Genomic DNA, 55,540 nt, shown 5'->3' on the forward strand with positions numbered 1-55,540 from the left:
CGCGATGCCGGCGATGTCGATTTCGCTACACGGTGATGCGGCGCTGACCGTAACCGGTTTTTTGATTGGTTTCGCCATTGCCCAACTTATCTGGGGGCCGATAAGCGACAGATTTGGACGCAAGCCACCGCTGTATATCGGCATGATTTTGTTCGCTATTGGCTCAGCGGGATGTGCCCTGTCTACTGAAATGTATCAGATCGTAATCTGGCGAGTTTTCCAGGCGGCCGGTGCCTGTACCGGTCCGATGCTGGCGCGGGCGATGATCCGCGATCTCTTCAGCCGTACCCGTGCCGCGCAGATGCTATCTACGCTGATTATCGTGATGGCTATCGCGCCGATTGCCGGTCCGCTGCTCGGCGGGCAGATTATCCGCTATTCACAGTGGCCGGTGATTTTCTGGTTTCTCGCAGCCGTTGGCGTGCTGATGTTTATCGCCCTGTTCTGGCTGCCAGAAACGCTCCCTGCGGAAAAACGCACGGGTGATTCGCTCGGCAATGCCTTCACTCACTACCTGCACCTGCTGAAAAATCGCAGCTTTATGCGCTATACGCTGTGTGTGACCTTTTATTATGTCGCCGTCTATGCCTTCATCGTCGGTTCGCCCGCGGTCTACATCAGCGGGTTCGGTATCGATCCCCAGCACTATGGCTGGCTGTTTGCGGTCAATATTATTGGCGTAGTGGGCATGAGCTTTATCAATAAGCGGCTCGTTCAGCGATTTCCTCTGGAGCATATGCTTAAAACTGCTGCCGCTATTGCCTCAATAATGGCGTTACTCATGTGCATATCGTTGGCGATCTTCCCCAAAAATATGCTGGCCATGGCCGCCTGTATTTTTGTTTTCTTCTCGATGAACGGCATTATTGCCGCCTCGGCCACCGCTGCGGCGCTGGATGCGGTACCGGGAACTGCCGGTTCCGCCTCGGCGCTGATTGGTGCCCTGCAATACGGCAGTGGCATTATCTCTTCGCTGATGCTGGCAGCCTTGAATGACGGTACGCCGTGGGCGATGGCGGGAATAATGACGATATTTACCCTGCTGAGCGGAATGATGGCATTTGGACGAATGAGACATCAGGCCCTGGCTGGCGCGGAATAGGCAGGCAGGAAAAGGAAAAAGATCGAATTTAGCACCCATCGTCATTTTGCTGACAAAAATGTCAGCAAAAAGTCAGCCTGCGGACCAGAGCTGTATTTATAATAGCGGCCGTAAACCGAGTAAGAACAGAGAAACACCCGATCATGAAAATACTGCTGGTGGAAGACGAGCTGAAAACGTCCTCCTATATCACCATGGCGTTGAGAGAACAGGGATTTATTGTCGATACCGCCCATGACGGCAGAGACGGCCTGTTCCTGGCCGTCGAATACGATTACGACGCGATTATTCTTGATGTCATGCTGCCAGAGATGGACGGTTATGAAATGCTCGCCAGCCTGCGCGAAAGCAAAAGAACACCGGTGCTGATGCTATCCGCGCGCGGCTCGCTTGATGAGCGGGTCAAGGGCCTGCGCCTGGGTGCCGATGACTATCTGCCGAAACCATTTTCACTGACCGAACTGATTGCCCGATTACAGGCGCTGCTCAGACGCCGATCGATGGACAGTTACGATATTGCCCATTTACAGGTTCACGACCTGACTATCGATCTGCTGGCGCGCAGGGTAATTCGCGACGGCAGCCGGATTGATTTAACCCAGAAAGAGTTCGCTCTGCTCAGTTTGCTGGCCCGACATCAGGGCCAGGTCATGTCAAAAATGATGATCGCCGAACAGGTGTGGGATATGAATTTTGACAGCGATGCTAACGTCGTTGAAGTCGCCATTAAGCGGCTGCGGACCAAGGTCGATGCGCCGTGGGATATCAAACTGCTGCACACCGTGCGCGGTATGGGCTACGTGCTTGAGTTTCGAGATTAACCATCATGCTCAATCTGTTCAGAAAATCCATTTCCGCCCGTCTGGCATTAATGTTCACCGTGGCGACGGTAAGCATGGCGCTGGCCTACGCCGTTTGCCTGCGCGTGACGTTACAGGAATCGCTGGAAAAGCAGATGCATAACGAACTTCAGTTTCGTTATTCGCTGGTTGAACCGATGATTGTCTCCCGGGCTTCTGCCTATGACTGGCAGCTGCTGAAAGCGAAATTCGTTAATCTTTCTACCTCCGAAGGGGGGCGCGTACAGTACTGGATTATCAGCGACGACCCGTTTTATCACCTCGGCGGACCGGTGCCGCAGGGTGTGAACCTGAGAGCGCTGGAAGATGGTTTCAGTAAAGTAGACCTGCCCGATGCCAAAAAATGCCCGCTGTTCCTGATGGCAAGCACCCTGCCCGCCAGCGGTAACAGGCCAGCATTACGTTACGTTGTAGCGATCGACTCCACGCCCTATATGGGCACGCTGGAAGAGTTCACACGGGTACTGCTGTTTATCACCTTCTTCGGCGTGATTATGGTCGCTCTGCTGGGTTACTGGATTTCCCGCGCGGGCATGAAGCCGATAAAAGCGCTGAGCGCCCAGTCGCATCAGCTGGTTCCCGGGAAACAGAAACAGCGGCTGTGTATCGATTCTCTGCCGGAAGAACTGCATGCGCTGGCAGAGGCCTTTAACGGCGTACTGGTCCGCCAGGAAAAGGCCTGGGAGCAGCTTGAGAGCTTTAATGCCGACGTCGCGCACGAGCTGAAAACACCGTTAACCAATTTGATAGGCCAGACCCAGCTGGCGCTTTCCCGCGACCGCAGCGTAGAACAGCTGCAAAATATGCTGGGATCGAATCTTGAAGAGCTTGAGCGCATGTCGTCGATTATTAATGACATGTTATTCCTGTCTCATGCCCAGACCGGTAAGTTTGCCGCTCAGATGGCGCAGGTTTCCCTTCGCAATGAAAGTCAGAAAGCGGCTGAATATCTTGAGCCGTCACTAACGGAACGCCATTTGTCAGTGCGCATCAACGGCGACGCTACGGCATATGTAGACCGCAGATTGTTTACCCGCTCTCTGGCTAATCTTCTCAGCAACGGTTCACGCTACGCCCACGAAGGCAGCACAATCGATATCAATATCGTGCAGTCCGACAGGTTAATTTCGGTATCCGTGTTAAATGAAGGTGCAGAGATTGAGTCTTATCACCTTGAACGCCTGTTTGAACGCTTTTATCGCGTGGACGGCTCCAGAACGCAGAGCAGCAGTAATCACGGACTGGGACTGTCGATTGTTAAAGCGATTGCGCTGGTGCACGGAGGCGATGTTTTTGTTAACAGCCGCGACGGCGTGAATACCTTCGGTTTTACCCTTGCCGTAGCTGAAAAGCGCTAACCTTACCGCGCTGTCAGCAAGCGGTCATCTTAATGACAGCCCCTGTTTGCCAGGATGATGATGAACTTTCATCCTTCCAGACAAACAGGGATCTATCATGTATGAAAAAGTCGTTTTAATTATTGCCCGCATTATTATCACCCCGCTGTTTATTTATAGCGGGCTGGGTAAAGTTCTGCATTTTTCAGATAACGTGGCCAAAACGCCTTTCGGGGATACGTTGGTCGGACAGTTAATGATCGTTGCGGCGATAATTATTGAGTTAGGCGGCAGTCTCTGCTTCTTAACTGGATATCGATTAAAGGCCGTGTCGATTATCTGGATTGTCTATGTATTCCTCACCAGCGTGCTTTTCCATCAATTCTGGCTATACACAGGTGCCCAGCAGAGCAGCCAGTTTATTGCCTTCGGTAAGAATCTGAGCATTATTTCCGGGCTGATTTACTTCTCCCTGTTCTCCCCCGAGCGCCGTCAGTCGTAACGTCCGTTAGAGTGGAGAATGGTTTAAACCGGCGGTCTGTCCCTGCCGCCGGCGATCTCGCCACGATACACGACAAAAAGGTTCAGACGTTAAAAAGCCAGCCTGATTATCAGGCTGGCTAAGGATGTCGTTGTAAGAAGTGAGTCAGTGCAGCTGATTACTGATAAATAATCGCCGTTCCGCTCAGCAAATTATGCCCACCGGCAGCGATAATTTTATAGCGGCTGGCGTGCTGTTTATCCGCTTCCTGTTTAATCATGCTCTCGAGGTTTGACAGCGTGGTGGCACCAGAAACGGATACGGTTCCTTTCCTCACCAAGCCGTTGGTATCTTTAACAGCTTCCGCCGCATTAGCGAAGGATGAAATAACCAGAGCACCGGTTAGCAAGGTCATAGCGATACGCTTTTTCATAAATATCTCCCATTTAAATTCATTATTTCTGATGGGGTAATTATATTTCATCGACCCTGTTCTTTAGCTGACATGAAAATGACATTGCTGTCATAATCCGGAATTAACGTGCTTCTTTACCCCTGATTTTCCTGGATTGACAATAATGTGTCAGTCTGTTTCAGGTTCCGGTTAATATATCAACAGCGTATCGGCAACAGGGGAATTTAAGTTCTCAGGTAATTATCTTGCCGACCTTTTATCCCCTGCCAGAACCAGGTTAACACCGTTGCTGAGGCGGAGTATATCCGGATTAATTTGTATGTTGTAACTAATGAGGATTCCTGTGATAAAACCATTTGGTACTGCATAGCCATACGGGAGATTGACGGGGGATTGATCTTGCCAGACGCAGGCGACGAGCAGTTTCACCTGCCCGCCGCCTGCTGCGGATTACTTATCGTGGTTTTCCAGATACTGCTTGTCTTCAATACGGTTGCGCTCTAACTCAAACTTCGGCGCGATAAAACCATACAGATTCCAGCCAAGGAACGTTGCCAGCGCGCCCCACGTCAGTGCCTCAAAACCGGCGCTGTACAACGCATAGTAGGTATAGAGCGTCGCGATAACCATGATGGTATTGGTCACACGCATTTCGCGTTTACTGACATCGGCCAGTCGCTGCATAGTGATCAACGCAGCCATCGACAGTAAATACGGGATCAGGTTGGTAATCACCGCCAGGTTAACCAGAATATCAAACTGCTTGGTCAGCGACGGGCTGATAGTCATAAAGGTAACGATAGTCTGCCCCACCACCAGAATCAGCATGCCTTTTACCGGTGCGCCCATCTTGTTCACGTGGGTGAATACACGATGGTAGAAACCGGCTTCTGCCCCGGATTTACACACCTGAGCAAAAGTAAACTGCCAGCCCAGCAGCGAGCCGATACAGGCCAGGCACATCAGCGCCATAATGATTTTGCCCACCAGCGGGGTAAACATATAGCTAAACGCCACGCCAAACGGTGCAGTCGAGTTGACCAGATCCAGGTTAGGCACGATGCCGGCAATGACGTTGGTGGAAACAATATAGATGACCGCAGCGCCCAGTGTTCCACCGAGTACCGCAATCGGCACGTTGCGTTCCGGGTTTTCAACCGCATCACTGTTAGCACAGGCGGATTCCAGACCGAGGAACGCCCATAGCGTAATCGAAATTGATGCGCTAACGGCTGAGAACAGCGGCTTATTATGCGGGTTCCAGGCCTGCACGTACTGCTCCGGGCTGAACCAGAACCAACCGATGATACACAGCCCCACGACGGGGATGATAACTCCCCAGATAGTGATTGAACCAAGCTTACCGGTCACCGCTGAACCACCAAAGTTGGCCAGCGTGGTCACCCACAGCACGGCCACGGTGGCCAGGCAAACGCCAACCGGCGTAAGCAGCACATTGAACAGCTCCACCCCATAGCCAACCGCCGTAATACCTATCGTGACGTTAGTGGCCAGACAGGAAATCACGTAGGTATAGTTAGAGATAAAATTACCGCCGGTGCCCAGCGGATACTGAGCGTAACCAAACATCCCGCCGGGTTTACGGCTAAAGCGCCCGCATTTTGCAAAGGAGTAGGCCAGCGCCAGCGAGCCAAGTGCGGTCACCAGCCAGGATAATATTGAGATGGTGCCAACTTCCGCCAGCTTGGTCGGCAGCAGGATAATCCCCGAACCCATCATGTTGATAATGGTCAGAATGATTAGCTGTATGACGCCCATTTTTTTCGTCGGTTTTGAATCAGACATAGTTTCTCATCCTTGTGACGGCCGCCCGGAGTACGTTTTCGGGCAGCCATTCTTCTTATTGTTTAATGACGTAACCGCAGACCTGAACCTTACCCTGAGCATTTTCCCGGCAGTACACGCCCTGAAGTTCCGGGGCGAACCCCGGCAGCAAATCGATAACTGTCTCCCAGACTTTGAAATACTTCAGGACCGCCCCACCCCACACTTCGCCAGGTACGATGCAGATAATTCCCGGCGGATAAGGCAAAGCTCCCTCAGCCGCGATCCGCCCTTCGATCTCATCCAGGGCCACCAGCTCGCTATGGTTACGTACAAACTCCAGATTGGCTGTTTGTGGCAGCATCGCCTGCCGTGGCAGAGTTTCCTTACGGAACAGCGCCTTTTGCAGATCCTTGATGTTGTTACGAACGTAAATGTCGTGCATTTCCTGGCACAGACGACGCAGGGTATAGCCCTGATAGCGTTCGGCGTGGTCGGCGTAAATGGACGGAAGGACATCGCAAAGCAGCGCATCTTCAGCCACCAGCTGTTCGAAGCGCGCAATCAATGCGACCAGATACTGGATTTTCGGCAAGTCAGAAGAGGGTGTGATCAGGAACAGGATCGAGTTGAGATCGCTTTTTTCCGGCGTAATGCCGTGTTCGCGCAGGAAGTTACACAGGATAGTGGCCGGGATACCGAAGTCGGCATAGCTACCGGTATCAATATCAATGCCCGGCGTGGTCAGCAGTAGCTTGAACGGGTCAACAAAGTACTGATTTTTTTCGAAGCCCTGATAGGCGTGCCACTTTTCGCCCGGAACATAGTCAAAAAACTTCAGATCGTTGGCGATTTCGTCGGTGCTGTAATCCTGCCACGGTTTACCTTCAATCATCGGAGGAATAAACGGTTTGATCATGGTGCAGGTTTTCAGGATCAGTTTCCGCGCTTCGATGCCGACCTTAATCGCATCCTGCCAGATTTTCACCCCGGCATTACCTTCATGCATTTGCGCATTCACATCCAGTGAGGCAAAAATGGGATAGTTAGGACTGGTGGAGGCATGCAGCATATAGGCATTGTTCATATGCTTATGGTTGCAGTAATAAGGCTGATGCTTCATATGACGATCTTTTTTATGGATTTGTGATGCCTGGCTGAATCCCGCCAGCAATTTATGCACTGACTGCGTCACCAGAATCCCCGGATCGTTCTCTTTCAGTTCCAGCAGCATCGGCGAGCAGTCACGCATCATCGGAATAAACTGTTCGTAACCGACCCAGGCCGAATCAAACAGAATGTAGTCACAAAGATGACCAATTTTGTCGACTACCTGACGGGCGTTATAAATACAGCCGTCATAGGTGCCAAGCTGGATAATTGCCAGACGGAATGGACGTGGACAGTCGACCTTCTCCGGCGCAACGGCTTTAATCTCTTCCCGGAGATAGCTTTCTTTAAAGCAGCGGGCATCAATTCCGCCGATAAAGCCAAACGGATTACGACAGGTTTCAAGGTAAACCGGCGTTGCTCCCGCCTGAATCAGCGCACCGTGATGACAGGACTTATGGTTATTTCGATCGAAGAGCACCAGATCGCCCGGAGCAAGTAGCGCGTTGGTCACAACTTTATTCGAAGCCGACGTGCCGTTTAACACGAAGTAGGTTTTGTCGGCGTGGAACACTTTAGCGGCATGCTGTTCGGCCTGACAGGCAGCGCCTTCATGAATCAGCAGATCGCCCAGACGCACCTCGGAACTGGCCATATCAGCGCGAAAGGCCGTCTCGCCAAAATAGTCAAAGAAGCGCCTTCCTGCCGGGGTCTGGCGAAAGAACTGGCCGCCGTTATGGCCCGGTGTTGAAAGCGACACGTTGCCTTTTTCGGTATAGCGAGTCATCTCTTTGAAAAATGGCGGCAGCAGGCTTTCTTCGTATTCGCTTGCTGCAAAATTGATTTGCTTACCAAAAAATTCCGTGGTCACTCCGTTCATATTAATCACGCCGCGCATCTTCTCTAGAATGTCTGGCGGCAATATTTCCCCTTTTTCCAGCACGGCAAAGACGGGGATATTGAACTCATTCTGCAAAGCAATTTCCAGCAACCCTCTTTTAATATCGGAGGTTGTTAAAACAACAGCCCCCACATCCGTAAAGTCGGTTTCTGTGACACCCACAATATCCCTGTCGGTGACGAAACTGTTCAGCGTTTCCTGTGTGGCAGCAATTTTAAGCTTTTTCATATTTTTCCCTTAGTCTATTTCACGGTCCATTTTCTGGTTGTTAATCAACACTCAACAGGAGTATTGCAAGCGCCGTGCCATAACAAACAAATCATTTAAGTCAACAGCTTAAGTCTTTTGATGCTGTTTAATATTTAGATAAGGTTCTAAATATTGTACTTGTGTCTGTTTTTCGACACACTTCACGCCATCCCTCAAGCCATTTTTTACACCAGGGATAAAAACTAATTAAAATTACTATTTAAGGAGCTGTACACGAATGGAATCGCAAAAAGAACTGGTGCGTATGGTGTCGCTGTTTTCCCGTTTTTTTGACTTAATTCATCAACCCATCACGATTATCGATCGGCAGGCAAAATTCATTTATTACAACCAGGAAAGTGCTGGCATAGACGGCTACAGCGTCCAGTCTGCGCTGGGGAAGAGCGTGCAGGACGTCTATGGCCTGTGCAAAGAAAAGAGCACCATGCTGCAGGCGCTGTATGACGGCAAAGAATTTATTGGTAATTATCAGATTTATTACAACCGTAAAGGGAAAGCCGTTGAGTTTCAGCACACTACCGTTCCGCTGTATAACAGCAGCGGAGAGATCCAGGGAGTGATTGAAATTGGCCGCGATATCTCCTCTACGCGGATCTTGCAGGACCAGGTAGTTGAGCTGAACAGCCTGCTTTACAACCATAACCAGAGCGAGAAGAAGTACGAAATTATTACCGCTGATCCACGGATGCAAAAGTTAATCGACCAGGCTAAACGCCTTGCCATAGGTGACGTTCCGGTGATGATCGTCGGTGAGACGGGAACGGGAAAGGAGCTTTTTGCCCGGCTTATTCATCACTACAGCAACCGGGCGGACAAACCGTTTATCGCACTGAACTGCGGAGCCATTCCGGAAGCGTTGATTGAAAGTACCCTGTTCGGAACGGAGAAAGGTGCGTTTACCGGTGCCGAACATCGCCAGGGTTATCTGGAACTTGCTCAGGGAGGTACGCTGTTTCTGGATGAGCTGAACTCCATGCCGGTCGGCTTGCAAAGCAAGTTATTGCGCTTTTGCCAGGATAAAACATTCTGGAAAGTGGGTGGATCACGCCAGCAGACGTCAGATATTCGAATTCTATCAGCGGTGAATGAACCCCCGTCGGAGCTGCTTAACAGCGGCCATCTGAGGTCCGATCTCTATTATCGTTTGTGTGTCGGTCAGCTGGTGCTACCGCCTCTCAGCGAGAGGCCGGCTGACATCCGCCTGCTTTCAAATTATTTTATTGAAAAATATAACAATATTGTCAGCTGCCAGATCACCCATATCAGTGAAGAGGTAACCCGGCGGCTCACGCAGTTGCCCTGGCCCGGCAACGTAAGAATGCTGGAGAATGTGATACTGCGCAGCATGCTACAGCAGGAGCACAACGGCCCGCTGGACGTACTGGCCTATGATGATGAAATTTCTTCCCCGGTTTCCTTCCGCCAGGTGAGTAAACCGGAAGAAGACATCGGCCCACAGTTTATTCCTCAGGAGGGCCTGGATGTGGCGATTGATAAATTTGAACGTCAGCTGATTATCAACGCACTTAACAGTACTCAGGGCAATATCGCCAGAGCGGCACAGGAGCTGCAGATAGCCAGGACCACGCTATACTACAAAGTGAAAAAACATCAGCTTACGCTGTGCGTTGATGATGGCCGTTCGCCGGTAGGCCAGATGTAGAATTTTCTGATAAGTTGCACGCGGCGGTGCTTCAGTGTCAGAATAATATTTCACGATAAAAGAAGGTAGAGATCTGCTATGCAGCACATTGTTGAAGGTTTTCTGAATTTCCAGAAAGATGTTTTCCCTAATCAGAAAGAATTATTCCGCAGCCTTGCTTCCAGCCAGAATCCCAAAGCGTTGTTTATCTCCTGCTCCGACAGCCGTCTGGTGCCTGAACTGGTCACCCAGCAGGAACCCGGACAGCTCTTTGTCATTCGTAATGCCGGCAATATCGTGCCCTCTTTCGGCCCTGAGCCGGGCGGCGTTTCTGCGACCATCGAATATGCGGTAGTGGCTCTGGGCGTCACCGATATCGTTATCTGTGGCCACTCCAACTGCGGCGCAATGAAAGCCATCGCTACCTGCCAGTGCCTGGACCCGATGCCTGCTGTTCAGCACTGGCTGCGCTACTCCGATGCGGCGAAGGCCGTTGTCGAGAAGAAAACCTACGCCAGCGAAGAAGAGAAAGTGAATGCCATGGTGCGTGAGAACGTTATCGCACAGCTGAACAATATCAAAACGCATCCGTCCGTCGCGGTGGGCCTGCGTGATAAGGCGTTGCGCCTGCACGGCTGGGTTTACGATATTGAAAGCGGCGTTATTCGCGCGCTGGATAAGCAGACCCAGGACTTTGTGCTGCTGTCTGAGAATCCGGGCGTTTGCTACGAGTAATTGCCAGAGGGGCAAGGATGCCCTCTTCCCCCTGTTACAAAATCAGTACGTCGCCACTCCTGAACGGACCCCAAGATTGAGCCGAAAACGAAAGAAGACCGGCGGTAATCCGGCTATACATCCCCCCCAAGCCCCCCTAGCCACACCGATGCGGCGCTATTTACGCAGCGGAGAATTTGGCTGGAACTTTCTTAGCGGCCTGCTTGTTTATGGTATCGCCATGTTTACCTTAATTAAGCACTTTTCCCTGTGGTTTCTTCTGCCAGCGCTGCTACTTATTGCTTTGTATCCCTTCGCGAAAAAGGCAATGGATTCCCTGGTGATACACCTGTTCTCCGTTCGAGTCTGTAATTTTCTGAACGGGTCGCCACGAGGTCTGGACGCGATTTATAATATCCTTGTCATTATGCCACTGACGTTGCCACTGGCGCTGGGCTGGTTTATCTATTGCCACCGTGCGGCGCGCAAGATGCGGCAGCAGGAAAGTATGCAGTAAAAGCGCGGATAACAAGAACGGGCAGCAAGCCAGGCAGAATGTCTGGGTGAGAGTGAACCGAACCGCGGGGAATAAGCTGCCGGGGCAAATTCTTCACCGGCAGAACAAAGCTTAGTTCAGCACGATACGCGCTACGCTGTCCGGCCCTTTAGCCGTATGCGATTTATCCAGCCCCTGCTTGACGCTGACGTACAGCGTCTGGCCGTCCGGGGAAAGTTCCAGGCTGTTTGGATGGCTGTCAAACGACCAGCTATTTTTTACTGCGTAACTGGTCGCATCCAGCTGCAGTACCTTCTTCGATTCGCGCTGGCTGATGAAGATCTCGTTGCGTTTGGCGTTAAACTTCACCGCCAGCGCATCACCCGGCAGGCGTTTGATCACTTTGCCGCTACGCTCATCAAATACCACTGTCTCTTTCGCTTTCGAATTATCGGTCACGAACAGACGTCCGGTGGCCGGATCTTCCGCCAGGTTGAGGAACAGATACTGTTTATCGTCACCCGCCGTCCAGCGCTGTTCGATTTTGTGGCTGCGCGGATTGATCACCAGAATTTCACCGCCGCCGTTGGCCGCGTAAACCTTATTGGTCAGCGGAGACCAGATAATCCCGGTAACCCATTTTCCGGCGTTTTTAATGGTGGTTTTCAGTTTCAGCGTTTTCGCATCCACCACCCAAATCACACCCGGATCGCCCACGCCGCCAACGTACAGCAGACCATCCTGCGCAAGGATTTCGCGGCTGCCCAGCGCATCCCCTTTCTTGCTGCGATCCTTAAACATCAGGCGCTGTAATACTTTACCGCTCTGCGCATCAACCTTAGTGATGCCGCCGTCCACCGTGTTGGTGATGTAAATCGCGCTGCCGTCAGCGTCCTGCGCCACGCCAAAGTTTTTCAGATCGGTGTGCGTTTCGCTAACTGTCTCAAGCGTTTTGGGGTCCAGACGGTAGATAACCCCGCCGTTAGACGTTTTGAATCCCTGAGCGCTGGCAACGTACAGCCCTCCCGCCGCCGGAGAATAAGCCATTTCATACAGCCCGGCGGCGAGTTCGCGCTGGGTGAGTCGGCTATCTTCGGGTTTAGATTCGCTGGCGGTAGCAGCAGGCTGCTGCGCGGCCTGCGCCTGTTTCTGCGGAGCCTGACAGGCCGTCAGGCTGAGTGAGGTCACAATCGCCGCAGCGACAAGGGCTTTACGTGGGGTAAACAACGATCTCATTTCTGGCTCCATCAATGGACAGGCATCCCGGCCGGTTTATCCGGCACGGGAGCATATAAAGAGAATGAGAATCATAAGCATTTACAAATCTTATGTAAATGCGTTGTTTACAGAAGGGGTAACAGAATGAACCATTCAGAACATCGTGCTGTGCAACACCGTACGCAGCAGAATACCCACCAGCGCACCGGGCAGCGCAAAGCGGAACAGCCTGACAAAGCGGCTGGCGATACCGAGGTAAATGCCAATGCCGGGCAGATCCAGCGTCTGCACCATAAACCCGGCGGAGGCGTTAACCTGCTGCGCGGTCATTAATCCACGGTGCAGCAGATCGGATACCACGCCGAAATAAGCGGTTCCCCCCGCCAGGCATTTGGTTAACGCCGGAAGAATAAACACTTCGGAGACATGAAAGAAATCCAGCACCGGTGCAATCAGCCGGGTCAGCAGTTCAATCGCTCCCGCCTCTTTCAGGATACCCACCACGGTCAGCGAAAGGATCAGCATCGGGACCGAACCCAACGACAGGCGGATTGCATCCGACCCGGCGCCGTTAATAATGGCGATAAGGCCGGTTGCGGATTTATCTTCCGGCGGCGTGTCATCCCGCTGCAGCGAGGCGACCGACAGCCTGCGGCCGAAGAAATACCAGGTGATTGCCGCAGCGGCCAGTCCGCCCGCCACCGAAATACCCAGCGCGGCCCCCCAGTGCAAACCGAAGGGGATCAGCGGATAGAAGACGTTTCCCTGCCCCATGGCAAACAGCATGGCCAGCGTCGCCGCCAGATGGCGGTCCGATGCGCCCCTTTTTTCCATAATGGCCAGCGCGGCCAGCGGTGCGGCGAAGCTGACAAAGTTAAGCTGGATCAGCGCAAAAATCCCCATCCCGGTAATCCCGAACGGCTTCAGCACCGGCGTCATCACCTGCACGATACGGTCCAGAATTCCTCTGACCTCCAGGTATTTCATAATAATCAGCATAACAACCATAATGGGGATCAGCGTATAAAGCGCCACATTCACCGAGGCTTTACCTGCCGACATAATGATCCCAATGATATCCATCAACAACTCCGAACGGGGGAAATTGCCAGTACGTTAACTCAGCCAGGGATTGACCGCTATGGTCGCGAGGATTCTTTTTTTAAATAGCGGCTTAACGGATTAAAATAACAACGCAGCTAAAATATAACCGCCAGGAATCATCCTGGCTGGTTATCCCCCCATTTTCGGTGAATAACCGGCCCGGGCATGTTAATCTCTGACTGTAAAAAATATCGCATATATAAAGGGAACACGGTGACAACCTATATCTTTGACCTGGATGGTACCATTATTACGAACGGACAACCGTTACACTGTAACCTGGCAGAAAATATTATCTCGCTCGCCAACTCCGCCCGCGTTATCTTTGCCTCCGCCCGCCCGGTGCGCGACATGCTTCCTTTGCTGCCGCGTGAACTGCACGACTGCCTGATGGTCGGCTGTAACGGGGCGATGGCCTGGCAACAGGGTGAGTGCCTGTTCAGTAACCGCTTTGATGATCGGGCAGCTGAAATGATGATCGACCTGCTTCAGCAGCATCAGGTGCCTTATGTACTTGACGGCCACTGGAGTTTTTCCACGTCGCAGACCGCGCATACCTTCCACGACTATATGCGCAGCCTTTCCGACAGTGAAATCCCGGAGAGTGAACTGGTCAGTCAGGGAGTGAGTAAAATTCTTATTCTTGATGGTGAATTCCGCGCGAAGACGGATGCATTTCTGCAGCAGAATAGTTTCGAATTTTCTCTTCATCACCACAGACACGAGAATATATTCGATATTACCCCGCGTCAGGAGAATAAATATCTGGCGCTGAAGACGCTGGGAGTGGATTTCAGCCGCAGTATCGCCTTTGGCAATGACAGCAATGATTTTGAGATGCTGAATAATGCCGGAATATCCATCTTTACCGGCGAACCGCATTATTACGTTGGTGCCAGCCACTATTGCAAAACAGAGCAGCTGCCTGCCCTGCTTCGCGAATTTTCAGTGGTCCAGGCGTAATAGCCTGGCCCGGGGCTTCCGATTAACGGCCCCGGGTTATCAACTGTGCCGTTCGCTGACCGACATGGTAAAGACCAGAAGTCGATCGCTGTGGTTGGCATAACTGTGAGGTAAATCGGTTCTGGCGACTGCGGCGCAGCCGTTGGACACCTGCAGTTCGCTGGCCTCGACGTTCAGCGTCAGGGTTCCCTCTTCCACATGCAGCAGCTCAACGGTACCCGATGGATGGCCGGATGAGGTAAATTTCTCTCCCGGATGCATTTCCCAGCGCCATAATTCCAGCATATCCGGGCCGCGTGTACCGGCAAGCAGACGTGCCGAACCGCCGTTTTCGCCCTGCCACAGTACCGGCATCTCTTCCCGTTTCACCAGAAAGGCAGCGGGAGCCGCAGTCACGTTAACGATATCCGCTACCGACATACCCAGCGCGGCGGCAATCTTGCACAGGATGGCAATACTGGGGTTCGCACTGCCTTTCTCAATCTCCACCAGCATGCCCTTTGATACGCCTGCGCGGCGCGACAGCTCGTCAAGAGAAAGCTTTTTATCTTTACGCTGTGTTTTAATGCTGAGTGAAACAGCCTGGTTCACACTCAGTACATCCGCACCCGGCTCGGTCATTATATTGACTTTATTGGTCATCGGTCACTACTATAGAATAAATTAGTCACCCATGGAGTATGCAATGTTTGCCGTTTTACCGTCAATCGACAATCAGATCGGGGAAATCGCTCCGGGCTTCAGGGCCTTAAGTATCAGCGTTGAGGCCGCCCCCCTTACCCGACCAGAGTATGCCGCAGAGGCCCTGAAAGAGGCCTGCCGATTTATCAGCGAGCAGCAGCCCGACTGGGCAGTGGCGCATCTGGCTGCCTGGGCGGACGTTTTTCAGAGATTCGGGGCGAAACCAAAGCGCACCCCCTGTTCCGCCGAAGCGCTGCGCAAGCGCGTACTGCGCGACGGAACGCTGCCTGCTATCGATCCGGTCGTTGACCTGTATAACGCCATCAGTATTCGCTATGCCATTCCGGTCGGGGGCGAAAATATCGCGGCATATCAGGGACAGCCTTGTCTTTGCGTGGCGGAAGGCAACGAGCAGTTCGATACGGTGAAGGACGGCGTTACCACGCTGGAAACGGTAGACGCGGGAGAAGTTATCTGGCGCGATGACCAGGGCGTAACCTGCCGTCGCTGGAACTGGCGTCAGGGTGTCAGAACTCGCCTTGATGCCAGCGCGACCCGCATGTGGTTTATCCTTGAAAGCCTGCCCGCGATGCCGCTTTCTGCGGTGCAGGATGCCGGGGATGCGCTGATTGCCGGGCTGGAAGCCATGATGCCGGGAGTGGTATGCCACCAGCAGTGGCTGGGTAACACCCAGGCATAACTAACAAACGTAAAACGGGCGCAGCAAACAGCACTGCGCCCGTGGCTACGGCTTACTACTACACTCAGGAATTACAGCGCCAGGTCGACGACGATACGTCCTTCAATCTTACCGGCGTGCATACGGGCAAAGATATCGTTGATATTAGTCAGCGGTTCAACGGCAATGTTCGCTGCCACTTTATGGCGACCGGCAAAGTCCAGGGCTTCCTGCAGATCCTTACGGGTGCCGACGATGGAGCCACGAACGGTAATGCCGTCCAGCACCATGTTGAAGATCGACAGATCGAAGGTTCCCGGCGGCAGACCGTTCAGGACCATGGTTCCGCCACGGCGCATGGTGCCGATAGCCTGCTCAAACGCCTTCGGTGATACCGCCGTCACCAGCACGCCGTGCGCGCCGCCAAACTCCTCGTGGAACACTTTTGCCGGGTCAACATTACGGGCGTTGGCAGTGACGGTGGCACCCAGACGTTTAGCGAAGGCCAGCTTCTCGTCATCGATATCCACCGCCGCGACGTTCAGGCCCATCGCCACCGCATACTGCACCGCCATATGGCCCAGACCGCCGATACCGGATACCACCACCCAGTCGCCCGGCTTGGTGTCGGTCATTTTCAGGCCTTTATAGACGGTTACACCGGCGCAGAGGATCGGCGCAATTTCGTTGTATTCGACGTTATCCGGCAGGATACCCACATAGTTAGCATCGGCCAGGCAGTACTCAGCAAAGCTGCCGTTAACGGAATAACCGGCGTTTTGCTGCGAATGGCACAGGGTTTCCCAGCTGTCCAGACAGTGTTCGCAGTGGCCACAGGCGGAATACAGCCATGGCACGCCCACGCGATCCCCTTCCTTTATGTGCTTTACGCCTTCACCTACCGCAACCACGTAACCTACACCTTCATGACCTGGAATGAACGGCGGCTGCGGTTTTACCGGCCAGTCACCTTCGGCAGCGTGCAGGTCGGTATGGCATACGCCGGTCGCAACTACTTTCACCAGCAGCTGGCCGGGGCCAACGTCAGGGATCGGTACCTGCTCAATGACCAGCGGTTCGCCAAATGCCTTCACTACTGCGGCTTTCATCGTTTTCATCTTGTCACTCCGTAAAAGATAACAGGCTTAGAACAGCCCTAAAGGTGCCGTGTCGTAGCTGACCAGCAGATTTTTGGTTTGTTGATAGGCAGACAGCGCCATCTTGTGCGTTTCACGCCCGACGCCGGACTGTTTGTAGCCGCCAAACGCCGCGTGTGCCGGGTAGATGTGATAGCAGTTGGTCCACACGCGTCCGGCCTTGATGCTGCGCCCCATGCGATAGGCCAGGTTGGTATCACGCGTCCAGATCCCGGCACCCAGACCAAACTGGGTTTCGTTGGCAATCGCCAGCGCTTCGGCTTCGTCCTTAAAGGTGGTCACGCCGATCACCGGCCCGAAGATCTCCTCCTGGAAGCAGCGCATCTGGTTGTTGCCTTTAATCAGCGTCGGCTGAATGTAATAGCCGGTATCCAGCGCCGGGGTAATCGATGCACGATCGCCGCCGGTGAGGATCTGGCCGCCTTCCTGGCGGGCGATATCAATATAAGAAAGGATTTTGTCGAACTGCTGACGAGAGGCCTGTGCGCCAATCATCGTATCGGTGTCCAGCGGATCCCCACGGCGAATAGTGGCCACCTTCGCCATCACGCGTTCCATAAACGGCGCGTAGATCGATTCGTGGATCAGCGCGCGCGACGGACAGGTACAGACTTCACCCTGATTGAAGAAGCCCAGCACCAGACCTTCTACCGCTTTGTCGATAAATTCCGGCTCGGCATTCATGATGTCGGCAAAGTAGATGTTCGGCGACTTGCCGCCCAGCTCGACGGTGCAGGGAATAATATTCTCCGCCGCGCAGGCCATAATGTGGCGGCCCACCGGCGTTGAACCGGTAAAGGCGATTTTCGCAATGCGCTTGCTGGTCGCCAGCGCTTCTCCGGCCTCGCGGCCAAAGCCCTGTACCACGTTCAGTACGCCAGCCGGGAAGATGTCGCCAATCAGCTCCAGCAGCAGCGTAATGCCCAGCGGGGTCTGCTCTGCCGGTTTCAGCACCACGCAGTTACCCGCCGCCAGCGCCGGAGCCAGCTTCCACGCGGCCATCAGCAGCGGGAAGTTCCACGGGATAATCTGCCCGACCACGCCCAGCGGTTCGTGGAAGTGGTAGGCGGCAGTGTGCTGGTCAATCTCTGCCGCGCTGCCTTCCTGAGCGCGCAGGCATCCGGCGAAGTAGCGGAAGTGGTCCACCGCCAGCGGCAGGTCGGCGTTCAGCGTCTCACGCACTGCCTTACCGTTGTCCCAGCTTTCGGCAACCGCCAGGTATTCCAGATTGGCTTCAATTCGATCCGCAACCTGCAGCAGCAGGTTAGCACGATGCTGTACGCTGGTTTTTCCCCAGGCGTCGGCCGCACGGTGAGCGGCGTCCAGCGCAAAATCAATATCACGGGCATCGGAACGCGGGAACTGAGCAATGTCGCTACCGTTCACCGGAGAGGTGTTCATAAAGTACTGACCGCTAAGCGGTTCGACGAATTTGCCATCAATAAAGTTACCGTAGGCCGCTTTGAAAGAGACTAAAGCGCCGGGCGTTCCGGGATGTGCATAACGCATCGCAAACTCCTTAATGTAGGGTAAACAGGCAGCCGTGAATGAATCCTCGTAGCGGGTGTTTTTTTGGCTGCATTCAGATATTGCAGGTAGCGTGCCAGTTTTTTTAGCTTGCGATATTCTAAAAAATGATGATACTTATCATACTGTTACAACGCTAATAACCTTTTTTTCGGCATGGACTATCGGATAATTTCTCTATCTGTGTCGCAAATCGCAACACTAAAAAAACCAGATAGCTACAATGCTGCAACACATTCGCTACAGGCATGGGGTTACCAATGCAGGGAAATACGTCAGCTGCCAGCACATCGAACGTCGCCACTACACCGCTATTGAACGACTCATGGTTTCGCAGCCAGCTCTACGGCCTGGACCGTACCGCTGATGACTTTCCCCGTATTCGCCCCGGTGAACTGGCCGATGTGCTGGCCAGTAATGCCGGTCTGCAAAATTTTGCCCAGCATGCGGTGAAGCGGCTCGCGGAAAAGGTTTCCGGCAAGCAGTCGGTGGTGATCCTGTCCGACGCCAGCGGGCTGGTGCTGAATACCTTCGGCGATATGCACGCTCTACAGAAAGCCCAGCGCTTTGCCCTTGCGCCGGGAAACTTATGGAGCGAGTGCGGCCGCGGCACCAACGCAATCGGTACCGCGCTGGCAATAGATGATGGCTGCGAAATTTTTGGCGATCAGCACTACCTCACCAGCAATCAGGACCTCTACTGTGCGGCGATGCCGCTGCAGGCGCCGAACGGGCAGATTGCCGGGGTGCTGGATATCTCCGGCCCGGCTCACTATCCTCATCCCGCCACGCTGGCCTGGGTGAAAGAGGCAGCGAAGCAGATTGAATATCTGTGGGTGAAGCAAAGCCTGCATCCCGACCAGTGGCTGATGAGCCTGCATCAGCAGATTCAGGGCATCGATCACGTTGAAGAGCTGCTGCTGGTGTTTTCCGACAATGTGCTGATGGCGGCCAACCGGCTGGCGATGCGCGAGCTGGAACTGAGCGCCGATCTGTTTGGTATTCTCACCTTTGCCGATCTGTTCCCGCAGGCCGAGCAGGCCGCGAACTGCGTGCCTCAGCCGGTACAGACCCGCAGCCAGCAGCGCTTTTTCTACCGACTACGCGCCCCGGCGCGAGTCAACTTCCCCGTAGCCCCTGCCGCCGCGCCGGTGCTGCCGTTCTCGCTGGGTGCCGCCGGGGATAAGATGGTGCGCCTGCTGAACGCCGGGGTATCCCTGTGCATTCATGGTGAAACCGGCAGCGGTAAAGAGTACGTCAGCCGCGCGCTGCACCAGCAAAGCCGCTGGCGTGAAGGAAAGTTTGTTGCCATTAACTGCGCGGCCATTCCCGAATCGTTGATAGAGTCGGAGCTGTTCGGCTATCAGCCCGGTGCATTTACCGGTGCCAGCAAAAACGGCTATATCGGTAAAATCCGCGAAGCGGACGGCGGCGTGCTGTTCCTTGATGAGATTGGCGATATGCCGCTGGCGATGCAGACGCGTCTGCTGCGCGTATTGCAGGAGAAAGAAGTGGCACCGCTGGGATCGAGCCGCAGCTGGCCGGTGAATTTCGCGGTGATCTGCGCGACCCACCGTAACCTGCCGCAGCGGGTGGCAGATGGCGAATTCCGCGAGGACCTGCTCTACCGCCTGCAGGAGTTCTCCCATACCATTCCGCCGCTGCGCGAGTGGCCCGCGCTGCCAGAGTTTATTTCACAGCTCTGGCTGGAGCTGGGCGGCGGCGAGCGCGGCATTGTGATGACCGCTGAGCTGCTGGATACGCTGGCGCAGCAGCCGTGGCCGGGCAACGTCCGGCAGATGCGCAGCCTGATGAAAGTGCTGCTGGCGCTGGCGGATGATAATGAAGTGCTGGACGTGGACAGCCTGCCGGAAGAGTACCGATTACTGCGCAGCGAGCCGTTGCCTGCTTTGCAGGAACATGATGAGAAGCTGATTGCCGCGACCCTGGAGCGTTTCAGCGGTAATATCAGCAAGGCCGCCCAGGCGCTGGGCGTGGCGCGGAGTACGCTGTATCGCCGTGCGGCAAGGCGTGAAACCGGCGAGAATAGCTAACCCGTTTCGTGGAATGGCCCGCTCTCTGAACCGTTGAGCCCGCGAATTACCGCGTAGCCATTATTTCAGTCGGGCATCGAACTGGAAGTCAATCTTCACCGCCCTGCTGACGATTGACAAAAACTGTGGATGTCGCGGATTCAGCAGAAAGTTAAACTCCACCGGCGACAGCGCGCTCGGCACTCTCAGCGCCACCGCATCCCCGCTCTCTACCCAGCGATCGCCAATCTCCGCCAGTTCCGGTGGGGCTTCCGCTGCCGCCCAGTTGGCGGGAAGAGTCTGGTTATCGATCATCTGAATCAAATCATCATCGACGTCAATGGACAACAGGGTAAAACTGTCCAGCAGATTCGCCGCATGCAGGTGCACCAGCGTTTCCAGCATGGTCAGTGAGGCCGCCTCGGCGGCGTACACCATTGCCGTGCCGACGCTGTTCCAGCGCCCGCCCGCTTCCTTCGCTCCCTGCCCGCTCCAGGCTCCGGCCGCGAAGCGGGTTTTAGTCAGGCGATAGAGGATCAAGACCAGACCCCGTGCTCCAGACGGGTGATCAGGCGCATCACCTCCCAGGCACCGGATTCAGAGGCCAGCAGGTCGGCGGGTGCTTTCCATCCCAGCGCGCGGCTTGGCTCATTCAGCCACTTCTGCGCGGCAAGCTTATCGCCTTCAAACAGATCGACAGCGCGATCCAGTACGCGAATAAAACGCACCAAGCGCTCGCTCTGATCCGGACTAAAGCGCTTTTTGATATTGCGGCTGAAGGTCGTGCTGGGGATACCGGTGATGCGGCGCAGTTCGGACTGCGTAATGTGCGCCCAGCTGGCAATGCGGTTAGCCACTTCGCCCTCCAGACCCTTATCAATTTCGCCCACCAGCAGAACGCCGTCGGCTACGTTAAGGCCAACGTGCTGCCACAGCGTTTCAACACGCGGCACGGATACGGCAGGGGTAAACATTTTCATCGCATATCCTCCATATGGTCATTTCAGTATAACCAAATGGGCACGAGCGGCGCAAATTTAACCCGTTCGGTTGAAGGACCGATTCTCAGAGTCAATGGCATGCGCGTTTTATCGTCAAATATCACGCTGTATCAACGAAATATGACCAGATGTGAAAAAAAGTGAAGAAAATTTTTATCTGGATCACAATTTACGTTAAAATAATCATCCAGTTTTTAAACTTTTATTGATGTGTGTTAAAGAAATGTCTAATTCCAGAAGATTTATACCCGTTCTTTCCCTGTCAGCGCTGCTGGTTTGTTCTGCCAGCTATGCTGAAACGCCAGTCAACCAGAAAACCGACGTACTGCTAATCGGCGGCGGCATCATGAGTGCTTCGCTGGGTACCTGGTTACAGGAACTGCAGCCAGACTGGAAACAGCTGATGGTTGAGAAACTGGACGGTGTCGCCCTCGAATCTTCCAACGGATGGAACAACGCCGGTACCGGTCACTCGGCCAATATGGAGCTGAACTACACGCCGGAGCGCGCGGATGGCTCGATTGACGTCAGCAAAGCGCTGGAGATCAACGAACAGTTTATGATTTCCCGTCAGTTCTGGACGGCGCAGGTGAAGCGCGGCATCCTTAACGACCCGCACTCCTTCATCAACTCTACGCCACATATGAGCTTTGTCTGGGGCGACACCAACGTCAACTACCTGACCAAGCGTTATCAGGCGCTGCAGCAGACCACGCTGTTCCAGGGCATGCAGTTCTCCACCGATCAGAACCAGATTAAAAAATGGGCACCGCTGGTGATTGAAGGCCGTGACCCGCAGCAGAAAGTCGCTGCGACCTGGACTCCGGTCGGCACCGACGTCAACTACGGCGAGATCACCCGTCAGCTGATCGGCAGCCTGAAGAAAGATAAAAACTTCACGCTGGAAACCTCTGCGGAAGCCACCGAATTCGCGCGTAACGCCGACAACAGCTGGCATGTCACTATCACCGACGTGAAAAGCGGTGAGAAGCACAGCGTCGACGCAAAATACGTGTTTATCGGTGCCGGCGGCGGCGCGCTGAAGCTGTTGCAGAAAACAGGTATCCCGGAAGCGGACAACTATGCAGGCTTCCCGGTAGGCGGTTCCTTCCTGGTGTCTGAGAACCCGGAAATTACTAAGCAGCATCAGGAAAAAGTGTACGGTCAGGCTTCAGTCGGTGCACCACCGATGTCCGTTCCTCACCTGGATGCCCGCTTCCTTGACGGTAAGCGCGTTGTGCTGTTTGGACCGTTCGCCACCTTCTCTACCAAGTTCCTGAAAAACGGCTCGCTGTTCGACCTGCTGAGCACCACCACCACCAGCAACTTTATGCCGATGACTCACGTAGGCATGGACAACTTCGATCTGGTGAAATACCTGGTGGGCCAGGTGATGCTGAGCGACGACGACCGCTTCGCCGCGCTGAAAGAGTACTATCCGAACGCGCGTAAAGAAGACTGGAAGCTGATTCAGGCCGGTCAGCGCGTGCAGATCATCAAGAAAGATGCAGATAAAGGCGGCGTGCTGAAACTGGGTACGGAAATCGTGACCGATCAGCAGAAAACCGTGGCGGCCCTGCTGGGTGCTTCGCCTGGTGCATCTACCGCTGCACCAATCGCGCTGAACGTGGTGAAGAAGCTGTTCCCTGAGCAGTTCAACAGCCCGGAATGGCAGAGCAAGATCCGCGCTATCGTACCAAGCTACGGTCAGGAGCTGAACGGTAACGTTGCGCTGACTCAGCAGGTGTGGAATGACACGGCTGCCACACTGCAGCTGACCACGCCACCGGTTATCCAGATGGGTAACTCAGCCGACGCGGCCCCACAGGCTCAGCCGGAAAAACGCGCGGAAAGCGCTAAACAGGATATGGCGCTGTAATTTAACGCCCCTGCAGCCCCGGCATTCGCCGGGGCTTTTTTTTATCCCGTCGTGACTATCAGCAGTTCCAGCATTCAGCTTAATGTTTCAAGCCTTTCTGCTCCTTGCTTCCTGTTTCCTGCTCCCTGCTCCCTGCTCCCTGCTCCCTGCTTTCAGCTATTCCCTTTCTTAGTCAGCGTAAAGCCCGGTTTATCTTTGGTGACCGCATAGGAAATTTTGGTGGCGGCCCAGGATGATGTGGTGATATCCAGCGCGGGGATGGTCACGCGGCCCATACCAAACAGCGTGCGAACGTAGCCACCCAGCTTATGCTTACCCGGTGCCACGCTCAGCGACGTCACTTCACCGCGTTTAAGCACGCCCGCTTCCTTGCCGTCCACCGTGAGGATAATTGACGAACCGTCGTCGGTCTTGGTTAACGCGTGATAGACGTGAATGATCGACTGCGCGGGGGGTTTGTTCACCGGATCGGTTTGCATCTGAGCTGCGGTGGTGACCACCGGAACAATCGGTGGGGTGATGCCGGCGGTTTCTGCCGGGGCACTGTCCGCAGGGGCAGCGGGTGCCGATGCTGTCGATGTAGCGGTTGTTGCGCCCTGAGCCTGCGCGCTCGCGGTGACTGTTGAAGTCGCCGGAGCTGCCGAAGCCTGAGCCGTGCTGCTATCCGCTGAGGCCGATGGAGCTGCCGTTGTAGCCGCAGCGGTAGCAGAGGTCGCTGCGGTGCTCTGGGCCGGGGCGTTCGCTGCATCCGCCGCCGTGGTCTGAGTGGAAACACTCGCCGTATCTGCGGCAGCATTCTGCGCCGTTGCGGTCTCGGTTTGCGTTGATGGAGTCTGAGAACCCGCAGACGCCGGGTTGCCAGCACCGGCATCAGCGCTGCCTGAAGTCGAAGCCGTGGCCGGGCTGCTGTTAGCCTGCGTGCCCGTCGAGGCAGTCGAGGCAGTCGAGGCAGTCGAGGCAGTCGAGGCAGTCGAGGCAGTCTGATTTTGCGCCTGCGTTGCAGAGCTATCCACCGCCGCCACAGTCTGATCCTGAATATGCGTGGTGTTCACATAAACGCTGGACGCCTGGGCGCTGGCAGGCGCCACTTCATCAACCGAGCTGACGGAAGCCGTGCCGGAGGATTGAGTCGCACAGCCGGTCAGCATACCTGCGGCAACGATAACGGTGAGGGTGGAACGGGTAAACATCCGGCAATTTCTCCAGCCAATAATGAACGGTCAATTATAGCGTCCCTCACGTGCCGGAGTAAGCGGAACAGGGTTAAGCCTGTTCTGAAACTGCATCGATCGGATAAAAAAAAGCCGCTATCCGCGGAGGGATACCGGCTATTTTTACGGGGTTCTCAAGGTGACGCTGAATTACCGATCGCGCCCGCGATGGTTAGCCCACGGACTGTCAGCGGGGATATCCTGCGGCTCGTCAAGCGAGGCGATATACAGCACTTCCACTTCGCTACGCGCCCACGGCGTTCGGCGGAGAAATTTCAGGCTGGACTTGATGCTGGGCTCGTTTTTAAAACAGTTGATGTTGATGCGTGCGGCCAGATCGTCCCAGCCGAAGCGCTCTACCAGACGGGTTAGCAGGGCTTCCAGGGTTACGCCGTGAAGCGGGTCTTTTGAGTGATTCGCAGTCATGTTTTGTCCGGGTCGGTAACGATGCGCACACCATACTGACGGCGCATCCGTTATGCAAGCTACAGCGGCTGGCTGGTCCGAACGCTGAAGGCCCCTGCCGTTTCGGATTCAGCTTCCTGCATCACCGCCACGATGCGCTGCAAGCCTGCTTCGGCAGGGTGCTGCGGCAAATGCCTGAGCATAATGCGCAGCGGCAGCGAAACCTCGCCGGTCAGCACATCCCATAGCGCATCAAGGTTATTACCAAAATCATGCAGGCCGAATTTCTCCGCAAACTGCCGGTAGAAATCCTGCTCATCACGCACATCATGGAGATCAAAGCTGACAAGCTGCATCTCAGTTCACCTGTTCAAAGTGGCGATAGTGATCGCGGGTGACGTAAATCAGGCCATCGCTGGACCAGAGCATCCGGTCGCTGCCACGACGACCGCACTGATAGTTCACGTCCGCTTCAAACCATTTCCGCCCTGCTTTATCCGGCAGCCCACCTTCGCGGTTACTGAAACGATCGCCGCCGATAGCCCTGCCCGGCAAAACCTGGCAGAGGTTACCGCGGGACGGGTCCCAGCCCTGGCGGCGCGCTTCATTCTTACGGATATAGTAGTCCGGCAGGCGCTGATGCTGCTGGAGGTAGTTCGCCACGCGAGTTTGCTGAGTCAGTGCGCTGATATCATCGCTTTGCGGCGCACTGGCCGTGCGCATATCCTGCGCCGACTGCCCGGAACGTTGCTGATTCTGCTCTGTAACCGACCTTTCTGATGCTGAACTCGGAGAGTTTTGCTGTTGCTGAGACTGCTGCTGGCGCGGGCTGTGTTCGGCCGAAGGCCTGAGCCCGGCGTAGCTGGCGATAAGAGCGAGGATTCCGGCGATAATCAGTTTTTTATTCATATTCCGTTCGGTAACTGGCGTTCTCTTGCTGAGAATCAGAAGGTTCGTCAAAGGATTATAAAGTAAAAAAGGGACCACTGAGGCCCCTTATCTGATTAAGTCCGCGCAGTTCGTTATTTATTCTCGTACTGCTTCATGTTGGCCTGCGTAACCAGTTCGAACGGGATCCAGTGATAGGAATCCAGTTTCTCGCCTTTGATCATCCGCTGCGCCACATCAACCGAAGCTTTACCCTGGCCCACGGCATCCTGGAAGACGGTGACCTGCATTTTACCGCTGGCCAGCGCTTTCAGGCCGTCCGGCGTCGCATCAATCCCGCCCACCAGCACTTTGCTGTCCTTTTTACCGGCCTGCTGCAACGCCATAATCGCACCAATCGCCATCTCATCGTTGTTCGCGGCGACGATATCAATCTCTTCCCCGTTGGTCAGCCAGTTCAGCATCAGGTCCATCCCCTCATTGCGGGAATAGTTCGCGGTTTGCTTCTGCACAACCTTCATTTTCGGGTATTTGGCCACCACCTCTTCCACGTCTTTAGTACGCTGCAACGCACCGGCATCAGTCAGGTTACCGATCATCACGGCGACTTTACCTTCGTAATTTGCCTGGCGCGCCAGCTCCTCCATTTGCAACGTGCCGGACTGCTTCTCATCAGAACCGACAAACACCACGCCCGGCGGCAGTTTCGGATCGCCCGGCGTGCGGTTGACGTAAACCAGCGGAATTTTTGCCGCAGTAACCAGTTTGGTCATCGCAGGGGTTCCGGCCGAGTTTACCGGGTCAACAATAATGGCATCGACCCCGGCGCTGATAAAGCTCTGCACCTGGTCCGTCTGCCGACCGACATCACCGCGTGCATCTTCGAACTGCACCTTGATACCACGCTCTTTCGCTTCTTTATCGATGGCATGACGGATAATAGTCAGGAAGTTCTGGTCAAAATAGGCCATTGAAACGCCGATGGTTTCTGCCAGTGCAGACGTGGAACAGCTCAGTGCGGCAACCAGCAAAATTTTCTTCAGATGCTTCATTATTCTTCTCCAGAGGCAGATCGGGGTAATGTCTTCGGATGCAAAATGAAATGCATAAACCGTAGAAAGAGAATAATGAAATAAATGATTTTATCGCAATCGCTATCTAACAAAATCTTAACATCCGTCACGCTTTACGATCGGATATCACCTTTTAACGCTAGACTTAGCGGTATGGGATCGCGCTTATTCAAATAACCAACAGGGAGATACCGTGAAAATTACGCTGCTGCTTTCACTGGCTTTACCACTTATCCTTACCGCCTGCTCGGAGAAGCGCTCTGAGCAGGCGCGCGAAGAAACCCCGGCCTGCCGTAACTACCGGATGATGATGACCGCACCGATCCCACCGGACGTGCACAGCCGGCTGAAGCTCGCCTGCGAAGCAAGCATGGCTGAATGAAGCCCAATGGGTTGCTGGTGAAAATGAAATTCATTATCATTTATAAAAAATAAGGCGCGGGGTAACCTGAGTGAGAATTTACTGGACGATAAAAAGCATCCCTGAGCTGAGCGGTTTGCCACGTGAAGTACGCAAGAAAAACTACAACGAGGCGTTGCGCAGGCTGAAAACACATCGTGCATTCTGGGCGGGTGGCCTGGTTTATATCGCCGTGTTGTTAAGCGTCTCTTATCTGCTGGAGATGCTCTATACCGGCGATAAAAGTGGGCCATGGGGCTTCTTACGTCTGATTATTGCAACCATTCCGGCATCGTTAATCTGGACTCAGATAAACATTCACCTTCTAAGAAAATATTATAAATCCCTGCTTTCAAGACAGGCTGAGTAAAAATTGACACGAGTCATCCAGACTGAGACCTTGCCCGCTCTGGTACATCGGCGGGCCATAATTTAAGATTCAACGCACACCGGCCTAAATTGATCATTTATCCAGCGGATCCCTTTCATCATCGTCGCTATTATCTGGGGTGCGCGGTATTTCTCCGTGTTCTCGCGGATCGTCCTTCGCCGGATGATCCCTCTCCTTTCTGCGCTGCTGGTCGGAATTGCGTTCAGACTTCGACATTGCTTTCTCCTTTTACTGGCTGAAACTTAAGTTTAGACGATGATCACGCCCTCCACTTTTCCCCTTTATGCCAACCGCGACAGGCATAGTTCGCTCGTCGCCGAAGCATGGCTATCTGATAGCGATAAAGTGAAGCCCAGTCTCCACAATCAAAGGGCAGAAAAATGATTGCCGTACTTTTTGAAGCAGATGTGACTCCGGCACAGCAGGCGCGTTACCTGCAGCTGGCCGCAGAGTTAAAACCGCTGCTGGCGGATATCGAGGGTTTTATATCCATTGAACGGTTCCAGAGCCTGACCACTGAGGGAAAGATACTCTCCCTTTCATGGTGGCAAAATGAGGAAGCCGTCCTGCAATGGAAACGTAATGTGATTCATAAAGCCGCCCAGGAAGAAGGCCGAAAATCGATTTTTGCTTTTTATCGCATCAGAATTATGCAGCTGGCGCGGGAATATTCATCAGAAAACAGGGAGAAGGCTCATGCATGATATCCATATTATTTTACGCAACGCGCCCGGTGAACTGGCGGCGATGGGCACTTTACTGGGGCAAAACGGCGTAGGGCTGGAAGGCGGCGGCGTATTTACCGCTGGCGAACAGGCACACGCCCATTTTTTGGTTGAGGACGGTAACCGAGCCAGAGACGTACTGGAAAAGGCCGGCTTTCAGATTGCCGCCGTGCGCACGCCGCTGATTCGTAAACTTAAGCAGGAGCGCCCGGGAGAACTGGGTGAAATCGCCGCCGCACTGGCTAATAACGGGATCAATATTGTTGTGCAGTACAGCGATCATGCAAACCAGCTGATTCTGCTGACGGACAATGATAAGGTTGCCGCTACGCTAACCCAAAAATGGGTGGTCAATCCGGAGTGATATGCTAAAACCCGTTGAGTCAGAGGAAAACAGCCATGCGCTTGAACACGCCATGGCGAATGTTGCAGCGGCGATGGCCGATCCTTCCCGGGTAAAAATCCTCTGTGCCCTGATGGATGGCCGGGCGTGGACAGCAACGGAACTGGCTGCGGTTGCCGACATTGCAGCATCCACCACCAGCGCCCATCTTTCACGTCTGGTCAGCGGCAGTTTGATTACCGGCCTGTCACAGGGCCGGCATCGTTATTTCCGGCTTGCCGGGCAGGATATTGCCGAACTGTTGGAAAGGATGATGGGCATTTCCTGGCGCTCCCCCTCTGCTGCCAGGATCAGCACGCCGGTGCCTCTGCGTCTTGCCCGCACCTGCTACGATCATCTGGCCGGTGAGGTCGCGGTTGATATCTTCGACGCTATGGTCAATCTTGCGTGGCTTACCGATGACGGCACGGTACTGACGGATAAAGGGCATCAGCAGTTTGCCCAAATGGGTATCGAACTGAACGGCAACAACCGGCGAAAACTCTGCTGCGGCTGCCTGGACTGGAGCGAAAGGCGCTTTCATCTGGGTGGTGAAGCCGGTGCCGCATTTTTCAGCCACTGTGAACGCCAGCAATGGATCGCCCGGACAACGGGATTTAGGGAAATCACCATCACGTCGGTCGGCAGGCTGGCCTTTAAAAAATGGTTTGGCGTTGAACAACGCTGAGTAGCACTCTTAATGTTGAAAAATTGCAGGCCGATGGTTGTTCGAATGCATCTTACTATGGCGGCGATATTGCGCCCCTGCCCGGCAGTCATCCTGGCGACACAGGGACGAAATCATTTGGCAGCATCATCCATCAAACCGGGGATTCCTGTATCCCCAACAATTCATCGATATTTGCCAGATCTTCATGATGCAGCAGAATAATCGAATGCGACAACGCTAACTGGCGGGCAGAAAGCGTGTAAGTGTTATTACTCACCACCAGCCCAACATCCGCACCATAAAATCCTTTACCGGCAATAATTTCCTGAACGGCTTTATTACCCACGGGTGACGCGTATTTTTTACACTGCAACGCCAGCTGGATGCCGTACTTCACCGCCAGAACATCCACTCCCTGATCGCCAGAACCTTGTGTGACTCGAGTATCCCATCCCTGCTGCCACAACAAATCGGCACAGTGATGTTCATACTCGATCGGTGACATTTCTTCAGAGTAAACGCTCTCCTCATCATGAGAGGCCATGTATTCATCGACGATATCATCCAGTAGCCAGCGCTGTTCACGAGGATAAAGCCCTTTATAAAATGGCGTGGAGTACGCAACATAATCCAGTTTATCAATGTAATACTCTTTTTCTTTTGCCCATCGATCGTAAATGACGTTGCCATAATCATCATAGGTCACCAACATTCTTTTTTTGCGCGCCAGAACAGGAAGGTGTTGAGCGGTCAGAGAACGGAACTGTTCTTCATCCAAATCGCGTGATTCCTGAATATGTTTATCATGCTGTTCCTGCCATTCTTCTGGATAAATTGTATTTTTTAAATACCCATATCCCGCAGTAGCAGCCAGAGCAATAAGTGCGATTGATCCGAAAGAAAAATGGAATATAACCAACAGAGCGAGAATAGCTAAGCCGGCAAAAGTAATGGGTCGCATCTTTTTCTTAACATACGATTCCCGATCTATCAGAGTCATCATGCACCCTACGCTAAATTCTGGAACGGCGATTGTATTGGATAATTCTTAATTATGGAATATGACAACCACTTATGAACAAAATCATCGCGTTCTGAGCCGAGGAAAGCCCTTACCCTGCCCAGCATTTTATGCTGCACTAAAAATTATAACCTCGGGAATCGCGGAGACCAGCGCAACAAAAAACAGTGTGATTGTGCTGGTAATCATATAGATTTCAATCAAATGGCAGAATGTTGTAAAAACTATCTAAAGAATCGATCTGAACCAACAGGAGGCAACTGACTATGCTGACAAAGTTTATCGCTAACAATAAAACGCCTCACAGCGCCTTTATCCATTGCAAGAATTATCTTATGTTTAGCTCTGACGTTAACCCATACACTTACAGTCTTGTATTTCATGCTAACGCAAGAGGTATTAGATGAAAGACTGGCTGCTTCTTATATTTGCTATTGTATTATTAATCGTCACTATTTACAGTTTTGTTTCTTATTATCGCCAGAGAAGAGCAATTAAACTTCAGTTTAAGAGAAAATGATTATTTTACATTAATATTTTAACACCATCGGGTATTCAATTATTTCTATCAAAACCCGAGTTAAGGTTGTGCAACGCCAGTTTGCACCCTTCTCGGGCTTACTTAAATCTCGCCACCGCAGCCCGACTCGCCCCCCAACTTGTAGCTTGTGACATCATTCACATTTTTTTAAAGAATCACGTACCCTCTTCCTTCCCAGTATCAAAGAGGCAAAAAATAACAAAATCAGGGGAAAAAAAACTTCGCTACAGAGAGTGTACATGGCAGGATAAATCCTCCTAACACGAAGGCGGCAACCATGATTAAAAAAATTGTTTCAGCGATAGTGATTTGCTTCGGTATCGGGCTTTGGTACTTTGGCGTTGACCTGCACAGTTTCTTCAACGAGGCATTTTCCCCACCAAAGTAAAGCGTTGACGGTCAGGTCTTCTACCCGAAAACCATTATTTTTATGATTACCTGACCCGTTTTGACTATAAGCTTACTTTGTAAAACCCCTTAAAATCATAAAGATAAAAAAGTTATTAGAAACAAACATAATAAATAATTCACAACACTCCAATTAGAATGGAAAAATAAAAAACTTCAGAAGTAAAATTACGGTTAAAAAAAGCAATTAAATTAATAACAATTATCCTAAAAAACATAAAAATAAGAATTAAGACTTGCCAGTCACCATTATTGGTGATTAGTATTGCCAAAGGAAGATTTTCAACATGGACATAAAGGAAATAACATGAGCGACTTAACTCTGCTTCTCACCGCCTTTGCACTGCTTATTATTTCAGTCTCCAATCTGATTTCTTATATTGAACAAATTAAATCAACCACACTCCCTCCCCCCAGAAAAAGGAAGAAAAGGAAAAGCGTCATATACAAATTTAGCAATTAGTTACCTTTATATAAATCAAGAACTAATATTTAGAGATTTCTGTAATATCTTTATAAAAAACGTCCCACTATAGCTTCCTCTATTTATAATTTCCTATAATTTAATAAATTCTCACCGCCAGGGAGAATAAACATTGATTGCGCATTAGTCATGTATTCAGCGGAGTTTAACTGCTTTCGTACGTGACTTCGTCATCTGAATCTGACAGATTAATTCATTAAATCGCAAGTAAATTATGAATAAGCCTATGATAAAATTAAGAATATACAGAGAGGGAGATGAGGCAGCGTTGCTCAAGGTTTTTTTGTCATCCATACGAGACATTGCATCGCGTGACTACACCCCCGATCAAATCGCAGCGTGGGCACCGGAGGATATGGACCCGCAACGATGGGCCAGCCACATAAAGCAGCTCCAACCGTTTGTCGTTGAGCTGGAGGGTGAAATTGCCGGATACGCCGATGTTCAACCCAATGGCTATATCGACCATTTCTTCGTAGCGGGAAACTGCCCGAAACAGGGTGTCGGCACGCTGCTGATGAAAGCCATCCACGATGAAGCCCGACGGCTTGGACTAAGTGAGCTGACGTCGAATGTGAGCAAGACGGCTGAAGGTTTCTTTCTGCGGCAGGGTTTCCACGTGGTTGAACGCGGGTTTCCCGTCCGGCGCGGCGTAACGCTGCAAAATGCACTGATGCGTAAAGAGCTGCGAACTGCTGACCGAACTGATATTGCTCAATCCTGACCCCTGAGAAAATCAACCAGCCGCGCCATCGCCGGGCTCAGTGAATCCGGTGTTTTATAGCAAATGCAGATCCGCCGCCGTGCCCATGAGTCGGTTAGCGGCAGGATATGGTACGGGAATTTTTTACTGAAGCGTTCAGCCAGTGATAAGGGAAGAACGCCTACACCAATCCCACTGCTGACCATCTCCCCTATCCCTTCAAAGCTGCTCATTCTTATGCGATAGGTCAGTGGACGCCCAAGATCTTTTGCATGTTCACTGATGTGATCCTGAAGCGCATTACCGGGATGTAAACCAATAAATGGCTCTGCAAGCGCCTCGGAGAATGAGATTTTATCTCTGCATTTAAATGGATGAGAGAATGGGACGATAAGTGCCAGCCTGTCATCTGCCAGGGGTTCAAGCAAAAGCCCCCGGGCATCTACCGCATCTGAAACGAGGCCGGCTTCAGCTACGCCGCTACTTATGCTGGTAATAATATCCGCACTGCTTCTCTCTTCAAGCTCAATGGTCACACCCGGGTGCGCTGATAGCCACTTCGCCAGCCTGCCGGGCAGGAACTCTGCCATCGCAGAGGTATTCGCATACAGCCTGATCTTCCCTTTGGCTCCTTTCGCGTATGCGCCCAGCTCGGCTTTAAGCCGTTCCTGCCGGGCCAGGATTTCCCGCGCATGGCCAACAAGAACCTCACCCGCTTCAGTAAGACTGACTCCCCTTGGATGCCGGATAAACAGTTTTACCCCGGTATCGTCCTCGATGCTTTTCAGTCTCTCACTTGCCGACCCCGTGGCCAGGCTGGCATGCCGGGCGCCGCGGGTAATGCTTCCGGCATCCGCGATGCACACAACGAGTTTCAAATCAGCAAGATCAAGTCTCATAGGATATCCGTCTCAGCCTTCGGGTTTTCCGAAGCATGACGCGCTTAAACCAGATTGTCCACCGCCGGGTGAGATGGTTGAATCACGGAAAATCTTAGACTGGAGCAAACGTCGTGAGCGGACAGCTGTTTATCACTCTTTCGCTGATCTTTATCGTCGCTGGTTTTGTAAAAGGCGTAACGGGAATGGGACTGCCTACGGTGGCGATGGGGCTGCTTGGCATGTTTATGCCACTGCCGATCGCAGCCGCACTGCTGGTACTTCCCTCTTTCGTGACGAATGTGCTGCAGCTGTTTACCGGCCCCTCAGTGAAGATGATTGTCAGCCGACTGTGGCTGATGATGCTGCTGATTGTGGTGGGAACCGTGGCGGCATCTTCGCTGATTATCAGCGTTAATCCCGCCTGGTCAGCGTTTGCTCTGGGCGCAGCTTTAATCGTTTACGCTGTTTTTGCAATGTTCTCGCCGTCGCTGACTGTCTCTCAGGCAAAGGAGAAATGGCTTTCCCCGGTTATTGGCGGCGTGACAGGTATCATCACCGGCGCAACGGGCGTATTTGTGATGCCGGCCGTTCCCTTCCTCCAGTCGCTTGGCCTACGGAAAGATGAACTCGTTCAGGCTCTGGGGCTGTCATTCACCGTCTCTACCGTGGCACTTGCCGTAGGGCTGTATCTTCATGATGCTTTTCGAGTAGAGCAGCTTTCACTGTCCCTTTTTTCGCTGGTTCCTGCCTTGGCAGGTATGTGGCTGGGGCAGAAAGTGCGGGCACGCATCAGCGCCAGGCGCTTCAGGCAGTGTTTTCTCCTGTTCCTGATGGTGCTCGGATTGGAGTTGGTTTCGCGGCCGTTTGTTTAGTTTGTAGGTTCTGTAGGCGGCTGGAAAGAAATGCGGTTTTCCTCGATTGATAGCGTAAATCAGGCCAGTTGATGCTTATAGTCGCCACTAGTTATGGTGTGGCGGCTATGAGCGAGAAGCGGAAGTTGATCCCACTGCATTCCACGTTTATCATGATTAACCTATTGATTTATAATCATAAAAAATCAAGAGTCAATCATGCTTATTTTTCTATATGGTAATAACGCAGAAACATATCGACTGCCTCATCGATAACCGCTTGTTTTTCCAAAGGGGTATGATTTTCTTCCCGTCCGAGAACACGTATCCAGAGTAATGGCTCGTCAATCAATCCCAGAAACTGTCTTGAAGCGCGTTCACTGTTTTGTATCGAAAGTTTCCCCGCTCTGGCCTGTTGTTCCAGATATGTTTTAACGCCCCGCATCGCAGGTATTTTCCCGTAAGCAAAAAAGCTCTCAGTCAAATCAGGAAAGTGCCTGCCTTCAGAAATCACCATGCGCAAGAATGCTACTGAGAGGTTTGACTGCCAGAATGCTGCCACTGCTTCAGCAATCATATGCAATCCGGTGGCAGTATCTTTCATTGCCTCTTCCTGAGAGGCGATGTCAATGACAGGAAAGGAACTCCACATTCGTTCAACCATGGCGCGAAAAAGCGCCTCTTTCCCTTCAGGGTACTGATTATAAAGGGTGCGTCGAGCAACGCCTGCTTCCTGAGATACCAGGTCCATACTGGTTTTTTCAAACCCGTTTTGAATGAAAAGTCGTGTGGCCGCCGCCAATATTGCGTCTCGTTTGGACAGGGATGGGGTATGACCCTCTATAAGATCAAAAATAGATAATGTCTCACTTCCGGCCGCTTTCCCGTTGCTGGTCATATTTCTCACCTTGACGTTTTTGCACTATTAAGTGCAATATTGCACTAATGAGTGCAATTCAATTTATTCTATTAACTGTGAAGAATCCATCAATGTCCGACATTACTAACCAGAAGCATGAGGATCTGCCTTTGCTGAAGAAGATTTTGCTTGCTGTTGCATGCGGAATTACCGTGGGCAACGTGTACCTTTGCCAGCCGCTGCTGGACCTTATCGCTAAGAACATGGGAGTGACAGAGAGTTACGCTGGCATGGTTCCGGTAGGGGCTCAGATAGGATATGCATCAGGTATCCTGCTTGTTCTGCCACTTGCGGATGTCGTGCCGACCCGACGTCTTTTGCGAGCACTGCTTTTGCTTACAACTGTTTTTCTACTCGTTGCTGCCTTCTCTCCGTCCCTTCCAGTGCTCATTGCAGCCAGCATTGCTCTTACTGCAACGACGGTGGTGCCTCAAATCCTGATTCCGGTTGTTGCCTCCTTTGTGGCCCCGGAACGAAGAGGACGCATAATTGGAACCCTCCAGACAGGTCTTATACTGGGTATTTTGCTGTCGAGAACGGTATCAGGCTCTCTGGCTCAATGGACTGAAAGCTGGCGCTCCCCCTACTTTTTGTGTGCAGTCCTGACCTCCATGCTGATGCTTGTTGTTCCTGGACAGTTACCTGAAAAGAAAAAAACCGGTCAAAAAGGGGGATATTTAAGCCTGCTTCGTTCACTCGTACCCCTATTGCAGCATAAGCCACTTGTGCTTTCAATGATGCTTGGCTTCCTGGTCTTTGGCGCATTTTCAGCTTTCTGGGCAACGCTCGCATTTCATTTGGCGAGTCCCGCCTTCGGCCTTGGCCCGGCTGCTGCAGGATTATTTGGACTGTATGGCGCACCAGGCGCATTAATGGCTCCTTTCGCGGGGCGTCTGTCAGACCGCCTGGGAACGTTTGCCGTCAATCTCCTTGCACTACTAGCTGTCATGCTTGCATTCCTGATTGCTGGGATCGGCGGAATGACATTTTTAATCGCACTAATTGTGGCTGTGAATCTTCTGGATTTTGGCCTTCAGAGTGGACAAATTGCTAATCAGACAAGAATTTTTAAGCTTGGAGATGATATTCGTGCACGAGTCAACACACTGTACATGGTAGCGACATTCTCTGGTGGCGCGATAGGTTCTGCTATTGGCGCACAAGCATGGAGTTTAGCTGGCTGGAAGGGTGTCTGCTGTGTGTCAATTATTATGATCAGTCTGGCAACAATTATTTTGATCATAAACCGCAAGAAAAATTAGTTTGTTCACTTATATTTTAAGAGTATAGCGAGAAAAAAATGACTCCACTTTTGTATTTAGACCTGAACGACGCGCACCGAATGACGGAATCATCGATAAAAGCCGCACAAGAGATGAAAATTTCGGTGAGCGTATGTGTTTTAGATCCTGCTGGGCATGTTATCTGTCTGGCAAGAATGGATGGCGCTTCATTTCAGACGCCTGATGTAGCCAAAGGAAAAGCATTGACGTCGGCGATGATGAAAAAAGCGAGTGGTATCATCGAAACTGCCACATTAGAGCGTCTCAGCTTCACAAGTTTTAATGACGGGCGATTGCCGATTCAGGGCGGGCTACCTGTATTCTCAGGTGACCAGCTGGTTGGTTCAATAGGGATTTCTGGTGGCACTCCATTCCAGGATGAAACCATCGCTAAAGTTGGAGTTAACGCGTTCTAATGGATTATTTAAAAATAAATAATGATTAAATTAATTTTTAAACAGTTATCGACAAGAATGCATATAGCTTGAATTTTCTGATAACAATATAAAACTTTGCGTATTTTTCAAATGAACTCACCAAAATCATTTAAAGAGGAATTAAGGATGAGCCACATCACAGTTATTGCCTTCCCCGTTTCACCTGTAGGAAAAGAAGATGAACTGATGGAGCAATTCAGTAAGCTTGTTTCATCAACGCGGCAAGAACCTGGATGTCTAGAGTTTCGCGTTCATCGCCACCCTAAAATTGCTAATCGCTATGCCGTTTATGAGAAGTTCAAAGATCAGGCGGCTTTCGACATGCATTTAAAATACCCCCACACCATCGAATTTATTGAGTGGATTCAAGAAAGCGGAACAGTTCTCACTTTTGAAAACTGGAATGAAGAGATTTTGTGAATTTATTTTAGTATTTGACTGCGTTAAGTCATGCCTAAATCAATGGGATATGAATAAAAATAAAAGCCGCACTTTTTCAGCTTTTAACTTAACGCTAGTTCAAGAACTACTCTTTCGATACAGGGCAACTGATCCAGCGAGAATCAATAAAAAAGAGCCACTGATTCGGTTCATCCATCTGATGCCGTTTGTTTTCCAGAGTGTAACAGACTTTTTACCCAGCATTGCATAGCCCAGCATCGCTACCACATCAATAAAGACTATCACTGCCGCTGATCTCCTCCCAATATCCATACCAGGTTAAATCAGAGATCCGGGACTGTTTGCAGACTTCGGACAAATTCTGCCGGAGTCTGGTTATTTAACGATGAATGCGGCCGGTACTGGTTATATTCCTGTCGCCAGTGTTCGATCTTTTCCTGAGCATCTTCCAGTGATAGGAACCAGTTCACGTTCAGACACTCATCCCGCAGGCTGCCGTTAAATGACTCCACCAGGGCGTTATCCGTGGGCTTTCCGGGGCGTGAGAAGTCCATCGTTACCCTGTTTTCATACGCCCAGCGATCCAGCGTTTTCGAAATAAATTCGCGCCCGTTCTCCGTCTGCAGTCGCTGTGGCACTCGCTGCTGTGTCTGTCTGATCCGTTCCATTACAGCGACCACATCGTCACCGCGAAGCCCCTGGCCTACCTCGATCGCCACGCATTCACGACTAAAATTATCGACTACACTCAGAGCGCGTATCCGACGCCCGTTGAACAGATTATCAGCAACGAAGTCCATGCTCCAGCACTGATCCACACCGGTTACGACCGGACGCGCACGTCTGTGCCTGGCCGTCACGTGCCGCCGCGGCCTTTTTGCCCGCAGGTTCAGCCCCTCCAGGCAGTAAATCCGGTGGGTTTTCTTGCGGTTAACCAGCCAGCCTTCACGCCGCAGCAGAATATGAATACGCTGCGCGCCGTAACGAATGCGGGTTTCTGCAATCTCCCGTATCCGCTGCGTGAGCGCCCGGTCATCGCGGCAACTTCGGTAGTTGTAGACCGTGCGACTCTGCATCATCAGCCGGCATCCCCTGCGAACCGCGATGCGGTACGCCGCCAGCAGGTACTCGACCGCTTCGCGTTTCTGCACCGGCCTCAGAACTTTTTTCGGATGACGTCCTGCAGCATTTCCTTATCCAGGCTGAGATCGGCGACCAGCCGTTTCAGGCGGTGGTTCTCTTCTTCCAACTGGCGCAGGCGGCGCAGCTCCGTCACCCCCATGCCGCCAAACTTTTTCTTCCAATTGTAAAACGTGGCTTCAGAAATCCCCATCTTTCTGCACACTTCCTCCACCCGGGTGCCGGTTTCGGCCTGTTTCAGCGCAAAAGCGATCTGTTCTTCGGTATAACGGGTCTTTTTCATAACGGACTGGCCTCTTTGTTTGATAAAAGAAAGACCGGATACTGTAGTTTAGACCGGTACTGATTACAGGGAAGAGATCACCGCCAGGCTGGCGTATTGCGGCAAGGCGGGCTGAGATGTACTGACGAACTGAGGAAGCAGTGCGGTCATAAAGATGTAATATTTTGGATTGCTCATTGCGACAAAAAAGCTTTTCAGGAAAAGCGATCGACGTGCCGGAGTTGTTACTTCTGTATCGCCTGGTAAAGAAGTATCAGAAGAAAGCAACATCCGCAGGCCGATATAAGCTAGCCATGCAGCACCTACCCATTTCAGAGTGACAAAAAGCGTCTCTGAAGCAGCAAGTACAACACCAAGTCCCAATCCTACCAGTGCTACAAGAAGGACATCCGCAGCTGCTGCGCCAAGAATTCCCCAGGAAGCCCGTCGGATCCCAAAGCGGGCTGCGTTATTGAGTGCAAGCAGAACGGTCGGGCCGGGAGTTATAATTCCGGCGGACTGGAGTGACCCCGAGCCCGTAGACAAATCTGCCCTATATTTTGAGCATAGGAGGAGTTTATGGGCACAACACGATTTACCCCTGAGTTTAAGGAAGAAGCTGTCCGCCAGATCACCGAGCGGGGCTATTCCGTTGCCGACGTTTCTGAACGCCTGGGCGTCTCGCAACACAGCCTCTACAAATGGGTTCGTTCCATAAAACCCGATGCCAGCGGGCATCAGGCACAGGGCTGCTGTTGCAGCCCTGACAACCTTAGACTTCAATCGATTCAGAGATCTCTAACGCATCATCTACTTCAATGCCCAGATAACGGACTGTGCTTTCCAGCTTCTTATGGCCCAACAGAAGTTGGATCACCCGAAGATTCTTGGTTTTCTTGTAGATCAGGTAAGGTTTTGTTCTTCTCATGGAATGAGTGCTGTAAAGCGAATCTTCGAGACCAAGCTTTTCTACCCACCCATGAAAGATCCGGTTGTATTGACGTGTTGATATGTGCTGGTTAGTTCCGGCCCGAGACCGGAACAAGAAGTCTTTACTGCGCAAATTGCCAAGCTTTATCAATGCAGCAACAGCTTCTCTTGTCCCTTTGGTTATCTCAAATTGCACAGGGTTACCGGTTTTCTGTTGCAACACCGTTGCTCTGCTTGAAACCGAGTTACCATATGCCACATCAGATACTTTGAGTTTGACCAGATCACAGCCTCGAAGCTTACTGTCCAGGGCCATATTGAACAGAGCTAAATCGCGCGTTTTACCTTCCAGTTCAAGCCGGATTCGGATCCCCCAGATATGCGATATCTGAAGTGGTCTTTTTTGGCCGATGATACGATCTTTGTTCCACGGTGACGTGTTCATACTCAAATCTCCTGCAATGTGGGAGATTTGAGTATGGTTGTCCCTTATGAGCGATCAGCGGACGTTAGCCTTGGTTGAAACTGATGCTCATCGACCACTTTACTGTTTCCATCGCACCGCATACCCATCTCTGAAGCTATTCGTCTTAAGTACGCCTAAATGCTGTATTAACTTTTTTCTTTACTAAAATAGATTACGATCATACTCTATTTTTAAATTAACGGTGCTTACACCATCTAATTGAGAGGAAAGACATGACCAACCCGGTATATGAACCCGAAATCACTGCATTACTGTGCATCGATCTGTATAACGATTTTCTGGCCCAAGGCGGAAAACTCTTCCCCTGGGTGAAGGAAATCGCAAAAGAAAACAACATGCACGAGAACCTGCGCAAAATTGTGGCTGCTGCTCGCGAGGCTGGTATTACCGTTTACCACGTTCCGCACCATCGTTGGGAACCGGGCGATTATGAAGATTGGAAATATCCTTCACCTTATCAGTTGGGGGCCGGGCAACGTCAGGCATTTGCAAAAGGAACCTGGGGAGGAACCTTCCATGATGACTTCAAGGTACATGAAGGCGATGTGGTCGCAACTGAACACTGGGGATCAAGCGGTTTCCCAAACATTGATCTTGAGCACAAACTGAAGCGCTATGGTAAGGAGAAAATTATTTGCGTGGGCCTTTTAGCCAACACCTGTCTTGAGGCCACCGCACGCATAGGTATGGAACTTGGTTTCCACGTTACCCTGGTGAGAGATGCAACATCTGCCCGTTCTCACGAAGCCTTACATGCTGCGATGGATATCGATGGCCCAACATATGCTACCGAAGTTCTCACCACTGAGGAGTTAGTAGACGCAATCAAAAAATCCGCCAGCTCGCAACTGTCCATAGCTTAAGTACATGTGGGGAAACCAGAAGGTTTCCCGCATTCACTGACCTTAAATCACAAGAGATCCAGAACAGCCTTTCTGATTCGAGTTGAAAATTCTTGGTCACTACTCAGCTCACTTAAATAATTAGCCCCGACCATTGCTGCAAACTTCACAAGATCACTTTCTTCGTATCCACTCGATTTGATTGTGCCCGCAAATACCTGAAACAGATTTTTGATGCCTGTAGTGCAATCTTCCGCGAGTAAAGGGTTATCTCCTTTCATCAGGTCATTACCAAAGGCAAGCATGGGGCAACGCTTATCTGTCGGCTTTGGCGTGAAATAATATTGGGCTAACTCATACTGCGGGTTGCCACCTTGCTCTAAGGAAACTTTGCTCCAGCTGGCAGTGGATGCGTCAAACGCGAGGTTCGCAGCTTCCCGCGCCAGACTCTCTTTGGATTCAAAATGCTTATAAAATCCACCTGCGGTCATTCCTGCAGCTTTCATGATGTCTGAAACGCTAACATTAGCGATGCCATTAGCCCTGAAAAGGCCGCTCGCCTTTTCCACAATCAATGCACGATTAGTTTCGGCCTTAAGTTTGGTTGAACGTCCCATGACCACCTCATAATAGATTTTAATCGTAATCTATTTTACCACGATGGCCTTAAATACTCTCGTTTGTATCCTTTAGAAGGAAGTTCATTACTTCCGCTTCTGGCACAAAGCGGACTCCCCTATCTGATACTCCCCAGCAAAACTGATTCGCCATCCATGTCAGTTAACAACCGTCTCTCGCCTTCCTAAACATTCCTTTCAATTCATCCATCGTATCACCGCGCAAAAGATAATTCAGCTAGATGAATCTACCTGGAGAAGATGACCAAAACAGTAAAGATGACCGCGCTAAGAAATCCAGAGCAATCACGCATAAACCCAGTCCATCGTAAGTATCAGAACTGGCGTAGAAATTGCCGAAAATAGCGTGGTCAGAAGCATGCTTGTCGCAGCCGGTCCGGTCAGAGCGTTAAACTGCTGGGACATAAGATACACGTTCACGCCCACCGCCATTGAGGCCAGCAGCACCACCACTTTACTCTCCAGCGGCGGCAGGCCCAGCAGCCATGCCAGTCCCCAAACCACCAGCGGATGCACTACCAGCTTGATCGCGCTCAGTACGCCGCCAATGGCCAGGCCGTCTTTAATGCGATAGCACGCCAGGCTCATACCCAGCGCCACCAGCGCCAGCGGCACGGCAATCTGGCCGAGCATGGATACAGGCTGGTCAATCATCTGCGGCAGCGGCAGCCCGGTCAGGCTGAACAGCGTGCCGCTGAGGATGCCGATAATCAGCGGGTTGCGCAGCACGCTGACTGCCGTTTTACCAAAGCCCTTTACGCTGAGCGAGCCGTGCTTGAACCACTCTACCGAAACGGTTGCCAGCGTCCACAGCAGCAGGCCGTTAAACACCAGCACCAGCGCCACCGCAGGAATAGCCTCGTCACCAAGCATCACGCGTGCAATCGGCAGGCCGAGCAGAACGTTATTGGAGAAGATACCGCCCAGCGCAAACACCGAACCGGACACGCCATCAAGGTGGAACATCCGGCTGGCAATCACCCTGCCGAGAATAAACACCAGCAGGCAGCCACCAAAGAACGCCAGCAGCAGGCGGGCATCCACCGGCGGGCCGCTGCTGAAATCGCACATCAGGCGGAACAGCATCGACGGCAGCGCCACGCGAAACACCAGCCGGTTCATCGCTTCGGTAATGCTTTCAGGCCAGCGCCGCCAGCGCACCAGCAGCCAGCCGAGGCCGATCAGCACAAACAGAGGGATCGCGATAAGAAACTGGTGCCACAGCGAACTGCCGAACGCTAACATAAAAATCCTTGATGAAGGTTAGATCAGCCGCGCTGCCCGCAGTTCACTTTTCAGATAGGCGTAGTAAACCGGTGCCGCCACCACGCCCGCCAGCCCGAAGGCAGATTCAAACACCAACATCGCCAACAGGATTTCCCAGGTTTTGGCGCTGATGCGGGTGCCGAAAATACGCGCGTTGATAAAGTACTCCAGCTTGTGGATGAGGATCAGATAGACCAGCGCAATCAGCGCCGCCTCAAGCGAGATGGAAAGCCCGATCAGCACGATCACCGTATTGGAAATCAGGTTGCCAATAATCGGCAACAGCCCGGCAATAAAGGTCAGCACCACCACGGTTTTGGCAAACGGCAGATGCAGGCCGAACAGCGGCAGGATGCCAAACAGGAAACCGCAGGTCAGCACGGTATTGACCAGCGAGACTTTGATCTGCGCGAACACCACATTATGGAAGGAGTCAGCCAGGGTACGCAGGCGGTCGAGCATCGCCTCTTTCAGCGGCGCGTCGTCGCTGCGGAGCTTGCTGTTGCGCAGAGAGATAATTGCGCCAAGCAGCATGCCGATCAGCATAGTGGCAAAGGTGTGGGCGGCGCTGCGGCCGAAGGTCTGCACCACCACCAGATGCTCGCGCAGCCAGGTGATCACCTTATGCTGAAGTTCATCTATGTCCGCAGGCAGATAACGGGTCACCACCGGCGACAGGGTATGTTGAGCATCCTCAAGGATTTTGGTGGCGGTAGCGTGAAACATCGCCGGGTTCTGGAAGTCGTGCAGCAGAAAGCTAATCAGTTTGGTAATGCCGGTAACCAGTCCGAGGATAATCACCATGCTGAGGAATAAGATACTGATCCAGCGGGCAATCGGTCCTTTCACCAGACGTTCAATGTACGGGGTCATCGCCAGAATGATTTCATAGACGATGAACCCGGCCAGGAAACACGGCAGCAGCCGCAGAGGGAAAATGGCAAACAGCGCGATAAAAATCAGCCCATAGCTAACGGTCTGGCACCACTGCGTTTTGATGGCATGACGAATTTCCATGACGTACCCTGTCTGAAAGAAGAAAAGTAATGCGAATTCAGACAGTATACTATGCCATCACGCTATGGTGCTGAATTAACGACGATGTGCCAAGCTTCTTACCAGTCGGTCGCCGGTCATTTGCACAACCTGCACCAGCGCAATCAGCACGACCACGGTGGCAATCATCACCGGCTGATTAAACCGCTGATAGCCGTAGCGAATCGCCAGATCGCCCAGCCCGCCGCCGCCGATCACCCCGGCCAGCGAAGAGAAACCAATCAGCATCACCACCGTCAGCGTCACACCGGCCAGCAGCGCGGGCAGCGCCTCCGGCAGCAGTACCTTGCTGACCACGTGCCAGTCGTTGCCGCCCATGGAGAGCATCGCCTCGATGCGCCCTTTCGCCACTTCATCCAGCGCGCTTTCTACAATACGGGCGAAAAACGGCACCGCGCCGATGGTGATCGGCACAATCGCCGCGCTGCTGCCGAGCGTGGTGCCGACAATAAAGCGGGTTGTCGGGATCAGCGCAATCAGCAGCACCAGAAACGGCAGCGAACGGCCAACGTTAACTATCGCCCCTACAACCACATTCACACGCGGCAGCGGCAGAATGCTATCGCGACGGCTGATAAACAGCAGCACGCCCAGCGGCAATCCAATCACCAGGGTAAACAGCCCGGAAAAACCGACCATATACAGCGTTTCCAGGGTTGCCTGTAGCATCAGCTGCCACAGGTCTTCAAGGCTCAGGCTACCGCGCACAGTGGACCTCCTTCAATACCGTGTCGTTGCAGGAAGCGGCGTTCGCTCTCCGCATCGTGCAGTAGCGCGTTTCGCAGTAAAGAATCCTGCTGCCGCAGCAGCGTGCTCAGCGCACCGCTCTCCCGTAGTCGCCCCCGCTCCAGCAGCGCGGCGTGATCGCAGATTGATTTCACTACCTCCAGCTGGTGGGTGATCATCACAATCGTCAGGCCAAACTGCTGATTAATTTGTTGCAGCAGCGCCAGCACCGAGGCGGTGGTTTCCGAATCCAGCGCGCTGGTGGCTTCATCACACAGCAGGTAATCGGGCCGGGCCGCCAGCGCGCGGGCAATCCCCACGCGCTGCTGCTGCCCGCCGGAAAGCTGTGACGGCCAGGCGGTCGCTTTTTCACTTAGCCCCACCAGCTCAAGCAGTTCGTTCACCCGCTGCTGGCGCTGCGGGCGTTTCACCCCGGCGATCTCCAGCGGCACCGCGACGTTATCGGCCACGGTTCGCGAATGCAGCAGGTTGAAATGCTGAAAAATCATCCCGCTGCGCTGACGCTGCTGCCGGAGCGCGCGAGGCGTCAGCGCAGTGATATCCTGGTCGTCGATCAGCACGCGCCCGGACGTTGGCCTTTCCAGTAAATTAAGACAGCGGATCAGCGTACTTTTTCCCGCACCGCTGCGGCCAAGAATGCCGTAGATTGCCCCATCGGGGATAACCAGTGACACATCATCCAGTGCCGGGGGTTGCCCCCCGGCGTAAATTTTACTGACCTGCTCCAGGCGAATCATTTTATTTACCCGCTACCGGGATCACCGATCCGCGATAGTTCTGCTGAATAAAATCGGCCACCTCTTTTGACTCCAGGTCCTTCGCCAGCTGGCGAATACGCGGATCATCAGCCAGTTTTGGCGTGGTCGCCAGAATGTTGGCATATGGGTTGTTGGTAGCGCTTTCCAGGCCCAGCGCATCTTTCGATGGCGTCAGCCCCGCTTCCAGCGCGTAGTTGCCGTTGATCACCGCCAGGTCAACGTCATCCAGCGCGCGTGGGATCTGCGGTGATTCCACTTCCAGAATCTTCAGCTTTTTCGGGTTTTCGGCGATATCTTTCGGCGTTGCCTGATCCTTCGACGGATCGTTATAGCCCGCTTTCAGTTTGATCAGCCCCTGTGCCTGCAACAGATACAGCGCACGGCTCAGGTTGGTGGTGTTGTTCGGTACGGCGATGGTTGCGCCTTCCTTCACATCCTTCAGGCTTTTCACCTTACGGGAATAGATGCCCAGCGGTTCGATATGCACCGTGGCGGCCACGGTGAATTTCTGGCCCAGCGCTTTTTCCTGGTCACGCAGATACGGCACGTGCTGGAAATAGTTGGCATCCACATCACCGTGCGCCAGCAGCTCGTTGGCGTTCACGCCGCTGCTCAGCTCGATAATTTTAAGATCCAGCGACGGATCGAGTTTTTTCACAAAGTTGAGGATCTCGGCGTGTGGCACCGGGTCGGCAGCCACGCGCAGCGGTTCGGCAGCGTTAACGCTGAAAGCCATCGCCACGGATAAGGCAATCCCTGAGAATGATAAAGCAGCAAAACGTTTGTTCATTGTTGTTCCTTAAATCAGGCTGTGTGTTGAGGTTGTTGTTGTAATAATTCGTTGTACCAGCGCTGCGCCACATCGGGATGGGAACGCAGACGCCCTTTCAGGTAGTTCCAGCCCACGTCGCGCAGCAGCGGATTGAGCGGGTCGCTGGCCGGGCCAAGCGCCAGTCGGGCAAGCGGTTCAGGCAGATTAAACACCGGCACCACCGCATCGAGCTGCGCACCGAGGAAGAAGGCGATCGACAGGCGATCCTGATCCTCAGGCGGTGCGACCACGCGGTGCACCGTGGCACGCAGATAGCCGTTGCTGGCCAGCTCCAGCAGTTCACCAATGTTCACCACAAAGGCACCGTTCAGCGGCAGGGCATCTACCCACTGGTCAGGAGCCACTTCCACCTGCAAACCGCGCTGCTGATCCTGCAACAGGAAGCTGAGGAAGCCGGAGTCTTTATGCGCGCCCACGCCCTGGCTCGACGTTTCCGCCGTCTGGCCCGGATAGCGGATCAGTTTGATATGTTCGTTTGGTTTATCGCCGTACAGGGAATCGAAGGCGTCGGGAGCCAGTTCCAGAGCACGGGCAAAGGCACGCAGCAGGCGCAGCGACATGGTGGTCATCGCTTTTTGCCATGCCAGCAGCACCGGTTTCAGCTCCGGCAGCGCTTCCGGCCACAGGTTCGGCCCCTGCAGGCGTTTCCAGCCTGCGTCGCCGCTATCCAGCGGCAGCGGCTCGCGTTCCGCTCCGACGTCGAACTGCTCGCGCCAGTCCGGCTGGCTGCGCGTCAGTTCGGAACCCGCGCGGTTGTAGCCGCGAAAATGCGGCGAGTGGATCATCGCCACCTGCTGCTTGTCCGCCTCCGACAGCGCAAAGAAGCGGCGGGAAAGCTGCTGCACCTGTGCCGACAGCTCGGCATCAATGCCGTGGTTGATCAGATAAAAGAAGCCGACGTCGCGGGCGGAACGGCCCAGCTTGTCGAGGAAGGCCTGTTGCTGCTCGGCGGTGCCGTCCAGCTGCGACAGGTCAAGGATCGGTAACGATGTAATCTGGCTCATGAAAATTCTCTGCGTCGGGTTATGAAGCGTTTTTTATTTGTTGATTACTGACCAGCGCAGCAACCTGCAGCTGGCCGGGGGTAATGTCATGGTTAAACAGGCCGGTGGAGAGATAGCTCAGGCCGCTGTCCGCCAGCACCACCACGATGCGTTTGCCGTGATTTTCAGGCCGCAGCGCCACCGCACGAGCGGCATGCAGTACGCCACCGGCGGATTCGCCGATCAGAATGCCGTCGCTGACCGCCACTTCGCGGGCGGCGGCAGTTGCCTGCCAGTGCTCCACTGGGAAGGCCTCATCGACGATGCTGCGGTCGAGGGTTGGCGGAACGCGCTCCGGCAGCACCTCGCTGAAGGCATGCACGCCGGTTAATTCACGCTGCTCAGGGCGATCTGCGGTCGGAATAGAATGCGGGCCGGGCTCAACTGCAATCACCTGAATCGCCGGATTGTGCTGCTTCAGATAGCGGCCGATGCCGGTCACCGTGCCGCCGGTGCCCACCGCGGCAATAACGATATCCACCTGCCCTTCGGTCTGCTGCCAGATTTCCGGACCGGTGGTGCGATAGTGCGCCGCCGGGTTGGCCGGGTTTTCCAACTGGGCGGTATGAAAGACGTTGGGCTGGCGATTAATCACGTTTTCCGCCAGCCAGCGTGAGGCGGCAACAAAATCGCCGTCGCTCTGCTCCAGCACCTCGGTAAAGCCTTCGATCTGGCTGAAGGGGATCACTTCTGCCCCCAGCGCGCGCAGGATCTGGAAGCGCTCTTCGCTCAGCTTGTCGTGCAGATAGACGCGGAACGGATAGCCTTTCGCTGCGGCTATTGCCGCCAGCCCGATGCCGGTGTTACCGCTGGTCGAGTCGGCGATGGTATCGCCCGGTTTGAGTCGGCCACTGCGTTCAGCTTCTTCAATCATCGACAGCGCGATACGATCTTTCACGCTGTGGTTAGGGTTGAAATACTCCAGCTTGGCGAGGATCTCCGCAGGCAGTTCAAACTGCTGACGAAAGCGCGACAGTCGCAGCAGCGGCGTGTTGCCCACCAGCTCGGTAATGGAATTATTAATGGTCATTATCAGCATCCTCGGTCACTTCAGTGGCTTCAGCACCCAGCAGCGCCAGCGCTTTCGATCGCAGCGCGATCAGGCGCGGATCATTGCGGCGGCGTGGGTACGGCAGATCGACATGAATAGTTTCAATAATTCTTGCCGGGCGTGGGCTGAAGACCACCACCCGGTTCGCCATCAGCAGGGCTTCTTCAACATCGTGAGTCACCATCAGCGCGGTAAAGCGCTGTTCGCGCCACAGCTCCACCAGCTCGTGCTGCATACGAATGCGGGTCAGCGAATCCAGCTTGCCCAGCGGCTCATCCAGAATCAGCAGTCGCGGATGGTTAACCAGCGCCCGGGCCAGCGCCGCTCGCTGCGCCATACCGCCCGACAGCTGATGCGGCCAGGCATTAGCAAACTGACTGAGGCCCACTTTTTCCAGCGTCTGGTCGATGCGTTCGCGCCCTTCCGGCGTCAGCTTGCCCTGGGTTTGCAGGCCGATGGCGACGTTGCGCCACACCCGGCGCCACGGATAAAGCGTCGGGTCCTGAAACACCACCACCCGGCTGGGATGCGGCGCGGTTAGCGGCTGCCGATCTTCAAAGATCTCGCCCTGAGTTGGATGATCCAGGCCAGCCACCAGCCGCAGGAGGGTTGATTTCCCGCAGCCGGACGGCCCCAGCAGCGCAACGAATTCCCCCGCATCAACCTTCAGAGACACATTGTCTAAAACCGCCAGGCTCTGCCCGTCGAGATGAAAAGCATGGCTGACCTGATTGATGGTTAATTCAAGCCCGAAGGCCGTATCCAGTTGTTCTGCCAGTGACATCGGTTCACCTCATTTATCCGTAATACGCTGACTATTCCGTTTTTTTTACCGCGCGTGAAATATCAATAGTGGCAAAGGTTTACAGCCCGGTGGATAACGCGAATTCGCAATTGAAAATGAGGGATTGTTATTTTGGCGATGTAAAAAAAATTGCCATAGTGCGGACATAATTCAGTCAACAGGGATAACAAGCATGACGATTTCACGTGGGATTTCACGGCGTAGTTTTATTCAGACTCTGGGTGTGGTGGGTGCAGGACTGGTGGCAGCACCGGCGTTACCGGTGTGGGCAGCGGGTGATGACACCAGCAAGTTAACCACCGTTAAGCTGGCCTGGGGCCAGACGGCGGTGTGTCAGTCGCCGATTTCAGTCGCACTGAAGCAGGGGTTCTTTAAAAAGTACGGTCTGAACGTTGAGCCGGTGAACTTTAGCGGACCGACGGATGCCCTGCTGCAGGCGATTGCCACCGGTCAGGCGGATGGCGGTATTGGTATGGCGCTGCGCTGGCTGAAACCGCTGGAACAGGGCTTTGATGTCGATCTGACCGTCGGGACGCACGGCGGCTGTATGCGCCTGCTAACCAGCAAAGACAGCGGCATTAAAAGCGTGCGCGATCTGGTAGGGAAAAACGTGGCGGTGACCGATCAGGCCAGCCCGCTGCGTAACTTCTTTGCCATTCAGCTGGCAAAACTCGGCATCGATCCCGACACCCAGGTGAACTGGGTGCAGTACCCGGCCGACCTGTTCGGCGAGGCGCTGCGCAAGGGCGAAGTGCAGGCGCTGGCGGCGGACGATCCTCAGGGCTGGCTGATTAAAAAGCATGACGGCCTGATTGAAGTGGATAACAACCTGAACGGTGAATATCACAACCTCGCCTGCTGCGTGCTGGGGCTGCGCGGTTCGCTGGTACGTGAACAGCCGGAGGTGGCGCGAGCCATTACCCAGGCGATTATCGACGCGCAGCAGTGGACGGCGGATCACCCGGCAGAAACCGCGAAGATCTTCGCGCCGTTCGTGCCGGGCAACGTTTCGCCGGATGATATCGCTGCCATGCTGCGCGAACACACCCACAACCATCACTCCACCGGCGAACAGCTGCGCAAGGAAGTGGTGACCTATCTGAACGAGCTGAAAACCATCAAGGTGATCCGCGAAGATACCGACGCACAGCGCTTCGCAGCTCACTATGTGCCTGACGTGCTGCCTGCTGCTCCGGCGCACCAGCATTCAGCATAAGGAGGAAGTATGTCCAGTGAAACCCTGACGCCACCGCGGACAGCCAGCCGCTCCGCATCGGTCCGGCTTAACCCGGCGCTGATCCTGGCGGTTTTTGCCTGGTGGGGTCTGGTGGCACTGATGATTTACTGGCCGGATAAGCCGGTGGGGTTCGCCCCACCGCGTTTTGTTGCTGAAACGCACCGGGTGTTTTTCATCCTTGCTGCCGCACTGACGTTGATCGTGCTGTTCGGTCGCCTGCTGGCGATCTCTAAGCTTCTGGCTCCCCTGCAGCGCGGCGGGCGCTGGCTGGTGGCGCTGGCGATCCTGATCGGCATCTGGGAGGCGGCAACCGCCAAGCTGGCCCTGCTGCCTGCCCCGTTCTTCGCGCCGCCGCGTGCACTGGTTGAAGCCTGGGCCACGGACTGGTTCCGCCTGGGTGACAGCGTGCTGAATTCGCTGCGTCTGCTGGCGCTGGGGTTTGTTTTCGGCAGCGTCACCGGCTTTATTACCGGAGTGGCGATCGGATGGTCGCGAGGCCTGGGCTACTGGGTGCATCCGCTGCTGCGCTTCCTCGGCCCGGTGCCATCGACCGCGCTGCTGCCGCTGTCGCTGTACTTTTTCCCGTCCAGCTTCTCCGCTGCCGTATTCCTGATCGCGCTGGCCACCTGGTTCCCGGTGACGGTACTGACCTGGTCGGGCGTCGCCAGCGTTGACCAGCGCTACTACGATGTGGCGCGCACGCTGGGAGCCAACACACTGTTTCTGGTGCTGCGCGTGGCGGTGCCGGCATCGCTGCCACAGGTGTTTGTCGGGCTGTTTATGGGGCTGGGCGCATCATTCTCGGTGCTGGTGGCGGCCGAAATGATGGGGGTGAAGTCGGGACTGGGCTGGTATTTACAGTGGGCTCAGGGCTGGGCGGCCTATGCCAATATGTACGGGGCGCTGATTGTGATGGCCCTGCTGTTCTCGTCGCTGATTAGCCTGCTGTTTGCCATTCGCGATCGTTCACTGGCTTGGCAGCGCGGAACGGTGAAGTGGTAGGACATTAACACTGCCGGCGGTGGAGCGGAATTCCGCTCCGCCTGCCAGCAATAACACTATCAGGCGTGAGCAGCGATCTGAACCTGGCGGCGCCATGCGCCCGGTGACTGACCAAACTGACGTTTGAAACTGCGATTAAACGACTGCTGCGAATCAAAACCAAAACTGATAGCGACATCCAGAATCGGCTCACCGCCCCTGGCGAGGCGTTCAGCGGATTTTTTCAGGCGACGTTCACGAATATACTCACCCAGCGCATAGCCGGTATGCTGCTTAAACATCCGCTGTAAGTGCCACTTCGAATAGCCCGCGCGATCGGCAACGGTATCTAAATCCATCTTCCCTTCAATATGGGTATCGATCCATTTTACAAGATCGTTAATAAAATCATCATGGCTCATCGGTCTTCCCCTGATGTTGTTAAATTTGGTGTTGTTATCAACCTGATGTGCCCCGACCTGATTCTCGCTGAGAGTAAAAGGCAACTATGATGAGTGCACTTAACAACGGTAAGACAACGCCGATTTTAATGCAAGTTTTATTGTTGCATTAAATGCTGTTTAAATCGTAATTCATCCATTATTAGCGACTACAGACGGGCAAAACTTAAATCAGAAAACGTCATTAACCCGCAGCGATACCGGCCTGCGGGAGGGAATTTTTAAGAGGAAAAAATCAGGAGGCGCAGCGCGCTTCGGTGTCGGTCCAGTCTCGCTGCATAATTTCACGCAGCGCATCGGCAACGGTACGCCGGGCCAGCACATCAAGGGACGCCTGCTCGGCCTCTTTCGCCAGCTCTTTAAAAAAGCGGCAGGCGTTAGCACTGACCACGCAGCGCGCCGGGACTTCCGGTCGGCTGGCCATCAGCGGCTTATCATTGGTCACCGAGGTGTAGATTTCACACAGGGTAATCTGCTCTGCCGGGCGACCAAGACGAATGGTGCCACAACGGCCCAGCGTGGAAACAATAATACCGTCGCGAGTCAGCGGCACCATCAGTTTACGTACGAAACTCGGGTTGGCGTCGAGGCCATCGGCGAGAATCTTGCTGGTGCAGCGCTTATCCTCGCTATCCGCCTTGGCAATGCAGAGCACCATTTGCAGGGCGGTAGGAAAACGATTATCAAGCATGATGTGATCCTGGCTTTTTGCCGTCCATCTGCGGATGAAACACTGGAATAAAAAGCATTAAAAATCAGTTAACTATAAAATACATCAGGCTAATAATATAACAAACCTGGTTACACTTTTGAAGCCGCTCACTAAGCACTATGGGCTATTGGTTCTATCATAATGATTTGACGGGAAATATTGTCGGGGTGCCGAACAGCACCCCGTTAGATCAGGCCTTATTTTCCTGTAAATAGCGATAAATTACCGAGAGGTCTTTCTCACCGTATCCGGCATCGACCGCCTTCTGCCACAGAGCGGCGATAGTTTCCAGGCCCGGCATCGCGGTATCGCCTGCGGCCTCCAGCGCCAGTCGTGCATCCTTCAGCGCCCAGATCAGATGCATCTGCGGTGGATACTCGCCCCCGGCAATCATCGCCAGCTTGCCTTTCACATACGGGGCAGCCAGCGGACCGCCGTCCAGCACCTGCCAGAAATCATCCGGCGAGAAGCCCAGCTGTTCGGCCAGGCGGGTACTTTCCGCCAGTCCTTCCACCATGGAAACCAGCCACGCATTGGCGACCAGCTTCATTTTTGAACCGGCACCGGCTTCGCCCAGCCATTTCGCCCCTTTGGAGATCGCGGCAAATACCGGCTCGATGGCCGCCGCACGCTGACGATCGCCGCTGGCGAGGATCAGGATCTGCGCATTCTCCGCGGGTGCCTTGGTGCCGGAAACCGGAGCGTCAATAAATACCGCATCCGGGCGACGCTGATTAAATGTCGCAATTAACTGCTCTGTTGCCGCAATGCCAATGGTGCCCATCTGGCAGACCACCGCGCCCTGTTTCAGCTGCGGTAAGACATCATTAAGCACCGCCTGGGTGGTGTCGCCGTCAGACAGCATGGCAATCACCACATCGGCGGATGCCACCGCCTGCTCCGCACTATCGGTCAGCTGTAACCCCGCCGCCAGCAGATCCTCACCGCGCGCCCGGGTTCTGTTCCAGCCAAAAACGGTAAAATCATTTTTCAGCAGATTGGCGGCAAAGGCGTGCCCCATTGCGCCAAGACCCAGCACGGCAACCGTTGGACGTTGATTCATCAGTGTGACTCCCTGTTAAATGAAAACGGCGACATAAGCATGTCGCCTGACCCGTCCAGGGTAACGCAAAATAACAGGGAATGGGGACTTTTCTGCGTAATATGGCGACTCAGTCTTCAGGTATTTTTCTGCTAACCAGAGTGTCTCCGTCGTTATCCGTCATTTTCTACTCAACCGAGCAGCTCAGTCAGTAATACTACGCAGCGCAGCGGCACTCTCTTCATCGTTAGGAATGTACACCAGCAGGCGATCGCCATTGCGCGGTGCCGACCACCAGTTATTCTGCCTGAGCGTCATCATGCCGGTCCTGGGATGATAAAAACGCTTCACCTGATTATCTATGGCACGGATTTCATAGCGCGGCCACAGGTCGCGAAACTCTTCGGACTCCGCCATCAGCCGCTCCAGCAGCGCCTGCCAGCGGGGATCGTCGAGGTGATCCGCCATCTGAGTGCGAAACAGCGCCACCATATGCGGCATCAGAACATCCTGATCGGCAATCGCCGCGCGCCACTGCGGGTGGGTAAACGCCAGCAGAATGCAGTTGCGATCGGCCTGTGGAATGGTTTCCAGTTCAACGTTCATCAGCCGACACCATGCCGGGTTGTAGCCGATGATATCGAAGTGCAGCGACTGAATAATTGCCGGCAGCGGATTCAGGCTGTCCAGCAGGATCTGCCCGTGGGCGGAAACGGTGGCGCAGGTTTTCGCCGCTACCGAGGCGGGCGATGCGTGCCCGGCCAGCTGGAACAGATGCTGAGTTTCCGCTTCGTTACACTGTAACGCAGTAGCAATCGCCGACAGGGTTTTGGCCGAGACGTTAATTTCGCGCCCCTGTTCCAGCCAGGTGTACCAGGTTACGCCGACATCGGCCAGCTGTGCCACCTCTTCCCTACGCAGGCCAGGGGTTCGGCGCGGGCGATGATGCGGCATGCCGAGGCGAATCGGGTCCAGGTTTTCACGACGGCTGCGCAGGAAGGTGGCCAGCAGCTGACGGTTTTTTTGCGCCGTGCTGGCGGGCAGCTGGATCTCACTCACGGGTTTTCTCCTCGTTGACGGGTAGCGCCAGTACTATGATAAGCAGGATCTGGTACCCGTTTAAATTTTCCCTGATGCTATGCCCGGTCACTGATTAACACAAGGGTTATGCAAGATGAAAAGCGGGATTGATTCCACCACACTGGGGCAAGGCGGGCTGATTGTGCTGCTGGCGGGTCAGCTGTTGCCAATGATTGATTTTTCCATCGTAAACGTGGCGCTGGACGCCATGTCCGCCACTCTGCATGCCAGCCCTATCCAGCTTGAGCTGATCGTTGCCGTTTACGGTATTGCCTTTGCCGTCAGTCTGGCGATGGGCGGCCGCCTGGGCGATAACTTCGGTCGCCGCCGGGTGTTCAGTACCGGTGTATTGCTGTTCGGCATTGCCTCACTGATCTGCGGTATTGCTCCCAACGTCTGGGCGCTGCTGCTGGCGCGCGCGTTGCAGGGTATTGGCGCAGCGCTGATCGTGCCGCAAATTCTTGCAACGCTGCACGTCACCCTGCACGGCCGCGAGCACTCCCGGGCGCTGGGGCTGTACGGCGGCATTGGCGGAATGGCATTTATTATCGGCCAGGTACTCGGTGGATTCCTGATAAATGCCGATCCCGGCGGCTACGGCTGGCGCAGCGTTTTTCTGATCAACATCCCGCCGTGCCTGGCGATCCTGCTGCTGGCTCCGCGCAGTATTCCCGAGACACAGAACGACCGCCGCGTTGCCATTGACTGGCCCGGCACGCTGTATCTGGTCGGTGCGATTG

At 53.6% G+C, this 55,540-nt stretch carries 61 protein-coding genes and 1 pseudogene (2 of these 62 cut by a window edge); 27 read left to right on the top strand and 35 right to left on the bottom strand.

Annotation, left to right across the window (positions count from 1 at the left end; translation table 11 throughout):
* From IBT47_RS01655 to IBT47_RS01670, 4 genes are all read left to right on the top strand, one after another.
* A protein-coding gene (locus IBT47_RS01655) for a multidrug effflux MFS transporter (protein WP_200558983.1) crosses the window boundary here: on the top strand, nucleotides 1–1,102 show its 3' portion. It extends 38 nt beyond the left edge of the window; only the last 1,102 of its 1,140 coding nucleotides appear in the window; the start codon falls outside the window, past its left edge; the stop codon is at nucleotides 1,100–1,102.
* A 143-nt stretch (nucleotides 1,103–1,245) separates the two neighbouring features.
* Nucleotides 1,246–1,923, top strand: a complete 678-nt coding sequence (locus tag IBT47_RS01660) for a heavy metal response regulator transcription factor (RefSeq protein ID WP_105593777.1) — start codon at nucleotides 1,246–1,248, stop codon at nucleotides 1,921–1,923.
* Between the two features lie 14 nt (nucleotides 1,924–1,937).
* A complete protein-coding gene (locus IBT47_RS01665; protein ID WP_200558984.1) occupies nucleotides 1,938–3,320 on the top strand; it encodes a heavy metal sensor histidine kinase in 1,383 nt (460 codons plus the stop codon).
* A 97-nt stretch (nucleotides 3,321–3,417) separates the two neighbouring features.
* On the top strand, nucleotides 3,418–3,801 hold the full coding sequence (locus IBT47_RS01670) for a DoxX family protein (protein WP_200558882.1): 384 nt from the start codon (nucleotides 3,418–3,420) through the stop codon (nucleotides 3,799–3,801).
* 157 nt (nucleotides 3,802–3,958) lie between these two features.
* On the opposite strand, the gene IBT47_RS01675 is transcribed toward IBT47_RS01670, so the two are convergent.
* The 3 genes from IBT47_RS01675 to speC form a co-directional block, all read right to left on the bottom strand.
* On the bottom strand, nucleotides 3,959–4,264 hold the full coding sequence (locus tag IBT47_RS01675; RefSeq protein WP_234471635.1) for a DUF1471 domain-containing protein: 306 nt from the start codon (nucleotides 4,262–4,264) through the stop codon (nucleotides 3,959–3,961).
* A 381-nt stretch (nucleotides 4,265–4,645) separates the two neighbouring features.
* A complete protein-coding gene (gene potE, locus IBT47_RS01680; RefSeq protein ID WP_200558883.1) occupies nucleotides 4,646–6,001 on the bottom strand; it encodes a putrescine-ornithine antiporter in 1,356 nt (451 codons plus the stop codon).
* A 55-nt stretch (nucleotides 6,002–6,056) separates the two neighbouring features.
* Nucleotides 6,057–8,219 carry an ornithine decarboxylase gene (speC, locus tag IBT47_RS01685; protein WP_200558884.1) on the bottom strand — a complete coding sequence of 721 codons (2,163 nt, stop codon included), beginning with the start codon at nucleotides 8,217–8,219 and terminating at the stop codon, nucleotides 6,057–6,059.
* A 259-nt stretch (nucleotides 8,220–8,478) separates the two neighbouring features.
* On the opposite strand from speC, the gene IBT47_RS01690 reads away from it, so the two are divergent.
* The 3 genes from IBT47_RS01690 (at nucleotide 8,479) to IBT47_RS01700 (ending at nucleotide 11,134) form a co-directional block, all read left to right on the top strand.
* Complete coding sequence (locus IBT47_RS01690) at nucleotides 8,479–9,924, top strand: sigma-54-dependent Fis family transcriptional regulator (RefSeq protein ID WP_200558885.1); 1,446 nt, start codon at nucleotides 8,479–8,481, stop codon at nucleotides 9,922–9,924.
* Nucleotides 9,925–10,002: 78 nt separating this feature from the next.
* Nucleotides 10,003–10,638: a carbonic anhydrase gene (locus IBT47_RS01695; RefSeq protein ID WP_105593773.1), complete on the top strand. Its 636-nt coding sequence runs from the start codon at nucleotides 10,003–10,005 to the stop codon at nucleotides 10,636–10,638.
* A gap of 76 nt (nucleotides 10,639–10,714) precedes the next feature.
* Entirely contained in the window at nucleotides 10,715–11,134 is a 420-nt protein-coding gene (locus tag IBT47_RS01700) for a hypothetical protein (RefSeq protein WP_200558886.1), read from the top strand.
* 111 nt (nucleotides 11,135–11,245) lie between these two features.
* On the opposite strand, the gene IBT47_RS01705 is transcribed toward IBT47_RS01700, so the two are convergent.
* Nucleotides 11,246–12,349 (bottom strand): YncE family protein, encoded by a 1,104-nt coding sequence (locus IBT47_RS01705; RefSeq protein WP_200558887.1) that lies wholly within the window; start codon nucleotides 12,347–12,349, stop codon nucleotides 11,246–11,248.
* 135 nt (nucleotides 12,350–12,484) lie between these two features.
* Nucleotides 12,485–13,414 (bottom strand): nucleoside recognition domain-containing protein, encoded by a 930-nt coding sequence (locus IBT47_RS01710; RefSeq protein ID WP_105593770.1) that lies wholly within the window; start codon nucleotides 13,412–13,414, stop codon nucleotides 12,485–12,487.
* A 234-nt stretch (nucleotides 13,415–13,648) separates the two neighbouring features.
* Between IBT47_RS01710 and IBT47_RS01715 the strand changes: the two genes are divergently transcribed.
* A complete protein-coding gene (locus IBT47_RS01715; protein WP_370569851.1) occupies nucleotides 13,649–14,398 on the top strand; it encodes an HAD hydrolase family protein in 750 nt (249 codons plus the stop codon).
* 39 nt (nucleotides 14,399–14,437) lie between these two features.
* Here IBT47_RS01715 and IBT47_RS01720 read toward each other — a convergent pair whose 3' ends face one another.
* The gene (locus IBT47_RS01720; RefSeq protein ID WP_200558889.1) at nucleotides 14,438–15,040 is read right to left on the bottom strand and encodes a helix-turn-helix domain-containing protein; all 603 of its coding nucleotides are present in this window, start codon (nucleotides 15,038–15,040) and stop codon (nucleotides 14,438–14,440) included.
* Between the two features lie 43 nt (nucleotides 15,041–15,083).
* Between IBT47_RS01720 and IBT47_RS01725 the strand changes: the two genes are divergently transcribed.
* The gene (locus IBT47_RS01725) at nucleotides 15,084–15,779 is read left to right on the top strand and encodes a B3/4 domain-containing protein (protein WP_200558890.1); all 696 of its coding nucleotides are present in this window, start codon (nucleotides 15,084–15,086) and stop codon (nucleotides 15,777–15,779) included.
* A 71-nt stretch (nucleotides 15,780–15,850) separates the two neighbouring features.
* Here the strand turns inward: IBT47_RS01725 and adhP are convergent, their stop codons facing one another.
* Together adhP and IBT47_RS01735 are read right to left on the bottom strand one after the other, a co-directional pair.
* The gene (gene adhP, locus IBT47_RS01730; RefSeq protein ID WP_105593766.1) at nucleotides 15,851–16,876 is read right to left on the bottom strand and encodes an alcohol dehydrogenase AdhP; all 1,026 of its coding nucleotides are present in this window, start codon (nucleotides 16,874–16,876) and stop codon (nucleotides 15,851–15,853) included.
* Between the two features lie 27 nt (nucleotides 16,877–16,903).
* Nucleotides 16,904–18,424 carry an aldehyde dehydrogenase family protein gene (locus tag IBT47_RS01735; protein WP_200546480.1) on the bottom strand — a complete coding sequence of 507 codons (1,521 nt, stop codon included), beginning with the start codon at nucleotides 18,422–18,424 and terminating at the stop codon, nucleotides 16,904–16,906.
* Between the two features lie 278 nt (nucleotides 18,425–18,702).
* Between IBT47_RS01735 and IBT47_RS01740 the strand changes: the two genes are divergently transcribed.
* Entirely contained in the window at nucleotides 18,703–20,496 is a 1,794-nt protein-coding gene (locus IBT47_RS01740; RefSeq protein ID WP_200558891.1) for a sigma-54-dependent Fis family transcriptional regulator, read from the top strand.
* A gap of 60 nt (nucleotides 20,497–20,556) precedes the next feature.
* Here the strand turns inward: IBT47_RS01740 and IBT47_RS01745 are convergent, their stop codons facing one another.
* Nucleotides 20,557–21,015, bottom strand: coding sequence for an RES family NAD+ phosphorylase (locus IBT47_RS01745; RefSeq protein WP_200558892.1), 459 nt, complete (start codon nucleotides 21,013–21,015; stop codon nucleotides 20,557–20,559).
* On the bottom strand, nucleotides 21,012–21,455 hold the full coding sequence (locus tag IBT47_RS01750; protein WP_200546482.1) for an antitoxin Xre/MbcA/ParS toxin-binding domain-containing protein: 444 nt from the start codon (nucleotides 21,453–21,455) through the stop codon (nucleotides 21,012–21,014). The genes IBT47_RS01745 and IBT47_RS01750 overlap by 4 nt, the downstream gene beginning before the upstream one ends.
* A 244-nt stretch (nucleotides 21,456–21,699) precedes the next feature.
* On the opposite strand from IBT47_RS01750, the gene mqo reads away from it, so the two are divergent.
* Entirely contained in the window at nucleotides 21,700–23,355 is a 1,656-nt protein-coding gene (gene mqo, locus IBT47_RS01755) for a malate dehydrogenase (quinone) (RefSeq protein ID WP_200558893.1), read from the top strand.
* Between the two features lie 152 nt (nucleotides 23,356–23,507).
* Here mqo and IBT47_RS01760 read toward each other — a convergent pair whose 3' ends face one another.
* The 5 genes from IBT47_RS01760 to IBT47_RS01780 all read right to left on the bottom strand — a co-directional run bounded on the left by IBT47_RS01760 (nucleotide 23,508) and on the right by IBT47_RS01780 (nucleotide 26,911).
* A complete protein-coding gene (locus tag IBT47_RS01760; RefSeq protein ID WP_200558894.1) occupies nucleotides 23,508–24,545 on the bottom strand; it encodes a hypothetical protein in 1,038 nt (345 codons plus the stop codon).
* A 171-nt stretch (nucleotides 24,546–24,716) separates the two neighbouring features.
* Complete coding sequence (locus IBT47_RS01765; protein ID WP_200558895.1) at nucleotides 24,717–24,992, bottom strand: VF530 family DNA-binding protein; 276 nt, start codon at nucleotides 24,990–24,992, stop codon at nucleotides 24,717–24,719.
* A gap of 59 nt (nucleotides 24,993–25,051) precedes the next feature.
* Nucleotides 25,052–25,327, bottom strand: coding sequence for a barstar family protein (locus IBT47_RS01770; RefSeq protein ID WP_200558896.1), 276 nt, complete (start codon nucleotides 25,325–25,327; stop codon nucleotides 25,052–25,054).
* Nucleotide 25,328: 1 nt separating this feature from the next.
* Entirely contained in the window at nucleotides 25,329–25,880 is a 552-nt protein-coding gene (locus IBT47_RS01775) for a ribonuclease domain-containing protein (RefSeq protein WP_200558897.1), read from the bottom strand.
* 113 nt (nucleotides 25,881–25,993) lie between these two features.
* Complete coding sequence (locus IBT47_RS01780) at nucleotides 25,994–26,911, bottom strand: sugar ABC transporter substrate-binding protein (RefSeq protein WP_105593759.1); 918 nt, start codon at nucleotides 26,909–26,911, stop codon at nucleotides 25,994–25,996.
* A 214-nt stretch (nucleotides 26,912–27,125) separates the two neighbouring features.
* Between IBT47_RS01780 and IBT47_RS01785 the strand changes: the two genes are divergently transcribed.
* Both IBT47_RS01785 and IBT47_RS01790 read left to right on the top strand, forming a co-directional pair.
* The gene (locus IBT47_RS01785) at nucleotides 27,126–27,314 is read left to right on the top strand and encodes a hypothetical protein (protein WP_200558898.1); all 189 of its coding nucleotides are present in this window, start codon (nucleotides 27,126–27,128) and stop codon (nucleotides 27,312–27,314) included.
* 70 nt (nucleotides 27,315–27,384) lie between these two features.
* The gene (locus IBT47_RS01790) at nucleotides 27,385–27,702 is read left to right on the top strand and encodes a hypothetical protein (RefSeq protein WP_200558899.1); all 318 of its coding nucleotides are present in this window, start codon (nucleotides 27,385–27,387) and stop codon (nucleotides 27,700–27,702) included.
* 93 nt (nucleotides 27,703–27,795) lie between these two features.
* On the opposite strand, the gene IBT47_RS01795 is transcribed toward IBT47_RS01790, so the two are convergent.
* On the bottom strand, nucleotides 27,796–27,939 hold the full coding sequence (locus IBT47_RS01795) for a hypothetical protein (protein WP_200558900.1): 144 nt from the start codon (nucleotides 27,937–27,939) through the stop codon (nucleotides 27,796–27,798).
* Between the two features lie 164 nt (nucleotides 27,940–28,103).
* Here IBT47_RS01795 and IBT47_RS01800 point away from each other — a divergent pair, with 164 nt between their 5' ends.
* Genes IBT47_RS01800 through IBT47_RS01810 form a run of 3 tightly spaced genes read left to right on the top strand, consistent with a single transcriptional unit; the run spans nucleotide 28,104 to nucleotide 29,518 of the window.
* A complete protein-coding gene (locus tag IBT47_RS01800; protein ID WP_200558901.1) occupies nucleotides 28,104–28,427 on the top strand; it encodes an antibiotic biosynthesis monooxygenase in 324 nt (107 codons plus the stop codon).
* A complete protein-coding gene (locus IBT47_RS01805; protein ID WP_200558902.1) occupies nucleotides 28,420–28,812 on the top strand; it encodes an amino acid-binding protein in 393 nt (130 codons plus the stop codon). Before IBT47_RS01800 ends, IBT47_RS01805 begins: the two co-directional genes overlap by 8 nt.
* 1 nt (nucleotide 28,813) lies before the next feature.
* On the top strand, nucleotides 28,814–29,518 hold the full coding sequence (locus tag IBT47_RS01810; protein ID WP_200558903.1) for a helix-turn-helix transcriptional regulator: 705 nt from the start codon (nucleotides 28,814–28,816) through the stop codon (nucleotides 29,516–29,518).
* 133 nt (nucleotides 29,519–29,651) lie between these two features.
* On the opposite strand, the gene IBT47_RS01815 is transcribed toward IBT47_RS01810, so the two are convergent.
* Nucleotides 29,652–30,503 (bottom strand): restriction endonuclease, encoded by an 852-nt coding sequence (locus IBT47_RS01815; RefSeq protein ID WP_234471636.1) that lies wholly within the window; start codon nucleotides 30,501–30,503, stop codon nucleotides 29,652–29,654.
* 421 nt (nucleotides 30,504–30,924) lie between these two features.
* Here IBT47_RS01815 and IBT47_RS01820 point away from each other — a divergent pair, with 421 nt between their 5' ends.
* Nucleotides 30,925–31,041 carry a small membrane protein gene (locus tag IBT47_RS01820; protein WP_146114155.1) on the top strand — a complete coding sequence of 39 codons (117 nt, stop codon included), beginning with the start codon at nucleotides 30,925–30,927 and terminating at the stop codon, nucleotides 31,039–31,041.
* A 1,139-nt stretch (nucleotides 31,042–32,180) separates the two neighbouring features.
* A complete protein-coding gene (locus IBT47_RS01825; protein WP_255569872.1) occupies nucleotides 32,181–32,678 on the top strand; it encodes a GNAT family N-acetyltransferase in 498 nt (165 codons plus the stop codon).
* Here IBT47_RS01825 and IBT47_RS01830 read toward each other — a convergent pair.
* Nucleotides 32,669–33,556 (bottom strand): LysR family transcriptional regulator, encoded by an 888-nt coding sequence (locus IBT47_RS01830; RefSeq protein ID WP_200558905.1) that lies wholly within the window; start codon nucleotides 33,554–33,556, stop codon nucleotides 32,669–32,671. The two genes, IBT47_RS01825 and IBT47_RS01830, sit on opposite strands and share 10 nt — an antisense overlap.
* Nucleotides 33,557–33,669: 113 nt before the next feature.
* Between IBT47_RS01830 and IBT47_RS01835 the strand changes: the two genes are divergently transcribed.
* Entirely contained in the window at nucleotides 33,670–34,410 is a 741-nt protein-coding gene (locus IBT47_RS01835; RefSeq protein ID WP_370569852.1) for a sulfite exporter TauE/SafE family protein, read from the top strand.
* A gap of 202 nt (nucleotides 34,411–34,612) precedes the next feature.
* Here the strand turns inward: IBT47_RS01835 and IBT47_RS01840 are convergent, their stop codons facing one another.
* Nucleotides 34,613–35,287 (bottom strand): TetR/AcrR family transcriptional regulator, encoded by a 675-nt coding sequence (locus tag IBT47_RS01840; protein WP_200558906.1) that lies wholly within the window; start codon nucleotides 35,285–35,287, stop codon nucleotides 34,613–34,615.
* A 47-nt stretch (nucleotides 35,288–35,334) separates the two neighbouring features.
* Between IBT47_RS01840 and IBT47_RS01845 the strand changes: the two genes are divergently transcribed.
* The 3 genes from IBT47_RS01845 (at nucleotide 35,335) to IBT47_RS01855 (ending at nucleotide 37,448) form a co-directional block, all read left to right on the top strand.
* Nucleotides 35,335–36,570 (top strand): MFS transporter, encoded by a 1,236-nt coding sequence (locus IBT47_RS01845; protein ID WP_234471638.1) that lies wholly within the window; start codon nucleotides 35,335–35,337, stop codon nucleotides 36,568–36,570.
* Nucleotides 36,571–36,608: 38 nt separating this feature from the next.
* A complete protein-coding gene (locus IBT47_RS01850) occupies nucleotides 36,609–37,007 on the top strand; it encodes a heme-binding protein (RefSeq protein WP_200558908.1) in 399 nt (132 codons plus the stop codon).
* Between the two features lie 147 nt (nucleotides 37,008–37,154).
* On the top strand, nucleotides 37,155–37,448 hold the full coding sequence (locus IBT47_RS01855) for a putative quinol monooxygenase (protein ID WP_200558909.1): 294 nt from the start codon (nucleotides 37,155–37,157) through the stop codon (nucleotides 37,446–37,448).
* A gap of 305 nt (nucleotides 37,449–37,753) precedes the next feature.
* Here IBT47_RS01855 and IBT47_RS01860 read toward each other — a convergent pair.
* A protein-coding gene (locus tag IBT47_RS01860; RefSeq protein ID WP_200558910.1) for an IS3 family transposase occupies nucleotides 37,754–38,853 on the bottom strand; the annotation gives its coding sequence in 2 pieces (ribosomal slippage) (nucleotides 37,754–38,592 and nucleotides 38,592–38,853; 1,101 coding nt in all).
* A gap of 63 nt (nucleotides 38,854–38,916) precedes the next feature.
* Nucleotides 38,917–39,378, bottom strand: a complete 462-nt coding sequence (locus IBT47_RS26930; RefSeq protein ID WP_234471660.1) for a LysE family translocator — start codon at nucleotides 39,376–39,378, stop codon at nucleotides 38,917–38,919.
* Nucleotides 39,379–39,411: 33 nt separating this feature from the next.
* Here IBT47_RS26930 and IBT47_RS01865 point away from each other — a divergent pair.
* A pseudogene (locus IBT47_RS01865) lies at nucleotides 39,412–39,579 on the top strand (transposase); the annotation flags it as partial.
* A gap of 25 nt (nucleotides 39,580–39,604) precedes the next feature.
* On the opposite strand, the gene IBT47_RS01870 reads toward IBT47_RS01865, so the two are convergent.
* Complete coding sequence (locus tag IBT47_RS01870; RefSeq protein WP_200558911.1) at nucleotides 39,605–40,207, bottom strand: site-specific integrase; 603 nt, start codon at nucleotides 40,205–40,207, stop codon at nucleotides 39,605–39,607.
* A gap of 254 nt (nucleotides 40,208–40,461) precedes the next feature.
* Here IBT47_RS01870 and IBT47_RS01875 point away from each other — a divergent pair, with 254 nt between their 5' ends.
* Nucleotides 40,462–41,112: an isochorismatase family cysteine hydrolase gene (locus IBT47_RS01875; protein ID WP_200558912.1), complete on the top strand. Its 651-nt coding sequence runs from the start codon at nucleotides 40,462–40,464 to the stop codon at nucleotides 41,110–41,112.
* Nucleotides 41,113–41,159: 47 nt separating this feature from the next.
* Here IBT47_RS01875 and IBT47_RS01880 read toward each other — a convergent pair whose 3' ends face one another.
* From IBT47_RS01880 to IBT47_RS01920, 9 genes are all read right to left on the bottom strand, one after another.
* Complete coding sequence (locus IBT47_RS01880; protein WP_200558913.1) at nucleotides 41,160–41,708, bottom strand: TetR/AcrR family transcriptional regulator; 549 nt, start codon at nucleotides 41,706–41,708, stop codon at nucleotides 41,160–41,162.
* 306 nt (nucleotides 41,709–42,014) lie between these two features.
* Nucleotides 42,015–42,974 (bottom strand): AEC family transporter, encoded by a 960-nt coding sequence (locus tag IBT47_RS01885; protein WP_200558914.1) that lies wholly within the window; start codon nucleotides 42,972–42,974, stop codon nucleotides 42,015–42,017.
* A gap of 18 nt (nucleotides 42,975–42,992) precedes the next feature.
* Nucleotides 42,993–44,012, bottom strand: coding sequence for an AI-2E family transporter (locus IBT47_RS01890; protein ID WP_105593746.1), 1,020 nt, complete (start codon nucleotides 44,010–44,012; stop codon nucleotides 42,993–42,995).
* Between the two features lie 75 nt (nucleotides 44,013–44,087).
* The gene (locus IBT47_RS01895; protein ID WP_244913756.1) at nucleotides 44,088–44,759 is read right to left on the bottom strand and encodes a methionine ABC transporter permease; all 672 of its coding nucleotides are present in this window, start codon (nucleotides 44,757–44,759) and stop codon (nucleotides 44,088–44,090) included.
* Nucleotides 44,744–45,535, bottom strand: coding sequence for a methionine ABC transporter ATP-binding protein (locus IBT47_RS01900; protein WP_200546890.1), 792 nt, complete (start codon nucleotides 45,533–45,535; stop codon nucleotides 44,744–44,746). Before IBT47_RS01900 ends, IBT47_RS01895 begins: the two co-directional genes overlap by 16 nt.
* Nucleotide 45,536: 1 nt before the next feature.
* On the bottom strand, nucleotides 45,537–46,292 hold the full coding sequence (locus IBT47_RS01905; protein ID WP_370569501.1) for a MetQ/NlpA family ABC transporter substrate-binding protein: 756 nt from the start codon (nucleotides 46,290–46,292) through the stop codon (nucleotides 45,537–45,539).
* 68 nt (nucleotides 46,293–46,360) lie between these two features.
* Nucleotides 46,361–47,392 (bottom strand): isopenicillin N synthase family oxygenase, encoded by a 1,032-nt coding sequence (locus IBT47_RS01910; RefSeq protein WP_200558915.1) that lies wholly within the window; start codon nucleotides 47,390–47,392, stop codon nucleotides 46,361–46,363.
* Between the two features lie 19 nt (nucleotides 47,393–47,411).
* Entirely contained in the window at nucleotides 47,412–48,461 is a 1,050-nt protein-coding gene (locus IBT47_RS01915; protein ID WP_200558916.1) for a PLP-dependent cysteine synthase family protein, read from the bottom strand.
* Nucleotides 48,451–49,266 (bottom strand): ABC transporter ATP-binding protein, encoded by an 816-nt coding sequence (locus IBT47_RS01920; RefSeq protein WP_200558917.1) that lies wholly within the window; start codon nucleotides 49,264–49,266, stop codon nucleotides 48,451–48,453. Before IBT47_RS01920 ends, IBT47_RS01915 begins: the two co-directional genes overlap by 11 nt.
* Nucleotides 49,267–49,459: 193 nt before the next feature.
* On the opposite strand from IBT47_RS01920, the gene IBT47_RS01925 reads away from it, so the two are divergent.
* Both IBT47_RS01925 and IBT47_RS01930 read left to right on the top strand, forming a co-directional pair.
* A complete protein-coding gene (locus IBT47_RS01925; RefSeq protein WP_200558918.1) occupies nucleotides 49,460–50,503 on the top strand; it encodes an ABC transporter substrate-binding protein in 1,044 nt (347 codons plus the stop codon).
* Nucleotides 50,504–50,512: 9 nt separating this feature from the next.
* A complete protein-coding gene (locus IBT47_RS01930) occupies nucleotides 50,513–51,526 on the top strand; it encodes an ABC transporter permease (RefSeq protein WP_200558919.1) in 1,014 nt (337 codons plus the stop codon).
* Between the two features lie 59 nt (nucleotides 51,527–51,585).
* On the opposite strand, the gene IBT47_RS01935 is transcribed toward IBT47_RS01930, so the two are convergent.
* From IBT47_RS01935 to IBT47_RS01950, 4 genes are all read right to left on the bottom strand, one after another.
* A complete protein-coding gene (locus IBT47_RS01935; protein WP_105593739.1) occupies nucleotides 51,586–51,927 on the bottom strand; it encodes a helix-turn-helix domain-containing protein in 342 nt (113 codons plus the stop codon).
* A gap of 274 nt (nucleotides 51,928–52,201) precedes the next feature.
* Nucleotides 52,202–52,657, bottom strand: a complete 456-nt coding sequence (locus IBT47_RS01940; RefSeq protein WP_105593738.1) for an Rrf2 family transcriptional regulator — start codon at nucleotides 52,655–52,657, stop codon at nucleotides 52,202–52,204.
* Between the two features lie 211 nt (nucleotides 52,658–52,868).
* The gene (locus tag IBT47_RS01945; protein ID WP_200558920.1) at nucleotides 52,869–53,741 is read right to left on the bottom strand and encodes an NAD(P)-dependent oxidoreductase; all 873 of its coding nucleotides are present in this window, start codon (nucleotides 53,739–53,741) and stop codon (nucleotides 52,869–52,871) included.
* 183 nt (nucleotides 53,742–53,924) lie between these two features.
* Nucleotides 53,925–54,779 carry a helix-turn-helix transcriptional regulator gene (locus tag IBT47_RS01950; protein WP_200558921.1) on the bottom strand — a complete coding sequence of 285 codons (855 nt, stop codon included), beginning with the start codon at nucleotides 54,777–54,779 and terminating at the stop codon, nucleotides 53,925–53,927.
* Between the two features lie 115 nt (nucleotides 54,780–54,894).
* Here IBT47_RS01950 and IBT47_RS01955 point away from each other — a divergent pair, with 115 nt between their 5' ends.
* Nucleotides 54,895–55,540, top strand: the start of a protein-coding gene (locus IBT47_RS01955; RefSeq protein ID WP_200558922.1) for an MFS transporter. It continues 836 nt past the right edge of the window; only the first 646 of its 1,482 coding nucleotides appear in the window; it begins with the start codon at nucleotides 54,895–54,897; its stop codon lies beyond the right edge, outside the window.

Origin of the sequence: Erwinia sp. S43, assembly GCF_016624745.1 — a bacterium.
In the GTDB taxonomy this organism is placed as follows: Bacteria; Pseudomonadota; Gammaproteobacteria; order Enterobacterales; family Enterobacteriaceae; genus Erwinia; species Erwinia coffeiphila.

Coding starts and splice junctions, on each gene's coding strand:
- IBT47_RS01720 (WP_200558889.1), bottom strand. CDS start 15,040: ATGACCAATAAAGTCAATATAATGACCGAGCCGGGTGCGGATGTACTG.
- IBT47_RS01890 (WP_105593746.1), bottom strand. CDS start 44,012: ATGGAAATTCGTCATGCCATCAAAACGCAGTGGTGCCAGACCGTTAGC.
- IBT47_RS01935 (WP_105593739.1), bottom strand. CDS start 51,927: ATGAGCCATGATGATTTTATTAACGATCTTGTAAAATGGATCGATACC.
- mqo (WP_200558893.1), top strand. CDS start 21,700: ATGTCTAATTCCAGAAGATTTATACCCGTTCTTTCCCTGTCAGCGCTG.
- IBT47_RS01905 (WP_370569501.1), bottom strand. CDS start 46,292: ATGGCTTTCAGCGTTAACGCTGCCGAACCGCTGCGCGTGGCTGCCGAC.
- IBT47_RS01740 (WP_200558891.1), top strand. CDS start 18,703: ATGCAGGGAAATACGTCAGCTGCCAGCACATCGAACGTCGCCACTACA.
- IBT47_RS01805 (WP_200558902.1), top strand. CDS start 28,420: ATGCATGATATCCATATTATTTTACGCAACGCGCCCGGTGAACTGGCG.
- IBT47_RS01690 (WP_200558885.1), top strand. CDS start 8,479: ATGGAATCGCAAAAAGAACTGGTGCGTATGGTGTCGCTGTTTTCCCGT.
- IBT47_RS01695 (WP_105593773.1), top strand. CDS start 10,003: ATGCAGCACATTGTTGAAGGTTTTCTGAATTTCCAGAAAGATGTTTTC.
- IBT47_RS01850 (WP_200558908.1), top strand. CDS start 36,609: ATGACTCCACTTTTGTATTTAGACCTGAACGACGCGCACCGAATGACG.
- IBT47_RS01815 (WP_234471636.1), bottom strand. CDS start 30,503: ATGATGACTCTGATAGATCGGGAATCGTATGTTAAGAAAAAGATGCGA.
- IBT47_RS01780 (WP_105593759.1), bottom strand. CDS start 26,911: ATGAAGCATCTGAAGAAAATTTTGCTGGTTGCCGCACTGAGCTGTTCC.
- IBT47_RS01735 (WP_200546480.1), bottom strand. CDS start 18,424: ATGCGTTATGCACATCCCGGAACGCCCGGCGCTTTAGTCTCTTTCAAA.
- IBT47_RS01880 (WP_200558913.1), bottom strand. CDS start 41,708: ATGGGACGTTCAACCAAACTTAAGGCCGAAACTAATCGTGCATTGATT.
- IBT47_RS01920 (WP_200558917.1), bottom strand. CDS start 49,266: ATGTCACTGGCAGAACAACTGGATACGGCCTTCGGGCTTGAATTAACC.
- IBT47_RS01660 (WP_105593777.1), top strand. CDS start 1,246: ATGAAAATACTGCTGGTGGAAGACGAGCTGAAAACGTCCTCCTATATC.
- IBT47_RS01675 (WP_234471635.1), bottom strand. CDS start 4,264: ATGAAATATAATTACCCCATCAGAAATAATGAATTTAAATGGGAGATA.
- IBT47_RS01925 (WP_200558918.1), top strand. CDS start 49,460: ATGACGATTTCACGTGGGATTTCACGGCGTAGTTTTATTCAGACTCTG.
- IBT47_RS01820 (WP_146114155.1), top strand. CDS start 30,925: ATGAAAGACTGGCTGCTTCTTATATTTGCTATTGTATTATTAATCGTC.
- IBT47_RS01930 (WP_200558919.1), top strand. CDS start 50,513: ATGTCCAGTGAAACCCTGACGCCACCGCGGACAGCCAGCCGCTCCGCA.
- IBT47_RS01800 (WP_200558901.1), top strand. CDS start 28,104: ATGATTGCCGTACTTTTTGAAGCAGATGTGACTCCGGCACAGCAGGCG.
- IBT47_RS01945 (WP_200558920.1), bottom strand. CDS start 53,741: ATGAATCAACGTCCAACGGTTGCCGTGCTGGGTCTTGGCGCAATGGGG.
- IBT47_RS01855 (WP_200558909.1), top strand. CDS start 37,155: ATGAGCCACATCACAGTTATTGCCTTCCCCGTTTCACCTGTAGGAAAA.
- IBT47_RS01940 (WP_105593738.1), bottom strand. CDS start 52,657: ATGCTTGATAATCGTTTTCCTACCGCCCTGCAAATGGTGCTCTGCATT.
- IBT47_RS01795 (WP_200558900.1), bottom strand. CDS start 27,939: ATGTCGAAGTCTGAACGCAATTCCGACCAGCAGCGCAGAAAGGAGAGG.
- IBT47_RS01830 (WP_200558905.1), bottom strand. CDS start 33,556: ATGAGACTTGATCTTGCTGATTTGAAACTCGTTGTGTGCATCGCGGAT.
- IBT47_RS01845 (WP_234471638.1), top strand. CDS start 35,335: ATGAGTGCAATTCAATTTATTCTATTAACTGTGAAGAATCCATCAATG.
- IBT47_RS01900 (WP_200546890.1), bottom strand. CDS start 45,535: ATGATTCGCCTGGAGCAGGTCAGTAAAATTTACGCCGGGGGGCAACCC.
- speC (WP_200558884.1), bottom strand. CDS start 8,219: ATGAAAAAGCTTAAAATTGCTGCCACACAGGAAACGCTGAACAGTTTC.
- IBT47_RS01765 (WP_200558895.1), bottom strand. CDS start 24,992: ATGACTGCGAATCACTCAAAAGACCCGCTTCACGGCGTAACCCTGGAA.
- IBT47_RS01725 (WP_200558890.1), top strand. CDS start 15,084: ATGTTTGCCGTTTTACCGTCAATCGACAATCAGATCGGGGAAATCGCT.
- IBT47_RS01775 (WP_200558897.1), bottom strand. CDS start 25,880: ATGAATAAAAAACTGATTATCGCCGGAATCCTCGCTCTTATCGCCAGC.
- IBT47_RS01885 (WP_200558914.1), bottom strand. CDS start 42,974: ATGTTAGCGTTCGGCAGTTCGCTGTGGCACCAGTTTCTTATCGCGATC.
- adhP (WP_105593766.1), bottom strand. CDS start 16,876: ATGAAAACGATGAAAGCCGCAGTAGTGAAGGCATTTGGCGAACCGCTG.
- potE (WP_200558883.1), bottom strand. CDS start 6,001: ATGTCTGATTCAAAACCGACGAAAAAAATGGGCGTCATACAGCTAATC.
- IBT47_RS01810 (WP_200558903.1), top strand. CDS start 28,814: ATGCTAAAACCCGTTGAGTCAGAGGAAAACAGCCATGCGCTTGAACAC.
- IBT47_RS01760 (WP_200558894.1), bottom strand. CDS start 24,545: ATGTTTACCCGTTCCACCCTCACCGTTATCGTTGCCGCAGGTATGCTG.
- IBT47_RS01670 (WP_200558882.1), top strand. CDS start 3,418: ATGTATGAAAAAGTCGTTTTAATTATTGCCCGCATTATTATCACCCCG.
- IBT47_RS01770 (WP_200558896.1), bottom strand. CDS start 25,327: ATGCAGCTTGTCAGCTTTGATCTCCATGATGTGCGTGATGAGCAGGAT.
- IBT47_RS01875 (WP_200558912.1), top strand. CDS start 40,462: ATGACCAACCCGGTATATGAACCCGAAATCACTGCATTACTGTGCATC.
- IBT47_RS01910 (WP_200558915.1), bottom strand. CDS start 47,392: ATGAGCCAGATTACATCGTTACCGATCCTTGACCTGTCGCAGCTGGAC.
- IBT47_RS01840 (WP_200558906.1), bottom strand. CDS start 35,287: ATGACCAGCAACGGGAAAGCGGCCGGAAGTGAGACATTATCTATTTTT.
- IBT47_RS01710 (WP_105593770.1), bottom strand. CDS start 13,414: ATGGATATCATTGGGATCATTATGTCGGCAGGTAAAGCCTCGGTGAAT.
- IBT47_RS01705 (WP_200558887.1), bottom strand. CDS start 12,349: ATGAGATCGTTGTTTACCCCACGTAAAGCCCTTGTCGCTGCGGCGATT.
- IBT47_RS01915 (WP_200558916.1), bottom strand. CDS start 48,461: ATGACCATTAATAATTCCATTACCGAGCTGGTGGGCAACACGCCGCTG.
- IBT47_RS01750 (WP_200546482.1), bottom strand. CDS start 21,455: ATGAAAATGTTTACCCCTGCCGTATCCGTGCCGCGTGTTGAAACGCTG.
- IBT47_RS01825 (WP_255569872.1), top strand. CDS start 32,181: ATGATAAAATTAAGAATATACAGAGAGGGAGATGAGGCAGCGTTGCTC.
- IBT47_RS01870 (WP_200558911.1), bottom strand. CDS start 40,207: ATGAACACGTCACCGTGGAACAAAGATCGTATCATCGGCCAAAAAAGA.